The organism is Actinopolymorpha singaporensis, from assembly GCF_900104745.1.
GTDB classification, from domain to species: Bacteria; Actinomycetota; Actinomycetes; order Propionibacteriales; family Actinopolymorphaceae; genus Actinopolymorpha; species Actinopolymorpha singaporensis.
Map to the genome: position 1 here is coordinate 3,366,056 of NZ_LT629732.1, position 55,313 is coordinate 3,421,368.

Genomic DNA, 55,313 nt, shown 5'->3' on the forward strand with positions numbered 1-55,313 from the left:
CGTCGTACTCCTGACGCACCGAGGCGCCCCGCTCGACCAGCCGGGCGACCTCGGCGCGCCGGTCGGCGGAGACGACGTCGACGTGCAGGCGGTTCTTGCCCGCCTTGGGCTCTGGCACCTCGGTGAAGAAGAACGTCGGACCCGGGCCGTCCAGCGCGACGGAGGGGTCGGTCTCGGGTGTGAGCCCGAGACCGGCAAGGCGTTCGATCTCCTCCTCGTCGTACGCCCGGACGGCGTACCCGTCGAGCACCTGTGCCCAGAACCGCGCCTGCGAAGGTGCGTGCCGGCAGTCGACGACGATCTCGCGCAACCATGCCATGGACGGACAGCATGGCGGCGCGGACCGTCGATGGCCAGTCGTTTCACCGCCCGGCTCCGGAGCGTCGAGAGTCAGCGCTGCGTGGAAGTGGAAGTGGAAGTGGAAGCAGAAGTGGAGGTGTCGACCACCTTTGCGGCGGCGACCCCGTCCCGATAGATCATGACTGCGGCAGTGAGGCTGAGAGCGAGCAGGAAGAGCAGGACCAGCCCCCAGGGCGTGCCGCCCTGCCGACGACCGTAGATGCTCATGCGCTGATCATGGCAGCCAAACGCCTGCAGGCGTAGTGGATTCGGGCAATCGCGACTGTACGACCGGCCCTCCGGCGGTGCCGCCCGGGCTTCGTCCCGTCTCTCGTACCTGGTCGTCACCGGCTGTAGCCTGGCGGCCTCGCGTTCACCCCGCCGAGTCGTCACCCAGGTCGGGGCGAAAGGGAAATCATGGTTATCAGCGGAATCATCACCGCGATCATCGTGGGCGCCATCATCGGTGCACTGGGCCGGCTGGTAGTCCCGGGAAAACAGAAGATGGGCTGTCTACTCACGATTGCCATCGGAATTGTCGCGGCGCTGCTCGGCACGTGGGTCGCCGGCCTTTTGGGGGTTCGCTACACCTCGGGCATCGACTGGATCCAGCTTGCTTTCCAGGTGGGCTTCGCCGCCGTCGGCGTCGTGATCGTGGCCGGAGTGACCGACCGCCGTAGCTGAGCCCAGGGGCAGATCGGTCGCTCGGGCGTTGAGATAGCGCTGTTCCGGGATGCTCGTGGTCAGCCGGGCCGCGGTCGCGTATGCCGTCCGGGCCTCTTCGTACCGGCCCTCCAGCTCGAGCAGGTGGGCATGCACGGCGTGCAGGCGATGGTGGTGACGCAGGCGCCGATCGGCGAGCAACGGCTCGATCATCCGCAGGGCCGCGGCCGGACCGTCCACCTCCGCGACCGCTACCGCGTGGTTGAGCGTGACCACCGGTCCGGGAGTGAGGGAGTGCAGCATGCCGTACAGCGCCTCGATCTGCGGCCAGTCGGTCTCCGCGGCGGTACGTGCCTCGGCGTGCACGGCCGCGATCGCCGCCTGCAGCTGGTACGGCCCCACCGGCCCGGTCGGCAGTGTGGACTCGACCAGCCGGACCCCCTCGCCGATCAGCTCCTGATCCCACAGTGAGCGGTCCTGCTCGGCCAGCGGCACGAGGGAACCGTCCGGGCGCGTACGGGCGGTACGCCGGGCCTCGGTGAGCAGCATCAATGCCAGCAGCCCGCTCACCTCGCCGGCTCCGGGCAGATGGCCGTGCAGCCGGCGGGTCAGCCGGATCGCCTCCTCGGCGAGGGACGTGTCGGTCAGGCTGGGCCCGGTGGTGGCGGTGTGTCCCTCGGTGAAGATCAGGTACAGGACGTGGGCGACTGCGGCCACCCGTTCGGGTAGCTCCTCGGGTGCGGGGACGGTGAACCGCGCGCCAACCTGCCGGAGGCGGGCCTTCGCCCGGCTGATCCGCTGAGCCATGGTCGTCTCGGGGACCAGGAACGCACGGGCGATCTGCGCCGTGCCCAGCCCGCCCACGGCCCGTAACGTCAGCGCCACCTGGGAGGGCCGTGGCAGGGCGGGGTGGCAGCACAACAGCAGGAGTGACAGTGAGTCGTCCCGCTCGCTGACGGCCGGGGTGTCCGCGGCCGGGGCGACGAACGCCCCTGCCGGGGTGTGCCGGGCGACCAGGTCCTCCCGGTCGGCCCGGGCCTGGTCGGCGCGCCAGTGATCGATCAGCCTCCGGGAGGCCACCCTGATCAGCCAGCTCCGTGGGTTGTCCGGCATCCCGTCGGTCGGCCACTGCCGGGCAGCGGCGAGCAACGCCTCCTGCACCGCGTCCTCGGCGGTGTCGAAGTCGCCGTAGCGGCGTACGAGCGCGGCAAGGACGTGTGGCGCGCACTCACGCCACAAGTCCTCGAAACCGGTCGCGGTCACCGCTGCCTCGTCACGAAGTGGCGGTCACTCGTCCGGCGGTACGGGCGGAGGTCACTGGTCGTCGCCGCCGGACCACATCGCCGGGCGGAGCTCGACCACGCTGCCGGGCCCGGCGAACTGCGCGGCCAGCTCCTCCGCCCGCTGCCGGGACGCGCAGTCGATCAGGAAGAAGCCGGCCAGCTGTTCCTTGGTCTCCGCGTACGGGCCGTCGGTGGCCAGGTGCCCCTCCGGGGTCCACGTGTGCACGGTGGAGGACGCCGGGTCGGCCAGCGCCTCGCCCGTCACCAGCTCACCGGACGCCGAGATCTCTTCCAGCAGCGCATCGAACGCACGGTCGCCCTGCTCGTGCTGCTCCTCGGACAGCGCACGCCCCTCGGCGGTGTAGCGGGAGGTCGGGTGGCCCCACGGGTCGGGGTTGGAGTGGATCAGGATCACGTACTTCATGGAATTCCTCGTTTCGGGCTCTGCGCTGTCCTAGGGAGATTCTGCGGTGCGAGCGGGGGCGGTGGTGCCGCGACCCCGCCTGCGTGGGGGACGTCGGAGCCGCCGCCGCGTTCTCGACACCGCCGGCCACGTCATTCGCCCAGAAAAAAGGATCCAGCGCGGTGTCGATGCGGTGGCCGCGGCTCCGACGTCTCCGGTGGCACGGACGCAACGTCCGCCATCCCGTAGACAGGAGAAGACCGATGACCGCTCAACTGTCCGTCATGACCGCCGACACCCTGTTGCTTTCCCTGGCCGCGCAGCAGCGACGGATCGTGGGCATCCTCGACGGGCTGTCCGACGACGCCCTGCGCAGGCCGGTCCTGCCGTCGGGCTGGTCGTGCGTTGGCATGGTCTCGCACCTGACCGTCGGGACGCGGTTCTGGTTCGTCGAGGTGATGACCGGCGTACGCACCGGTCCGGCCGTCGAGGACGACTTCCACGTACCCGCGTCGGTTCCCGCGGCGAGCATCCTCGACACGTACCGACAGGAGGGCACGGAGGCCATTGCCGCGGTCCGCGAACTGCCGCTTGACTCACCGCCGGCGTGGTGGCCCGAGGGCATGTTCGGCGACTGGCGCATGGACAACTTCCTCGAGGTGCTGCAGCACGTTCTTGTCGAGACGGCCTGTCACGCCGGGCACCTGGACGCCGCGCGCGAGCTCATCGACGGTCGCACGTGGGACTGGGAGCACGGCCGCCTGGCCGATCCCCGCTGACTGTCAGGCACGTGCTTGCGCTCCACTTCCACGTACGGCTTGCCTGCCGTGCTGACGAAGGGGAGCGGGGGTGCAAGCCGGCCTTGCCGGTGGTGCATGCCAAGCATCGATTGACAGCTCTTGCCCGTCGTTGAACTGACTGACCGGACGACTGTTGGCGGAAGGTCGGAATCACGACTCGCGAACGGCTCACATACGCACGTTGCCGGCGTAGTACCACGCCGCGTAGAAGAGAAGGCCGACGAGAACGACGAGGAGGAGAACGCTCGCCCATGCCCGGGCGGTGGAGTGGTGATTCGTCATCCTCATGGCCGTGAGTATGACCTGTGTCACATGTCCGTGGGACGAAATCGGGGATCTCCGCGGCCGCGGTGAAGGCCGGATGCGGACTCGCCACGTCGCTGCAAGGAAGCTGACGAGGCGCACATCGTTCGTCCCTTCTTCGCCGCCTCGTCGTCGGCTTCGGTCCATTCACCGGCGGGGAGGCCGAGCCACTGGCGGAGGCCCTGGCCGTGGGCGGCGAGCATCCTGGCGTTGCAGCCGTCCGCGAGCCATCGCGTGGAGCATCAGGTCAACGGTGTCGTCGACACGGTCGGGTGGGACGGGTTCGAGGTAGCCGGCGCCGACGCCGGAGTACAGCCCTTCGGCGATGCGGTGCCGGGTGAGCATGCGGGCAGATGCGTAGTGGCGGGATCGGTACAGCCGGTCCTGAACGTCCTCCCGGGACTCGGCGGGGTGAGCGGCGAGGATGGCCGCCGCGCCGTCGACGCGTTCACCGCGGCGTACCCGGCCCGGCCCTTCGAGCATGGGCGCCAGCAGCTTGCCGTCGACGGGTGCGCCCCCTCGACCGCCTCCCTGCCGTATCTGCGCTGCCGTCCCACCCCACATTGTGGACCGAACACAGGTTCGAGGCGACCCTCCCCGACGACCAGAACACGAGAACACGACGAGAACACCAAGAGGAGAACGACGTGAGCACAGGCAAGCCGGTAGTGCACTTCGAGATCATCGGCTCCGCTCCCGCGACGCTGCGCAACTACTACGCCGAACTGTTCGACTGGGAGTTCAGCACGGGGGACGCGGCGACGGAGAAGGTCTCCCAGCCGGGCAACTACCACTTCGTGGACGGCGGTGGCACCGGCGACGGAAACGGCATCAACGGTGGCGTCGGCGGTGGCGAGGGCTTCGCACCCCGCGTGCTGTTCTACGTGGCCGTGCCGGACGTCGAGGAGGCGCTGCACAGGGCCGAGAGCCTGGGCGGCAAGCGACTGCTGGGTCCGGAGCCGAAGTCCGGAGAGTTCACCGTCGGACGCTTCAGCGACCCAGAAGGCAACGTCGTCGGCGTAGCAGGGCCGGCGGGCTGACGGATCAGGACTCCAGGTCCAGGTCGAGGGGCACCTCGTCGGGAGCGAAGTCCCGCACTCGCAGCATGCGCACGGCGTGGCGCCATCGCCGACCCCTGTCGGTCGCGGTGTCGGCGCGGATCTCCACCACGACCAGTGGGGCGACCTGCAGGTAGTCCGTCGGTGCGGACCTCCAGTTCACGGTGAGCCGCGCCGGCCAGGGGTGGCCGTCGGTCGGGGCGACCAGCAGGGGTGCGACCGCGGCGGCCCGTGCATCGGTCAGCCGGGTCGTCCTGCCCGCGTAGTGGAGCCTGCCCGTGTCGGAGCCGTACCGTCCCAGCAACAACGTCTCCGGGCGTCGCAGGCTGCCGGTCACCCCACCCACGATGGCGTCGGTGGTCTGCCGGGCCTTGTACTTGAGCCACTCCCGCGCGCCCGGCAGGTAGGGGCCATCCGCGGGTTTGATCACCAGTCCCTCGATTCCGGCGACGGCCATCGTGTCGTACCACTCCTGCGCGACCGAGTGGTCGGAGGTGTGCATCGCGAGCGAGAGCGGCGACCTGGCCGGCACCTGCCCGAACAGTCGTTCCAGCACCACCCGGCGTTCTTGTAGTGGGCGCCGGCGAAGGTCGCCGTCGCGGGCGGTTTCCAGTACGTCGAAAACCACCAGATGGCACGTCTGGACGGTGGCTAGCTCGGCGGCCTTGTGGCGTCCGGCGTAGCGGTGCTGAAGTGCCGCGAAGTCGAGCCGGCCTCCGCGCCAGCAGACGATCTCGCCGTCCATGACCGTTCCGGCGGGCAGGTGGGCGTACAACGCGCCGACGATCTCCGGGAACGCCGGGCCCAGGGGGGTGCCGCGGCGGGAATGGACCGACACGGACGAGTCGGTCCCGATTGTGGCCAGCGCACGGTACCCGTCGAACTTCGGTTCGTAACGCCATCCGCCTGGCCGTGGTGGAGGCAACCGCTCGATGCTCTTGGCGAGCATGGGCTCGATCGGCCCGGTGATACGCACGAAGGGGACCTCGGGTGACGCCTGTTTCCGATCCCACGCTACGAGGACAGTTGTCGATCAACGCTCCGGGTGGCCAGACGCCCGCCAGGGTTCCCGCGTGCGAATCCCCCACAAACAAGGGCATCGCCCGCACCTGCTCTGCCATGATCACCATGTGGAGAACCAGCCGGCGCACGTCCGGATCCCGCCCCACCTCGCAGCGGTGGTCGTCATCCTGGCGTACGCGCTGTTCGCCTGGCGCCCAGCGGACAATCCACCGCCACCGGATGCGCGCGAGACCGTGGCATCCACGCTCGCCAAGGGCTCCGGGATCGCGATGGTCCTGCCGGTGAGGCTGCCCGCTGGATACAACTTCGGCCGCGACTACCAGTACAGCCCGGCCGGACCCGACGACGACAGCTTCGACGGTGACCACGACTTCGGCAAGACGGTCGAAGTGGTCTCCCGTGACGTCACGTTCGTTCCAGCGAACGGTGTCCAGGAGCATGGCGGCCTTCCTGCGGTCGAGCTGTGCGTCGAGGACGCACATGCCAAGCAACCACAGTGCCCAGATCCGGGTACGACAGGCAGCATCCGATGTCGCCACGGACAAGCCCTGCTCACCTTCTACGTCGCGAGCCGTGGTCACCACGACCTCAGTGCGTGGAGGACCCTCGAACTCACCACCGACCTCGACAAGGTGACCTGGCTCCACTAGCCGCCGACCGAAGATCATCGAGGGGTCCCTCGACACGAGACGAGAAAAAGGGCGGTTGACCCGCATCTCTGCTGGTCAACCGCCCGCTGTGCGCCGCCAGGGACTCGAACCCCGAACCCGCTGATTTGATCAAGACGGCTGTCTCTGGTGTGTGTTATCTCGCGAACATGGCCGTGACCTGGGCCGCCGTCGTCCTGGTCATGATCATCTATTGCCGTCACTGGCGGGCTCGTTGCGTCCATAGGTGTGGGTTAGGTGTGGTGGCACAAGGGTCTCCCCACCCTCTCCTACGTCGAACAAGTGTGCGAGTCGAGGCGTATGCTGCTGCTCGGGCGGGAGGGCCGGCACCGACACTGGGCAGGGGATCGGCCGTTAGGCCCTCCTCGCCAGTCATGGGGTTATGGAATCGGCGCAGCTGGTCCGGGTTGCCGTTCGCGAGTGCGTGTGAGTGCTTCTACTGTCGATGGACCTGGCTCTCTGGTCGCAGCGCCGCTCTCCTTCGTGGGGACGGCCGGTGTTGCTACGTGTCCGCTCCGTTGTGGTCGGCGGCGCTGTCCCGGTCATCGGCGGCTTGGTCGCGTTCGTCGGCGGCCTGGTCGCGTCTGTCGGTCAGGCGTTCGCGGTCGTTCGCGAGCTGCTCACGTTCGTCGGCGTCGCGGTCGCGATCGTCGGCATCGGCTTCACGCTGGTCGGCGATCCGGTCGCGTTCGTCGGCGGCCTGGTCGCGTTCGTCGGCGTTGCAGTCGCGTTCGTCGGCGGCTCGTTCGCGCTCGATGGGGTCCAGGGATCCCAGTCCGACGAGCTGGCTGTGTGCCTGGGCGGCGAGATGACGAAACTGGGTCTTCAGAGCCCGGTCGACTTCGGCCCGGTCCCGGTCAGCGGCGGCGCGTTCGCGGAGAAAGCTGATGTTCCTCCCGCCGGCGCAGTTGCGGGCGGCCTGGAAGCGTTGCTCAGCTACGCGGGCACGCAGCTGCTCGGCGAGGGTACGTATTCCGGTGGCTCGATCGCGCAGGTCTTCCGCGATTTTCTGCGTTCGGTACATTTCGGGGGGCTTTGGCTCGACGGCCAGCATGTCCGCTGCTTGACGTCTCAGGTTAGGCGCCGTTCCTGTCGTGTGTCGAGGCGTCCGGTGTATGGATCGCGGGGACGCTTAGGTGGGCAAGGCGGCGGTGGTGACTCAGGACGTTTCATCGCGCTCGTCGGCGATGCGGTGGCGTTCGTCGGCGATTCGTTCGCGTTGGTCGGCGGCGCGCTCACGTTCCTCGTTCTCGCGGTCGCGGTCATCGGCGGCGTGGTCGCGTTCGTCGGCGAGTTGCTCGCGTCTGTCTGCGATGTGTTCGCGTCTGTCGGCGTCGTGGTCGCGCAGGTTGGCGACTCGTTCGCGTTCGTCGGCCAGCCGGTCTCGTTCGTCGGCGATTCGTTCGCGCTCGTCGGCGTCGCGGTCGCGCTGGTCGGCGAGCTGGTCACGTTCGTCAGCGGCGCGCATCCGTTCGGTCGCTTGGATGAATCGCAGTTCCTCGAGCCGACGACGAGCGTCGGATGCGACACCGCGAAAGTGTGCTCTCCGGCTCCGATCCTGAGCGGCGCGTCCGCGTTGGTCGGCGGCATGTGCTCGTTCTTCGGCTTCGCGCCGGCGCCGCGCGGTGTCTTCGCCCGCGTGTGCGGCGAGGAGCTTGCTTCTTTCCGATGCCCCTTTGCGCAGTCGAGCGGCGAGAGCGCGTCTCTCTTCGGCTCGCTGGCGGAAGACCAGAGCAATTCGCTGAGTTTGGGAGGTTTGGCCGGGTTCGTCGTGCCGACCGTCCTGTGCGGTAGGCATGTCTTCGAGCGTACGCGGCCCCAGCGAGCACAGCGTGTCAGCCACAGCCCGCCTCCCCACCTCGTCCTTCGTCGAACAAGTGTGCGAGTGGGCGCGTATGCTGCTGCTCGGGCGGGAGGGCCGGCACCGACACTGCGAGCTGGCAGCGGCCTTCACCGCCTGGCCGACGGAGCAGCCGGACTTCAGGGACCGTCTGGTCGGTTCGATGCAGCGGCAGGTGGCGGCGCTGCTCGATGTGAACGGCGAGGCGGGTGTGTCACCGCGCACGATCACCGAGATGCTCGGCCGGACCGACGACGGCAACGTACGCAACACGCTCAACCGGCTGCGGGAGCTCGGTGTCGTCGAACTCGTGCCGGGTTCGTCGTGGCCGCAGCTGTGGCGTCCCACGGCGCTCCACCGGAAAGGTCTGGACCAGGCCCCGTAAGTAGGAACGACCTTCTCGAACTCGCCAGGCCGCTAACGGTCGGGCCCGGTCGCCTCGTCAGGTTCGTCGCCGGCTTGGCGGTGGCCATCGGCTGGCCAGACGTGGGCGTCGCCGGCGTGGTCGTGGTGATCGTGGCGATCGGGCCCGTATCCCAGCTCCTCGAGATGGCGATCCGCCTGAGCGATGAGGCGCTGAGCTTGCGCCCTCACGGCCTGGTCGGCCTCGGACAGGCAGGTGTTCTCGGTGCGGGGTTCGCCGCGCCAGTCGTAGGCGGCATGGTCGTCTTGGGGCATCTTTTGGGGGGCTCTGTTTCGGTTTTCGCCGGTTCAGATGGACGAAAGATCAGTCTACGCCTACGGTTACGGCTGCCATTTGCTGCTGAAGAAGCTTTCTTTCTGTGCTGTGGCTATCTCTTGGTTCCTGTACCGTCCCCGGTGATCGCCCCGGTGGCTGCCGCTGGTGCTTCGGCCGCGGAGCGCGCACCCAATCCGGAGCCGGCGAAGGTGGCCGGGGCGATCCCCACGGCGGTGGATGCGGGTAGGGCCCTGAAGGTGCCGGTCGCGTGTCCGTCCGGATGCCCTTACGGTGGGCGGACCCGGCCCGCTCGCCCGCACAAACTGGCTTCCTGGACCCCGTGGTTGGTGCCCTCCTGTGGGCGAGCGGGCACGGGCCAGTCGCTTGGACTCGGCATCGGTGTGGCTGTGGTGATGGAGCTACAGGGATTCCCGGCATCCGCAGTCGCGTCCTGCATCGACCGGTGGCCAACTTGGCCATCAACGTCTCCAAGATCGTTACCGTGTGTCCGGTTAGACCGGTCTCCGCTAGCGTTCTGGCAGCCGGCCCGCTGGCTCACATTCCTGGTCTTCGGTATCCCCCGTTGCCGGTGCCCAGCGACTTCCTGTGTTCCAGCGGGTCGTGCTCACAGGCTCCCCAAGCGACTTTCAGAGCTGCCAAGAATTGGGCACCAAGATCGCCATTCGCGAGTCTGGTATGACCATCCCGGCTTACTCTTTGATCAGCCGACCCGCTGGTTCGTAGCCTCTTGCGCCGCCCCTCCCAGTCACCGGCGCTGGTCGCCCGGGTGGACCAGCGGGTCGTGCTTGCAGGCACCTCCGCGGACAGTCACCGTGCGCTCGAAAGGGTCGGCGGGTTTGGCCGGTGGCCTGGCTTGGTCCGGGAGAGCGGCGGCCCGTAGCCTTGCTCGGCGCGGTGGGCAGCTTGGCTGCCTGCCCTTGACCGCCCACCGGGGGCCGCCGCTCTTAGGGTCCCGGACCTAGCGAGGTGGCTAAAGCCTCCGGCCCGGCACCACCCAGGACGCAGTGTCTCCCGCGGAGCGGGAGTTGATGGGGGTCGCCAGTGTTCTGGCGGCCCTCTTGTCGCGCCCAGCCGCGCCGGCCGACCGGGCGCCGGAGGCGCAGAGGGAGGACCGGCGCCGTTCAGGCGGGCGCGCGGCGGCCTGTGGCCGCCCTTGAAGACGTAGGGAAAGTCCTCACATGGGCGGTTTACGTCGTTAGTCTGTACGGCAGCCGTGATCTTGGTCAACGGGACAGGTGGGTGGTTCAGGTGGAAGCGGTTCCTGTCGAGTTGCTTGACGAGCTCGATCTCGTGGCAGCTGCTCGCGCGGAGGCCCAGGCGACAAGGAACTTGCTCCCCCCTGAAGCGTGGCAGGAAGTCGTCGGTAACCACGCGCAAGATGTCGCCGATTGGGTCCGCACTCGCCTGAGGGCCGGCAGAGCGAACTCACCATCGGTCGTCGTGAGTGCGAGTAAGGGCTCCTGGGCTGTTAGGCCCGTACCGGTCCTAGGGATCGCAGAACGAGTGGCATACCGAGCACTGACCGACCACATCCTCAAGCGCACCGTGCCCCTTGACCGCTCACCGGAGTCGTACGCCAAGTTCCTAACGGGTCCTATTCAATATGGCCACGGAAACACGAAGGGACTTCGGCGACTGGGCGATTCACCAATAAGTCATATTCTGGGCGCCGACATTGCCGCGTTTTATCAATATGTGGACCATCAAGTGCTTCGACAAGAGCTGGCTTTGCAGACAGGAATGGTCGAAGAAACTGACTTCCTGATGTATCTGTTGGAGGAGGTACAGGGAGCCTCCTACGGAATTCCGCAACTCCTGGACTCCTCGGATTCTCTCTCCGAGGTATATGTCCGTATAGTCGAGCGGGATGTGGTAAGGAGGGGGCTAAAGGTTTGGAGATTTAATGACGACTTCCACATCGGTGTGGCGTCCTATGCCGAAAGTAGGGATGCGATCGACGTTCTCAGTGAAGCCGCGCGACGCGTCGGCCTGAATCTGAACGAGAGTAAGACCTACGTAAAGAAATTCTCCAGTTATGTCCTTGATCACCTCGGTGTCAGCGTTGATTCAGATACACCGGTTGGCTTGGAGGACGTCGAGGCGGCCTTGGCTGACGACTACAGCGCTGGTGATCCGCAAGCCGCTATCGAGTCGGCCGTCGAAACCATCAACAGCATTAGTACAGATAATAATGGCGACGGACGAATTAATCTCCACCACCTAGGTCGCGGCGAACTGCGTGAGCTGAAGCGGGCGTTGGGGGTTTTCACCCGAGAACGAGATGTACAAGCGCTTGACCTAGTGCCTACGTTGTACGTCTTTGTGCCACCGTTGACGCCCTTGATTTGCAACTATCTCGTCGCTGTGAACGACCAGGAGGGCGACCGTGTAGCTCAAATCTGGGATTCGCTCACCAGTGATGCTTTGTCAACGGTGGTTAGTGAGTGGCAGAGCGCATGGCTAGTCTATGTGTCACGCGTGTGTGGACTGCTCGCTCAACCGCAACGCGCAGACTGGGTGCGGAGACAGAAAATTCGCCAAAGTGGGGGACTGCTACACGCGGAAGCGTCACTTGCGTTGGCCACCATTGGTTCGGCTAGCTTCGACGAGCTTGATATGGCGTTGCGAATGCAGTCTGAAGCCTTTGCGCCTTGGTACGTGCTCGGAATCCGGGCACTGAATGAAGCGGCCCCAGTCGGCGCAGAAAGAGTTAATGCAGTCAAGGGATCCTCGCCGCTTTATCGGATCCTCTTGGAGGCCTAATTGAGCAGTCTCGCAAGTCCGCGCTTTGCCGTAACAGAGGCCGCCCTGCGACTCCTTCAAGGGACGATCACCGGTATGGGGTCCACGAGGAGTTTGCTGATCCGATCCCAGGACCGTACCACCCGTTTCGGCAGGATGGCCGGCACGCTCGACGCCAGCGTGATGAGGGACGAGGGAGTAGCACTGAGGCTCTTTGGTATTACCGAGGCTTTCCTCGACAGCCTTGCTTCGCAGGAGCTCGTAAAGTCAGTCGACATGTCGATCGCAATCATTCTTCGACTGGTCGAAGATTACGAAATTCACGCAACATCGAATTGGAGTGAACGGAATAAGGCATACAAGAAGTACTATTCGATAAACCTGGATAGATGCGCTCGGGCTACTGAACTTCGAGCGGCTCGAGAAGTTAGGAACTGCTTGGCCCACGGGCTTGGAGTTCTCACTGCTAGGCAGCGCACGATGTCGAGGCTGGCGCTTGACCTGTCCGTACTCGATATTAGTGTTAGCGATGGGCGAATGATCTTTGGACCCAAGACAGTCTCGAGTTTTCATTCGGCGTGCAAGGAATTCATCGTCGACGTCGACAGAAGAATGCCTATCTTGGCGGAGTGAGCTGTAGCGATTGTCGCAAAAGAGCCCAACCTGGTCATTGAGATGATCTAGGCTAACCGAAGGGCAAGCCGACTTGCGGGTCTAGCGCCGCCAGCACCGTAAGGGCGAGACGAAAGACACCTAATAGGTCCGAGGCGTTAATTAACAAAACCGGGGGAGAATCGTGGGCCTAGCGAAATTTGTACAGTGCGTGGCAGTAGCTACTGTTCGCCAGCAGCATATCGACGAGCGCTTGAGACTGATAGCGCACAATTGCTTCCTCTACGTGGTTAGCCGTAAGCCTAGGACTACTGTCGATGGCGTTAGTATCCGAAAAGGGCGGGTTCGTGGGCGCCTTCAGATGCATGGTAATAAAGCGATCGGCTTCGCGCTGAAGATTCCAGAGATATCGAGTGGGCACTACGCTTGGGAATCCCCGCAGCCGGACAATTGGGCGATCGTGGACTCGCAGACGAGAGATGTAGTAACAAAAGGCGACCCAAGTGTGTTAGCCGTGCACGCACTTGGCGAGAAACTTTCGCGTGTGACTGATCACGAAGTTCTCTACGTTGGAAGGGCTTGGGGTACGGAAGGGAGCCGGGATGTTTTTGATCGACTCAAGTCGCATAGTACGCTGCAGCGCATATATGCAGAACAGCTATCTAACAACTTCGACGTATTCCTAACGTTTCTTAGGATTGAGGCAGCCACCAGTATGGTGGTGTTCGGCGGTCCTGAAAGCTTTGCCGCTGTGGATCGAGCTACATTTCTGCGCGCCTACGATCGGACTCTCCGTCCGGCTGCAGTAAGGGTCGAAGAACAGGTGAAGCTCGCTGAAGTGATGTTGATCTCTCACTTCAAGCCTGCTTACAACGAGCATCACTTAAAAGACTTCAAGGATCAGAAGAATTCCGTTACGGAGGAGCTAAGAAAAAATGGATACACCAACGCGATATGCATCATGAATTCGCCTGCGGGGCTTAGGTTTAGCACAGGAGTGACCGATGTACGCAGGTGCCAGGTCTCCACGAGCGAGGTGCCATCAAGTGGATCAGTTCGCATGCTAGTTGGTGCGGCGGCAAAGAGTTTGATGGAAGCAGCTTCAAAGGAATTGGATTTAAGTGTGGATGCACTCGAGCGCGGTCCACGAGAAATCGTCCAGATATGGAACGCGGTCGTTCCGCCTCCGAGTGCCGCAATGTCGAGACTTCTAGAAGATAATGGCATCCAACGTGCAGTTATCCGTCCGCTCCTTAAGTGACTAATGCCTAGGCGCCTTGAGTTGGCGATCGGGTCTACTCGACGACAAGCGTGACAGGTTCGATGCGCGCCGGACGTTGGTAGAGGGCGCCGGAACCGCGGGGTGGTTTGACGACGGTGGCTACCCGAATGAAGCCCAGCCGCTCGTAGTAGCGCTGCAGCTCGTGATTGTCCCGGTGGACGTCGAGACGGAGCCATGGGCGGCCGGAGCGAGCTGCGCGGTCGCCGGCCCACGCCAGCATGCGTTCACCTAGTCCTTGACCGGCGGCGCGGCGCATGGTGGCCATCCGATAGACGTAGAGCGCGTTGTCGGGTCCGTCGGGCCAACCGCCGGCGAAGTCGGGGTCGGCGTGCGGGCTGATGGTGACGGTCGCGACGTAGCCGCGGTCGTCGGAGGCGATATAGACGTAGCCGTTAGCGACGTACTTCTCGATGCGCTGCGCTCGCCACTCGTTGTCTCGTTCGAACTTGGCCGGCCACTGGTCGATGCCGCGCGAGGCGAGCCATTCGGCGGCATCATTCAGGAGGGCGAAGACGACGGGGAGGTCTTCGGCGGAAGCTTGCCGTAGGAGAGGCAGCTGTTCAGACGTCGAGGTCATAGGTGATCACGAACCTGTCGGTAGGCAACACGTCGACCGTTGTGCGCAACGGGACGTCGGCTTCGTCGTAGCCGGTTCTGGTGTGTTCGAACACCGGCGCTCCGGCCGGTAGACGGAGGGTCTCGGCCTCCTCGGACGTGGGCATGCGGCCGGCGATCTTTCCGTGGACCCGGACCTGTCGACGCCCATGCTTGGTGAGCCAGGCGAGCGGTCCAGGCTGCATGTCGTGCGGCAGCTCGATCGGCGTGCCGGCTGCGATGGAGAGGGGCCAGTACGCCGAGGAGATGGAGTACGGCTGGTCGTCGACGAGCCGCACCCGGCGGCGGAGGACGACCACCTCGTTCTCGGCGAGCTCGAGACAGTCAACGACGTCGGCGGGTGGGACTACGCGCAAGACGTCGAGGCGCATCCCCGGCGTGCGGCCCTGAGCCTGAACATCGGTGATCCAGATGTCGTGAGTCGCGCTGCTGCGCCGGTCCGGGCTCTCAGAACCGGTCAGGTCGTAGATCAGCGCTTCCCGTTCACGCACGAGGTAGCCGCGACCCTGGATGACGCTGACCAGACCCTCACCGACGAGAGTCTGTAGGGCTTGACGCACCGTGCCGCGGGTGACGTCGTAATCGGATCTCAGGCTGGCTTCGGAAGGGAGCATGTCACCGGGCTGGTACTCGCCGGCGCCGATGCGTCGTCGCAGGTCATCGGTGATCCGGCGGTGAAGCGGCCGGGTATCCGTGCCTTGCACGCGGGCGCCCCTCTCTCCTGGTGGCATGCCGACACTCTCTCACATGACGGTACCTGTATGGACAAGTGTGGTGTATGGTCTCGTTCGTACCTGTCCGACCTGTCCATACAAGTGAGGTATGACGTGTCCGACATCTACCTGAAGCGGTGCCGCGAACTGGCCTCCATCCTTCGTGACCTCGGCGCTCTCGCCGGGCCCGTCGAGGTGGAGGCCACGCGTACAGACGTCCTATGTCTCGACGTGTTGCGAATGACCGAAGCCGCGCACGCTGTGGCCGCCGAGGTTCTCCGCGAATGCCAATACCCCTAGACGGACCAGCGCCGATGGCGCGCCGTCAGGTCGGCTGACCTGCCCGTTCGAGTCGGGCGCGTGTACGGAGCCACACCGGTTCGCGTGTGGTGAGGCATGGTGCCTCGTTTCCATCGATCCCAGTCAAGGGGAGTGCACTCATGAAGTTGATCGTCGACACCTCGGTTCACACGTTCACGGTGACGAAGGCGGCGGAGCCGAAGACTGATCAGGATGGTCGGCACAAGGCCGATCGGAGGACCGGTGAGTTGTTGTTCGTCGTGCAGGTGATGGCGCTCGAACCTGAGTCCGGGGCGGACATCATCACGATCACTGTGGCGGGTGCACCGCCGAAGGTGGCCGTGGGGCAGTCCGTTACCCCGGTCGAGCTGGAAGCCATCCCGTGGGCGACGGGCGGCCGGAACGGTGTCGCCTTCCGTGCGAAGGCGCTGGAGACCAAGCAGGCGGTCAAGGCGGCCTGAACCCCCAGTCACAGCTGTGAACGCCGAGACACCCTTCGAGTTCGAGTGCCCAACCGTTGAGCAGCCTGCCAATCGTGGGCAGGTGGCGCCGCTGAGCGGCGCGATCCACAACAAGTAGAAGAGCGGCCCCCGAAGGGGCCGCTCCCCACAGACGGCGGAGAGCCGGAACAAGGCCTGGAAACCTTCCGGCTCTCTGCCTTCCACACACCCTGATGAGGAGGGCTGTGGCATGTCTGATGCTACCTACAACCAGTCGCCTGAGGACCCGTACCGGGACCCGATGACCCCTCAGGACACTCCGGCTGACGCGCCCAATGGCGCTGATCACGAGTTCACAACCAACACCAACGGGCTCGCCGATGAGCCGGCCGAGGAGCCGGAGGCTGAGTCAGACGACGACATCGATGACCTCGATGACATCGCCGGTTTGAGCTGGGCGTTGCGGCAGATGCTGCTGCGTGGTTACCGGCTGATGGCGGTGTATGAGCACCTGCGCCAGGCGGTCGACTGGATGGCCGCGGAACTGAAGGTGCAGGAGCAGGTTCTCAACGATGCCCGCGAGTTCGATGCGGACATGGACTGCCGCCAGGGCGAGGCCGTCTTCAAAGATGCGACCGCGATGACGGCGACGATCGCCGGCGAGAGGGATCGTGCCGCCGAAGTGGTGTGCGCGATCTTCGGTCAGAACGCGTTCAAGACGGGCCAGGTCCACAAGACCTTCTACAAGGCCCAAGCCGCCCTCGACGACATCGCCAAAGCAACCGCCTCCGACATCCATGGAGGTGGCGACGATGCCGCGTAAGCGAGGTGGCCGCAGTAACCGGGCTCGTGCGGTGGAGAACGTCAAACCCCGCATCCACCAACGGTGGGGTGCGCAGCTGCTTCTCGCGTTTTGGCGGTGGCTGCCGGAACTGGCGCTGGCCGGCACTACGGCGACGGTGTTCGTGTATCTGGTCCGGATGAACCTGCCCGCCTGGGCAGCCGGGTCAGTGATCGTCGCACCCGTCGCCGTCGCCCTGGTGGTGCCGTACTCGGGCAGGATCCTCGTGGCGGTGTTCTGGGTCGACGTGACCCGGCACCGGCTGCGCACCTTCATGGCAGAGAACGGCCTACGAAACCGGTCCGGCAGGCTGCCGTGGCTGCTGTTCATCTACCCCACAAGGGTCGGTGAACGAGCCTGGATGGTCCTGGTCGGCGGGATCTGCGTGGAAGACGTCGAGGAACGCATCCGCTCCCTCGGCTCCACCTGCTACGCCCGCTCCGGCCAAGTCCAGGTCCACCGGCGATGGACGCACCTGATCCGCATCGACATCACCCGCCGGGACCCACTCGACTCCAAAACCCCTGTCGAGTCCGGCCTCATCCCCAAGGGCACCGAACAAGCCCTCATCCCCGCCAACATCCCCACCGCCGACCAGGCGGCTGGTGTGCGGGCTTCTGAGTGGGCCGTCGGCATCGGCCTACCCCTCGCCAACCACAACGACGGCGAGAACGACGACACGCAAGTGATCCAGAGCCGTATGGGCGCCCGAGGTGGCGCCGGCGGCAAGGCCAACGGCCAGGCGACCGACACCACCAGCAACGCTTCGGGGTTCGCCGCTGCGAAGGAGACCACCAGGAAACGAACCACGACCAGAAAGGAGACCCCGGCACCTGAACCGGCACGACCGGCTCCGGTGTTGTCGGCCTCCGGTGAGGACGTGTCCGATTATGTCTAGCCGCCATCTCGGCGGAACGGTTGTCCCCGGCCCACGGGCCGGGGGCAACCCCCCATCCGCCCACAACGAACCGACCCAGGTTCTCCCCACCTACCCACCGGCCGCCGAGCTCGCCCCGGCGCCTGCACTCCCGCGGCGGCTGCTTCGTCGTCGACGTGGCACCTCGGTGTCGGGGCTGTCGGCCTACGACAAGGTGCACTTCGGCATCGACGAGTACGGCCGGCCCCTCCGGGTCGAACTCGCCTCCCGCAGCCTCCTCGCGGGTGGGTTGTCGCGCTCCGGCAAGTCGGGGTTCATGTCCAACGGGGTCGGCCACATGTCCCAGTGCACCGACGCCCGCATCATCCTCATCGACGGCAAGATCGTCGAACTGATCCTGTGGAAGGAGATCGCCGACTTCTTCGTCGGCCCCGACGCCCACCTCGCCAACCACGTCCTCTCCGTCCTCCAGCAGGAGATGGACCGGCGGTATGAGTGGCTGACCGAACGGCGACGCAGGAAGGTCGTCAAAGGCGACGGCATGGACCTGATCACCGTCTGGATCGACGAACTGTCCGTCTTCACCTCCGTCTACGGCACCAAGGAATCCCAGGAACGGTTCCTGTCCCTGCTGATGGACCTCGTACAACGAGGCCCCGCGGCGGGGATCGTCGTCGTGGCGGCGACCCAGCGCCCGTCGGCGGACATCGTGCCCACAAGGGTGCGGGACGTGTTCTCCTACCGGGTCGCCTTCAGGTGCGCCACCGAAGCATCGTCCGACATCATCCTGGGAACCGACTGGGCCGCCCAGGGGTTCGACGCCTCCAAGATCCCACCCAACCGGCCCGGCGTCGGCTACTGCCTCGCCGAAGAAGGCCGACCCTTCCGGTTCCGCTCCGTCTACCTGACCGATGACGAGATCGACACCCTCGTCGCCCGCTCCCTGTCCATCCGCGGCGGCCAGTTCGGCGGTGCCGTATGACCACCTACAGCGGTCCCCGTAACGGCAGGCGCCGGGAGGCTCGTCGACGTCCTGGTGCTCGTCGACGTCGACGACTCGACACCTGCTTCTACGACCCGACCGGTGTCAACCACGGCGGCACACCCACCTACCCGTGGCAGATGGCACCCGAAGGGCTCGCCACCAGGCGGCAGCTGCTCGCCCTCGAGCTCCGCCCCGGCGGGCAACCCATCGCGGCACAGATCCGGTGGGTGCGGCGAGGCAAGCCGGCTGTCGCCTACCTCTACCGGATCGAGCAGGCGAAGCCGAAGCGGATCCCTTCACTGGCGCAGCTGCACGCAATCGAGAAAGCCCTCGCCGCACGACGGGTCTACCCAGACTGCGGACACGACGCCGGGTACACGATCCCGACGTCGTTGGGCTGCTGCGTCGACTGCCACCAGGCCCACGAGGCCACGACGGGCAGGAGGGCAGTGGCATGAGCACCGGCGACAACGGCGTCGGCCGGGAGCAGACGTACGCGCAAAGGTTCAAGGCCCGGCTGATCCAGCGGGGCTATGACCGCGACACCGACCAGGGCAACGCCTACACCCTCGGCGTCCTGCACTACATCCTCACCTCCGCCAAGGCCGCACCCACGGCCGAGCTGATGCGGGCCGAGGTCGACAAGGGCCTGGATGTGCTCGCCGCCCTGGACGAGCTCACCGACGACACAGACCCCACCACGAACACGACGAAGACGAAGAGAGGAGGTGGCCGGCCATGACCGTGCGCTCGTACCAGGTGTGGGGCGCTGCGTGTGACTCCTGCGACGCCGAGTTCGAAACCAGCCACAACGAACTGCCCTGCGACCGCGAAGACCTCGCCGACTTCGGCTGGGCCGTCGACGGGGACAACGCACTCTGCCCCGCCTGCGCGGCACGGGAGGGCACCCGACCCGAAGACCGCAAAATCACCCAGCTCGCCGACAGGCGCAACAACGCTGGACGGCGCGGGTGACCGACTCGACGACGACCACCACCCCTGACACCACCACGGTGCCGGGGGCGGTGGCCGCTGCCGAGAACACCGCCGAACGAGGTGTACCGCGGCTGGCCGACTACGACGAATGGCTCGCCGACCGGGCCGAGCTCGTCAACGGCCAGGACCGCTTCGCCACGCATTCGGCGATGCGCCGGGCCACCCGCGAGGACTACGGACGCTGGTTGTCCCACGTCCACTCCGCCGCCGGCTGCACCAACCCCGTCCGCCTGGCCGGGAAGTTCCGCACCGCCACCGTCAACACCACCACCGGCGAGGTCACCCGCGACGGCCCGGAACGGTCGACGGCCGACATGCCGGACGGGGTGATCTACAAAGCCTGCGGAAACCGGCGGGCATCGGTGTGCCCGTCGTGTTCGGAGATTTACCGGGCCGACGCCTACCAACTCGTCCTCGCCGGGATGCGCGGCGGCAAAGGCGTCCCCGAGACCGTGTCCGGGCATCCAGCGGTGTTCGCCACCGTCACCGCACCCGGCTTCGGCATCGTGCACACCACCCGCACCAACAACAAGGGCCAGCCCGCACCCTGCCGGGCCCGCAGAACCCCCGACATCTGCCCGCACGGGATCGACCTGCGTTGCATGAGCAGACATGGCGACGGTGACGAACGGCTCGGCCGGCCCCTGTGCGGCGACTGCTACGACTACGACCACCACGCCGTGTGGAACGGGCTGGTCGGCGAACTGTGGCGCCGCACCACCATGAAAGCCAACCGCGAACTCGGCAAGTGGGCCCGCCGCCACGGCTACGCCGAACAGGTGGTCAACCCGACCACCGGCAAGGTCACCTCGAAGGTGCCGGTGCGGATCTCGTTCGGGAAGGTCGCGGAGTTCCAGCGCCGCGGCCTGGTCCACTTCCACATCCTCGCCCGCTTCGACGGCATCCACCCCTTCGACCCTGACCAGGTGGTGGCGCCGCCGGCGTGGGCGACTGTGTTCCTCCTGAAGTGGATCCTCGAACATGCCGTCGCCGACACCGCCTGGCGAACTCCGCCCCTGGTCGTCCACGGCCGGCGCGGACGCCTTCTTGTCGACCGGCCCGAGGGGTGGCTGCTTGCGTGGGGTGAGCAGGTCGACGTCCGACCTGTCCGGCTGCGCGGGGAGGACCAGCTCAGCGGTGAACGGGTCGTCGACGAGCTCAACCAGGCCGACCAGACGGATAAGCATGGGCGCCGGCGGCTGCTGTCGGGCCCGGCCGTCGCCGGTTACCTGGCCAAGTACGCGACGAAGGCGACCGAGGCGACCGGGCACACCTCACGCAAGATCACCGAAGAGTCGATCGACTTCTACGCCAACGACACCCACCCCGGCCGGATCATCGAGGCCTGTTGGCGGCTCAGCCAGAAGGGCCGGCAGCCCGCGGACGAGTGGCGCGACAGCTGGTACTACGCGCTACGGCGGTGGGCTCACATGCTCGGCTACGGCGGGCACTTCTTCTCCAAGTCCCGCCGTTACTCCACCACCTTCAAACGACTCCGGCAGGCCCGCATCGACTACCGGCGCGCCCACCACGAGACGACCGAGCACCTCGAGGAGAACGAGGTCCTTGAGGTCATCGGCGAACTCGTCTACGCCGGCACCGGCTGGCACACCACCGGTGACGCCATGCTCGCCAACACCGCGGCCGCCATGGCCCGCGAACGCCGCCAGACCGGTCGGCTGGAATTAGCAACCCTTCGTTGACGTACGCCAAGAACCCAACAGGGAAAGGGAGTTCACTTATGAACGGTGTGAGGCCTGAGCGGCTGTGGTCGGTGCATGACGTGTCGGAGTTCCTCGGTATCCCGGTCGCGACGTTGTACCGGTGGCGCTGTAATGGCAGTGGTCCGAAGAGCGTCCGGATAGGCAAGCATCTGCGCTACGACCCAGCCGAGGTGTATGCGTGGGTCCGAGAACAGCAGGCGGCGTAGATGGCCAGGCCACCACTGCCGGTCGGTACCGCGGGCGAGACGAGGATCTACGCCACGTCCGCTGGGTTCCGCGCCATGTGCAAGGTCCGCGACTACGACGGCGTGGTGCGAATCGTTGAGCGCCGTGGGCGGTCGAAGGAGCAGGCGCGGAATCGGCTTCGTGAGGCGGTCCGGGATCGGGTGCGGGCGGATGCCGGCTCCGAGATCCGTCCGGACACACGGCTCAGTGACCTCGCGGAGCTGTGGTTCGCCGAGGTGTCCGACATGGACCGCTCGCCAACGACGCTGGAGCTGTACCGGCAGCAGTTGGACAAGCGGATCATCCCCGCGCTCGGAAATTTGCGGATCCGGGAGGCGACCGTCTCTCGGGTGGATCGGTTCGTGAAGTCGGTTCGGCTCAACCCAGGGCCGAGCACGGCGAAGACGGTTCGAACGATCCTCAGCGGCATGTTCGGGCTGGCCGCGCGGCACGAGGCACTGACACACAATCCGGCCCGCGACATCGCTCGCATCGAGACACGACCGAAGGCGAGCCGGGCGCTGACGTTGGCGGAGGCGCAGGATCTGCGTGCCAAGGTGGCCGCGAGTGCGCAGGCTCGCCGGTGGGATCTGGTCGACTTCATAGACATGATGCTGGCGACCGGTCTGCGGATCGGTGAGACGGCGGCCATCGTCTGGGATGCGGTCGACCTGGAGGTGGGCACGGTCGAGGTTCGGGGAACGGTGGTGAGGCTGAAGGGCCAGGGTGTGGTTATCAAGCCGAAGCCGAAGAGCCGCAACGGCTGGCGGACTCTGGTTCTTCCGTCGTGGGCCGTGGAGATGCTGCGCCGGCGACAGGACGGGGGAGTGGCGCCTGACGAGCCGGTCTTCCCCGCTCCGTTGGGCGGTGTTCGCGACCCGTCGAACACCCACGGTGATCTTCGCCGGACCTTCGACGAGGCCGGCTACATGTGGGTTACGTCACATGTCTTCCGTAAGACGGTCGCGACGTTGATGGATCACGCCGGACTGTCGGCGAGGGCCGCCGCGGACCAGCTGGGGCACGCCAAGGTGTCCATGACCCAGGACGTCTACATGGGCCGGAAGGTCGCGAGCACGGGGGCGGCTGCGGTGCTGGAACGCCTGGTCAACCCGGCCGAGGAGGCCAAAAGTGTGGGTTAAGTGTGGCGGTGATCTTGGCCGGCGGCACCTAAGTGCCGCCGACCTGTCGAGATGGTGCGCCGCCAGGGACTCGAACCCCGAACCCGCTGATTAAGAGTCAGCTGCTCTGCCAGTTGAGCTAGCGGCGCGTGGCATCGGAGATGTTAGCAGTGTGGGTTCGGGCGGGCGAATTGCGGGTTCGGTCCCGCCGCTGGAGGACTGCCTGCGCGGCGTTGTGGCCGCCGATCCCGCTGACCGCCCCGCCCCGCCGGGCACCGCTGCCGCAGATCATCAGGTTCGGCACGTCCGTCTCGACCCCCCACGTACCTTCCTCGTCGGCCGTCTCCGCCCACGGCCAGGCGAGGTCGCCGTGGAAGATGTGCCCGCCAGGCATACCCACCGAGGCCTCCACGTCGAGCGGCGTCTTCGCCTCCACGCACGGCTGCCCGTCCCGGTCCGTGGCCAGGCAGTCCTCGATCGGCTCGGCCAGGTGTGCGTTCAGGCCGGCCAGGTAGGCGGCCGCGGCGGTGTCCCGCAGTGCCGCGTGGTCCGCCTCGCTGCCTCCGAACAACCGGGCCGGGGCGTGCAGCCCGAACAACGTGAGCGTGTGCCAGCCCCGCTGGGCGAGGTCGGGCCCCAGGATCGTCGGGTCGGTGAGGGTGTGGCAGTAGATCTCGCCAGGTGGGCGGGTGGGCAGACGGCCGCCGGCAGCCTCGTCGTACGCCCGCTGCAGGTCGGCGTACCCCTCGTCGATGTGGAACGTGCCGGCGTACGCCTGCCGCGGGTCGGCGCCCGAGCGCAGCTTCGGCAACCGGGTGAGCAGCAGGTTGAGCTTGAGCTGGGCGCCCTCGGGTACCTCGGCGGGCGTACGCCCTCGCAGCCGGTCCAGGGTGGCGGGCGCGCATCCGGCCAGGACGTACGACGCGGCGACGGCGTGCTCGCCGTCCTCGTCGGTGAAGCTGACCCGCGCCGACGTGCCGTCCACCTCGACCGCGGTGACGTCCGCACCGGTACGCAGTACCGCACCCGCCTGCCGGGCCGCCGACGCGAGCGCGCCGGAGACCGCGCCCATCCCGCCGACCGGCACGCGCCACTCGCCGGTGCCGTTGCCGATCAGGTGGTAGAGGAAGCAGCGGTTCTGCCGAAGGGACGGGTCGTGTGCGTGGGTGAACGTCCCGATCACCCCGTCGGTGAGGACGACGCCCCGTACGAGGTCGTCGGCGAAGGTCTGCTCGACCACCTCGCCGAGCGGCCGGGCCACGAACCGGTCCCACGCCCGCCCGCCGAGCCGGTCATGGACCTGCGCTGCCGGGCGCAATGGCTCCAGCAGGGTGGGGGCGAGCGCGCCGGCCACCTGCTCCCACTCGCTGTAGAACTCTCGCCACGCCAGGTACTCCCTGTCCGACCCGGTGAGCGAACGGAACGACTCCTCGGTCGCCGGGCCCGGCTCGCGCTCGACCAGCAGGCCGGTGGGGGTGCCGTCGCGGACCACCGGGGTGTACGACGCGACCGGTCGCGAGCGCAGGTCCAGCCGCAGGTCCAGGTCGGCCACGATCCGGTCGGGGAGGAGGCTCACGAGGTAGGAGTACCGCGACAGCCGGGCGTCCTGGCCTGCGAACGGCCGCTCGCTCACCGCGGCACCGCCGAGGTGGTCCAGCCGCTCCAGGACGATCACCGACAGGCCGGCGCGGGCGAGGTAGGCGGCCGCGACCAGGGCGTTGTGGCCGCCTCCGACGACGGCGACGTCGTACGACTCCATGCCCTGACCCTAGGCGGTGTCAGGAAACGATCTTGATCGCGCTGCCGAACCCCGTGCCCATCGTGAACTGCAGGGTGATGTGCAGCAGGCCCATCCCCTCGAGTTGGCGGGCCCGGTGCAGGGGGCCGACGTCCAGCGGCCGCATGCCGCCCATCTCGACCAGCCGGGCGATCGTCCCCTTGGCGTCCGCGTCGTCCCCGGCGATCAGCACGTCCAGCGGCAGCCCGCCGGCCCGGCCCGTCAGGAGTGTCCCGGCGAAGGTGGTGTTGAACGCCTTGACCACCTTCGTGCCGTCCGGGGCGAGCTTCTCGATCTCCTCCGCTGCCGAGGTGTCCGGCGCCACGCTCAGCCCGTCGTAGGCGGCGTTCACCGGGTTGGTGACGTCGACGAGGATCCGCCCCGGCAACTGGTCGGCGTACGTCCGGACCATCCGGGCGGCCCCGACGTACGGGACGGCGAGGATCACCACGTCGCCCATCAGCTTGTCGCCGACGGCGCCCGCGGAGACCCGGCCGTCGCTCGCGCTGCGGAGTTCGTCGACCAGGGTGGCCGCGTGGCCGGCGTCCCGGTCCAGGATGTGCACCTCGTGGGCGCCCGCGAGGAGCCTGGTGGCGATCCCGCGGCTCATGTTGCCCGCACCGAGGATGGTGACCTGCACTGTGCGCCTCCCGTCCGGCAGAGGTGGCTGCGCCCCTGGCGTACGAGTACCCCGCCCGCAGTGCTCCAGAACGGCAGAACCCCACAACGCAATGCAAGCCCCGGGGGAGTGGCCTCCGCCAGCGCATGATCGTGCGCCTTCGGTTGCGGCTCGTGTAGAGCTACATTCGCGTTTCGGCAGCCACCGGTCTCTTCGACAAGTGGCCGGGGCGCGGCGTGAACGGGCCAGGGCGTTCACCTGGGACCGGCATCGTGAGAACCAGTTCACCGACTGCGGGCGAACGCCCGGATCAGGCGGCGACGCTGGTGGCGGCCCCACGCCTGCCGGATGCGACCGGGGACTCGGTGGTGGTGGTGGTGAAGCATGTGCGCCCCCTTCGTTCTGGGCCATTCGTAGCCGCCACCAGTCATAAGGGCGTGAAAGTCCAGGTCAGGCACCACGACCGCAGAAACGAGAGAGGGCCGCTGCCCGCACGAGGCGGGGCAGCGGCCCTACGGAGATGGGGTGAGTGACGGGACTTGAACCCGCGACACCTGGGATCACAACCCAGTGCTCTACCAGCTGAGCTACACCCACCACGCCACAGGGAGACTATCCGGGCGGAGTGGTCCCCCTACGAACGACAGCCGCGAATTCCTCCGCGGCGCCACGAGTATAGCCATCCGGTCGGCGGGCCTCACACCGAGATCAGGTCACCGCGTCGGTGGCCGGTCCGGACTGGGTCGGGTGGCCGAGAATCCCGTCCGCGATCGCCTTCGCGGTGGCGGTGTCCGGGCCCGGCTGCGGCACGAACACCGCTGCGCGGTAGTAGCGGAGTTCGTCGATCGACTCGCGGATGTCGGCGAGCGCCCGGTGGTTGCCGACCTTCCCGGGGCTGGCGAAGTAGGCCCGGGGATACCAGCGGCGGGCGAGTTCCTTGATCGAGGAGACGTCCACGATGCGGTAGTGCAGGTGCTGTTCGAGCGTGGGCATGTCGCGGGCCAGGAACGCCCGGTCGGTGGCCACGGTGTTGCCGGCCAGCGGGGCCTTGTTGGCCTCGGGGGCGTAGGTGCGGACGTACGACAGAACCCGCTCCTCGGCCTCGGCGAGGGACACCCCGCCGGCGAGCTCGTCCAGCAGCCCCGAGGACGTGTGCATGGTGCGCACGACGTCCCGCATCTGGTCCAGCGCGGGCTGGGGCGGTTTGATCACCAGGTCGACGCCGTCGCCCAGGACGTTGAGCTGCCCGTCGGTGACGAGCGCGGCCACCTCGATGAGTGCGTCGGCTCCGAGGTCGAGCCCTGTCATCTCACAGTCGATCCACACCAAGCGGTCGTACATGACTGTCAAGCCTAGGCGGTCCCGTCGCGGTCACGCCGACCGGCGGAAGCCTCGCCGGGCCCGGAGGTAGTCGGCCACCACGAAATCGCCCAACCTGTCCAGATCGGGCGTGAACACCCGGCCGCCGTTGCGCCGGGCCACCGCGTCCATGAACCGCGCGAGCCCCTCGTCCTCGCCGAGCATGAAGAGGTTGAGGGTCGCGCCGTACCTCGTCAGCGCGTCCACCTCGGTGATCGTCGCCCGCAGCGTCTCGTGGGTGGTCGGCCAGGAGAAGAACGGCTCACCGTCCGGCTCCAGGTGGGCGGTCGGCTCGCCGTCGGTGACCACCAGGATCACCGGCTCGGCGTCGGGGTGGCGGCGCACGTGCCGACCGGCCAGCATCAGCGCGTGCTGGAGGTTGGTGCCCTGGATCCAGTCCGGTTCGATCTCTGCGAGCTGGACGGGGGACAGCCGGCGGGCCACCCGGTCGAAGCCGATGATCTCCAGCGCGTCCTGCCGGAACCTGGTGGCGACCAGGTGCGACAGGGCGAGCGCGGTCTGTTTCATCGGGCCCCAGCGGCCCTCCTGGATCATGGAGTACGACAGGTCGACGCACAGTGCGACCGCCGCGGAGGACCGGCGTTCGGTCTCGGCGATCTCGAAGTCCTCCACCGACAGCGACAGCGGCGGACGGCGGCGTTCGGCGGCCGAGCGGAGCACGGCGTTGTGGACGGTACGGGTGGCGTCGATGGGGTGCTCGTCGCCGAACCTCCACTCCCGGCTGGCGCCGGTCGGCTCGTCCGCTGCGCCGGTGCGGTGGTCGTCGTGGTCGCCGCGCCCGCTGGTGGACAGCTCCTGGAAGACCCGCCGCAGCGCGGTCTCGCCCAGCCGGCGCAGCGCCTTCGGGGTGAGCCGCAGCCCGTCGGCGTCGCGGGAGACGTAGCCCTGGCGTTCGAGTTCGCGTTCCAGCTCGCGCAGCGCCCGGACGTCGACCGCGGCCTCCGGGCCGAGCTGGCGTTCCAGCGCCTCGACGTCCACGTCGTCGAGGGTGGCGCCGGGGTGCTCCTGGCCGAGCTGTTCGGTCAGGGCCTCCAGGTCGGCCAGGTCGGCCAGTGCCTCCACGGCCTCGCCGTAGCCGAGCGGCTGCTGCCCGCGCATCTGGGCGCGGGACTGCCAGTCCAGGCCGGGCCGCAGCGCGTGCAGGTTGTCGCGCAGCTGGCCGAGCTGGCTGGCGAGCTCCGGGTCTCCCAGGGCCTGGTTCATCAGCTGGGCCAGCTCGTCGCGTTGCTGCGGCGACAGTGACCGCATCAGGCGTTCGGCCGCGGCGGCGCGCCGGGCCAGCAGGTCGATCAGCTCGTCGGTGTCGGAAGGGTTCTCGGGGAAGAACTCCCCGTGCCGCTGCATGAACTCCGCGAACCGGTCGGTGGTGTCCTCGCCTCGCGAGTGCGCGGCCAGCAGCTGGTTGAGATCGGCGAGCATGTCGCGCACGGCCTGGCTGGCGGCCGGGTCCTGCCCGGACAGCGCCTGCTTCATCCCGGCGAACTGCGCGTCCAGGATGTCCCGGCGCAGCATCTGCTGGATCTGCTCGTACGTCTGCCGGCCTTCCTCTGACTGCCAGTCGTACGCCGAGAGGTCGCGGACGGCGCGAGCAACGTCGTCGGGGAGAGTGTCCAGCTCCATCTCCCGCATCCGCGCGTCGTCGCCGGGATCGCGCGCGAGGGTGTCCTTCTCCGCGGCCAGCGCCTGGTCGAGCATCTGGCGTACGCGGTCCAGCGTGCCCGCGAGGTTGCCGCGCCGGCGTGCCTCCTGCCGGCGGCGCCGGGCCGCGGCGTACAGGTCGTTCAGCCCGCGCCGGCCCTGCGGGCCCTGCCGCAGCAGGTCACGCAGCGCCTCCCGCAGACTGCCGCCGGCGAGGACGTCGCGACCGAGCTGGTCCAGTGCCTCGCGGACGTCGTACGGCGAGGCCAGCGGGTCCGGGCCGTTGTCCCAGGGGCCGTAGCGGAACTTCCGTGCGCTCACCGCGCCGTCCTCCTCGAGTGCCTGTGCCGAACGGAGTTGACCGGATGGAAGGGTTGGAACGACCGCCGAAGGAAGTGCCGGTCAGGCGCCGTAGTAGGTCACCCCGTCCACGGTCTCCTTCGCCAGCCGCCGCGTGAGGTGCAGGCCTTCCAGGACGAACTCCACCGCCGAGGCCACCTCGCCGGGGGACGGTGCGTCGCCGAGGTCGAGCCGTTCCAGGACCTTCGCCAGGCCGGGGATGGTGCCGAGCTGGTCGAGCAGTTCGTCACCGCGGGTGAGCTCACCGGTCTCCACGGTCGTGCCCTCGGCGAACCGGTTGCTGAAGCCGCCGAGGTCGAGCCCGCGCAGCCGGTCGCGGAACGTCTCCGCCACCGCCACCCGCAGCTGGTGACCGAAGATCTCCTGCTCGCGGCCCTCCTCGCCCATCTCGAACTCCACCTTGCCGTGCAGGGTGGGCAGGACGCCGGGGACGTCGCACACCCGGGCCACCGGGTCGGCCTCGCCGGTGAGGGCGGACCGGCGCAGCGCGGAGGCGCCGATCGTCTCCGCGGCGGTGATCGCGAACCGGGCGGACACCCCGGACCGCTGGTCGATCGAGGGCGACTCGCGCAGGCCGCGGGTCAGCCGGGCCACCACCTCCAGCAGGAAGTCCGGCACCGGTGCGGCCAGCGCCGCCTCCTGGCGGATCAGGACCAGCTCCTCGGCGACCTCCAGCGGATAGTGCGTGCGGATCTCGGCACCGAAACGGTCCTTCAGCGGGGTGATGATCCGGCCGCGGTTGGTGTAGTCCTCGGGGTTGGCGGAGGCGACCAGCAGCAGGTCCAGCGGCAGCCGCAGCAGGTAGCCGCGCACCTGGATGTCGCGTTCCTCCAGCACGTTGAACAACGCCACCTGGATGCGTTCGGCCAGGTCGGGCAGCTCGTTGAGGGCGAAGATGCCGCGGTTGGTGCGGGGGACCAGGCCGTAGTGGATGGTCTCGGGGTCACCGAGCGTGCGGCCCTCGGCGACCTTCACCGGGTCCACGTCGCCCACCAGGTCACCGACGCTGGTGTCGGGGGTGGCGAGCTTCTCGCCGTACCTCTCGTCGCGGTGCTTCCACGCCACCGGCAGCTCGTCGCCTAGCTCGTCGGCCAGCCGCCGGCACCGGGTGCAGGTCGGGGCGTACGGGTGGTCGTTGATCTCACAGCCCTCGACCACCGGTGTCCACTCGTCGAGCAGGCCGACGAGCGTGCGCATCAGGCGGGTCTTGCCCTGCCCGCGTTCACCGAGGAGTACGAGGTCGTGCCCGGCGAGCAGGGCGCGCTCGACCTGGGGGAGAACCGTGTCGTCGAAACCCACGATGCCGGGGAAAGCCGGAGCGCCCGAGCGGAGGGCGGCGACAAGATTGGTGCGGAGCTCTTCCTTGACACTGCGGTGCTGGTGCGGTGTGGCGCGCAGGGCGCCGAGTGTGGTGGGTCGGGTCACGCACTCGACCGTACGCCCGGGGCCCAACCTTCGCGCAAGCCCCGCCGCGGACCTACAGGTCGCCCGCGAGCGGACTCGCCCGGACCTCGACGCGGTTCTTGCCCTGCCGCTTGGCCCGCAGCAGCGCCTCGTCGGCGGCGGCCAGCAGCTGTGTGCGGGTGGCGCCGTGCCACGACTGCGCGAGGCCCGCGGTGATCCGGATCCGGCGGTCGTGCGGCAGGCAGTTCCACACGCGTTCCTCGATCCGCCGTCGGAGCGCGTCCACCACGTCGAACGCCTGCTCGGCACCCCGGCTCGGCAGCACGATCACGAACTCCTCGCCGCCGAACCTGGCCACCGCGTCGTCAGGGGACAGCGCCGCCCGCATCTCCTGCGCGAGTTCGCGAAGCAGGTCGTCGCCCACCAGGTGTGACAACTCGTCGTTGACACTCTTGAAGTCGTCGACGTCGACGAACGCGACCGCCAGGGGGTGCCCCGTCGCGGCCGACTCCACCAGGAGCTCCGGCAGCCGGATCTCGATCAGCCGCCGGTTGCCGAGTCCGGTCAGCGGGTCGGTGAGGTACGCCGCGGCCCGGCGGCGCAGCTCGTCACGCAGCCGCTCGGCGGACAACCGCTCGTCGAAGGAGTGCACCCGGGCCCGGCGTTCGTTCCAGCGGTCGCGGACCAGCCGGGACGTCAGCCGGGCGTACGCCTGGCCGGTGGGTTCGGGCCCGTGCACGCGGCCCAGCAGTTCGGCGTACTCCCAGTAGGCGCGTACGGCGACCACGTTCAGCCGGGGCAGCTGGTCACCCACCGCGCAGGCCTGCGCGGCGGACTCCAGCGCCTGGTCGCTCTCGCCCTCGTTGGCGTGCGCGCGGGCCAGGCCGAGGTAGCCGACGATGGTGGCCTCCTGGCGTTCGGTCGCGGCGACGGCCTCCAGGTTGGCGCGCAGCTCCGGGACCACCTCGGCACCCGCGCCGAGCATCGCCCGCGCCGCGCCGGCCTGCACGACCACCTCGCGCGGCCAGTACGACCGGTCGATCGCGTCCACTCCCGACGGCGCCGCCTCGAACGCGGCCAGCGTTGCGCCGTAGTGCGCGCGGGCGGCTTCGGTCTCGCCGATGAGTTCCAGCTCGCAGGCCCAGTTGAGCTCCAGCCAGCCGCTGTTGTAGGCGTACAGGGTGGCGAGCATGGCGTCGGACAACGCGTTCGCCACCGCACGCAGCCGCTCCAGCCAGGTGACGGCCAGCTCGTACAGGTCCAGGCGAGCGAGGGCGAGCACGGCCGCGTTGATGGCGTGCCCGATCGCGTACCCGGGCTCGGCGATCTCCTCCAGCAGCACCACGGCGCGGGCGAGCTCGTCGTAGGCGGGCTCGAACCGGCTGCGCAGCAGCAGCGCCATCCCGCGCAGTGCGTGCCCGAACGCCTCCCAGGTCCGGTCGTCGAGTGGTTCGGCCAGCCGGATCATCTCCGTCGCCGCGGCGTCGGCACGGTCGAGCTCGCCGAGTTCGTGGTGGGCGGCGAAGCGCACGAACCGCAGCCACTGCGCCCGGTCGTTGGCGTGCCCGCGCCGGGCTTCGGCCAGCAGGCCGTCCACCTCGGCCACCACCTCGCGGGCGGAGCCGGACTGCGCGCGGATCAGCAGTCCCGTCACGTCGGCGAGTTCGGGCGGCCGGGCCCGCATGGGCCTGGCCTCCGAGTGGGCACTCATGTGGGCACCCGCCTCGGCACCTGGTCGCGCACCCGGTTGCGCACCCGGCTGTCCGCCGTCCCGCGCGGCGTGGCGGTGGTTCGAGTGGTTCATCTGCGCGTCCCCGTCCCGCAGCCGCTCCGGCCGGCCCGGAACGTCAACGACGAGACGGTCGGGATGGTCACGGTCCCTCCGCGGAGAATGTCCGGCACCGCTCCTGCGCGATGGCCGGTGGCGGCCAGTGAGGTCTGACGCACCGGCAGCGTAAGGCACGGGCCAGGTGGGTACGCCACGGGTCCACCTGGCCGGGGCGCATTCGTGCGGCTGTCCCGGGTATGCCCGGGCATCGCCGACCTGAGGAGCCAGTCGTACATGCGCAGCCAACGCGTACCCACCGCGACCGTACGGGCCGCACTTCTCGCCATGCTCGCGATGCTCGGCCTGGTGGCGGCAGGGTGCAGCGGGGACGGCTCGCCCGAAGCGGAGGACCACCCGACGCCGTCCGCCACGGCGTCCACCCGGGACCAGCCGGGTGGCCAGCCCGGTGGCCAGCCCGGTGGCCAGGCGGAGGGGCTGCAGCGCGAGTACGAGGCCGTCGTACGCCACACCCTGACCTCGGTCGTCCAGCTGACGGTGAGCGGCGGCCTCGGGTCCGGCGTCGTCTACGACAAGGCCGGACACATCGTCACCAACGCGCACGTCGTGGGGCAGTCGAAGTCGGTGCGGGTCCGGCCGGCGACGGGCGGAACGCCGCTCGCCGCCCACGTGGTCGCGACGTACCCGCCGGGCGACCTGGCCGTCGTCAAGCTCGACCGGCGCAGGACGCTGAACCCCGCCGAGTTCGCCGACTCCGGCAAGCTTCAGGTGGGCCAGATCGTGCTGGCGATGGGCAATCCGCTCGGGCTGTCCGGGAGCGTCACCAACGGCATCGTGTCCGCGGTCGGCCGCAGCATTCCCGAGCCCGCGCACGAGGGCCTGCCGGGTACGACGATCGGGAACATGATCCAGACGTCGGCGCCGATCAACCCGGGCAACAGCGGCGGCGCGCTCGTCGACCTGTCCGGGGCGGTGATCGGAATCCCCACCCTCGCCGCGACCGACCCGCAGGCGTCGAACAGCGCGGCTCCCGGCATCGGCTTCGCGATCCCGAGCAACACCGTCACCCGCATCGCCGACCAGATCATCGAACACGGCCGCGTCGTCGACTCCGGCCGGGCGGCCCTCGGGGTCACCGGGTCCACCGTGACCGACGCCGGGGGAACCCCTGAGGGTGTGGGCGTGGAGTCGGTGAAGGCCGGCAGTGCCGCGGCGCGGGCCGGCATCCGGCCGGGCGACGTCATCACCGCGGTGGGCGGCGCGAAGACGCCGACGAGCGCCGCGCTCGGTGAGGTGCTCGTGAAGCGCCGTCCCGGGCAGGTGGTCACGATGACGATCGTCCGGGACGGCAGCGCGCACCGGGTGGAGGTCAAGCTCGGCCAGGGCTGACAGCGGAGTAGTCGGGCGGCGCCCCGGGTACATCTCGTAGGACGCCCTGGGACGCGCGGCGCACGGGCGAGGGGGTGGCCCGCCCATGGGAACGACCCGACGGCTTCGGCTCACGGTGTCCGTGTTCGTCGTGGTCGCCGCGTTCGCCGGAGCCGCGGCCGGATGTACCGACAGCCCGCCCGGAAGCTCCCGGGGCGACCCCGGAGGGTCGAAGGCCGGAGCCACTGCGGCACCCGGTGGCGAGGCGCAGGCGCTCCAGCGTGACTACGAGGCCGTCGTACGGCACACCCTGATCTCCGTCGTACAGCTCAACGTCACCGGCGGCGGGCTCGGCTCCGGCATCATCTACGACAAGCAGGGCCACATCGTCACCAACGCGCACGTGCTGGGCCGGTCCACCTCGGTGCAGGTCCTGCTCGCCACCGGGGGAGCGCCGCTGACCGCGCACCTGGTCGCGGCCTACACACCGAGCGACCTCGCGGTGGTCAAGCTGGACCAGCCGCGGGCGCTGGCACCCGCGGCGTTCGCCGACTCCACCAAGCTGCGGGTGGGCCAGATCGTGCTGGCCATGGGAAACCCGCTCGGCCTGTCCGGCAGTGTGACCAGCGGCATCATCTCAGCGGTCGGGCGTACCGTCCCGGAGTCGTCGCGTGACGGCGTGCCGGGCACGACGATCACGAGCATGATCCAGACCTCCGCGCCGATCAACCCGGGCAACAGCGGCGGCGCCCTGGTCGACCTGACCGGGAAGGTGGTTGGCATCCCCACGCTGGCCGCCACCGACCCACAGGTCGAGGGCGGCGGCGTCGCGGCCGGCATCGGGTTCGCCATCCCGAGCAACACCGTGACCCGGATCGCCGGTCAGATCATCAGCCACGGGCGGGTGGTGAACTCCGGCAGGGCGGCGCTCGGCGTGACCGGCACGACGGTCACCGATCCCCAGGGCACGCCGATCGGCGTCGGCGTCGTGTCCGTGCGCACCGGCAGCGGCGCGGCGAACGCCGGCATCCTGCGCGGCGACGTCATCACCGCTGTCAACGGCGTGCGCACTCCGACGAGCGCGGCGCTCGGCGAGGTCGTCGCCCAGCACCGGCCCGGCCAGTTGGTCACCGTCTCGATTCGCCGCCAGGGCAAGGACGCGACGGTGAAGGTGAAGCTCGGTCAGCTCTGAGTTGTCGTCGACCCCGCCCGTGCGGTGAGGCCGCGCCGCTCCATCTCGAGGTACCGGCGGTTGAGGGACCTGGTGAACAACCTGACCAGCCGGGCGCCCGGCCCGGTGTGCGCGACGGCCAGGCGGACCTTCGCGGTCTCCTTACCGTCCGCCGACCGCACGGGGGTGACGGAGTGGCTGCCCGTCGTCAGAACCCCGGGGGAGCGGGTGACCCAGACGAACGACGAACCCTCGGCGAACTCGGTCACCTCCCAGGTCAGCTCCGGCAGCTTCGGCTGCTTGACCACGGCACGTTCGCCGACGGCGAGCGGACCGGTGCCGAGCCGGCGCACCGACGTCATCGACTCGCTCCACTCCGGCCAGCGCTCGACGTCGACCAGCACCTCCCAGACCTGCTCGGCAGGTGCGGCGACCTCGAACTCGACCTCGTCATGCATGACTTCCTCCAAGGGAGCCACGAGCCGCGGGCCGTCCAGGGTTGTCGTGGCCGCGGCACGGCGGGACTGCACACAGTCATATGTACCATCTGGTACATGCCGAAGGACAGTGGATCAGGCAACCGATCCGAGCGGCGGTCTTCCGCTCGGCCGGCCCGGGAGCGGTTGCTCGACGAGGTTGTCGCGCACTTCGCCCGGCACGGCGTCGGCGACTTCAGCCTGCGTGGCCTCGCCGCCGAACTCGGTACCAGTCACCGCATGCTCATCTACCACTTCGGCTCCAAGGACGGCCTGCTCGTGGAGGTGGTACGCCGGGTCGAGGCCGAGCAGCGCGCCGCGATGGCGCAGCTCAACCTGGACTCCGACCACAGCGCAGCACACCTGGCCCGGGAGTTCCACCGCCGCCTGTCCGCCGCCGACCACTGGCCCGCTCGGCTGTTCTTCGAGCTGACCGGGCAGGCACTGGTCGGCAATCCGCACGCCGTACCGCTGCTGGACGGCATCGTCGACGCGTGGCTGCCACCGCTCACCGAGCTGAGCCGTCGTACCGGCCGGTCGGAGGACGAGGCGCGGGCACACGCGCGGCTCGCGCTGGCCGTCGCCCGCGGGCTGCTGTTCGACCTGCTGGCCACCGGTGACCGGGACGCCGTGGACGAGGCAGCCGAGGCGTTCCTCAGGTCGTACGAGAGCGCCGGCCCTTCAGGCCCGTGAGACCGATGCCCCGCGGCCGCGCCGTCGCCGGTTCTCCCTGTCAACCTCACCTTGCCCTGGAAGCGAACCAGCAGCTTCCACCACGCATTGGCCCCTGCGTAAACCCCTTGCCGGTACGCCCTCAGCGGATTCGCTGACAGCGCACACCGGCGCACGGCGTCGGCCTTCTCGGTGACAGTGATGACAAGAGATGGCGAGGGATCACAAAGACGAGCCACCGACGAGGGCACCACGTCCAGGAGGTAATCGTGAATCCGTCCATGACCGACACGGCCCCCACCGGCAGCGGTTTCGACGACCAGCTGGCGGCCAGGCTGCTGCACCACCGCATCGTCCTGCTCGGCTCGGAGGTCGACGAGGTGAGCGCCAATCGGGTGTGCGCACAGTTGCTGCTGCTGTCCGCGCAGGACCCCCGTACCGACATCAGCCTCTACATTCACAGCCCCGGCGGCGGGGTGTACGCCGGGATGGCGATCTACGACACGATGCGGCTGATCCCGAACGACGTGTCGACACTCGCGATGGGCTTCGCCGCCAGCATGGGGCAGTTCCTGTTGTGCGGGGGCACGAAGGGCAAGCGGTTCGCCCTGCCACACGCCCGGATCATGATGCACCAGGGCTCGGCCGGCATCGGCGGAACGGCCGCGGACATCGCGATCCAGGCCGGCAATCTGGAGCACTCCAAGGCCCAGATGGAACGCCTGCTCGCTGCCAACACCGGTCAGCCGGTCGAACGGATCCGCGAGGACAGCGACCGCGACCGGTGGTTCTCGGCTGAGGAGGCACGCCAGTACGGCATGGTCGACGCGGTGGTGGACTCACTGGACCGCATCGGCCACGGCATCTCCCAGCGGGCGGGGGTCTGAGCCATGGGCCACTACACGATTCCCAACGTGATCGAGCGCACGCACACCGGCGAACGCGCCACCGACCTGTTCAGCCGGCTGCTGTCGGAGCGGATCATCTTCCTCGGCACCGAGATCGACGACGACGTGGCGAACGTCGTGATGGCGCAGCTGATCCACCTGGAGGCGGCCAGCCCCTCGCAGGACATCTCGTTGTACATCAACTCACCGGGCGGCTCGTTCAGTGCGCTGATGGGGATCTACGACACGATGCAGTTCGTCCTGCCCGACGTGTCGACGATGTGCCTGGGCCAGGCGAGTTCGGCGGCGACGGTGTTGCTGGCCGGAGGTGCGCCCGGCAAACGGCTCGCCCTGCGCCACTCCCGGATCGCCCTGGACCAGCCGGCGGCGAGAGCACAGGGTGCGCTGTCGGACCTGCAGGTACAGGCCACGGAAGTGGCCCGGATACGCACCCTCATGCTGGAGGTGCTCAACCGGCACACCGGCCGCAGCGTGGAGACCCTCCGCGCCGACACCGACCGCGAACGCGTCTTCGACGCCGAGGAGGCCAAGGCGTACGGACTGATCGACGAGATCCTCGTCTACCGCGGCGACGGCCCCGACTTCCAGTGAGCCGGGACCGTCCGCCACTGGTCTGTCGCCGGGTGGGGAACACTCACCCGGCGACGAAGACGCCCCAGGCGAGGTTGCCGGCCCGGCCACCGTCGACCCAGTGCCGCAGGCCGGTGCGCATCCGGTCGAGGTAGTCGGCGCTGACCCGACCGGCAAGGCTCGCGTCGCGGCGTTCGGTCTCGTCCAGGACCCGCTGGTAGTGGGTGGTGAGGTGCTCGGTCAGGTCGTCGAACTCCACCGTCAATCCGAGGTTGGCGAGAGTACGTCGGTAGAACTCCGGGGAGGCCATCGTGTCCAGGTGCAGGCGCCGGAGAATGGGCGCCAGCGCCTCACGTGGGCAGCCGTCGGCGGCCATCGGGTCGGTGAAGACGATTCTGCCGCCGGGCCGGAGAACCCGCACCGCCTCCTGCAGAACCTGCACTCGGTCACCGCTGTGCAACAGCGCGTCCTGGGACCAGACGACGTCGAACCTGTTGTCCTCGAACGGCAGGTCCTCGAAGGAGCCGTCGACTACCTCCACCAACTCCGACAGGCCGGCGGCGTCGGTGAGTACGCGGTTGCGGGCGTTCTCCACCTCGCTGAGGTTCAAGCACGTGGTCCGGCAGCCGGACGTGCCGGACAGGTGCCGCGCCGCGCCGCCGAAACCTGACCCGAGATCGAGGACCCGGGTGTCCGGTCCGAGGTCGAGCGCGCCGGCCATCCGGGTCACGGTGCGCCTGCTCGCGGTGGCGATGTCCTCGTCGGGTTCGGTGTAGATGCCGACGTGGATGTCCTCGCCACCCCACACCAGCGAGTAGAACGTGTCCGCGTCCTGGGAGTTGTAGTAGTCACGTGCGGTGTGCACGGTGGAGGAGTAACCGTCGACTGCCTGGTCCGGCGTACGATGCGCCTTCTCCGCGACGTGGATGAAGAAGTCCGGCTCGCCCTCGGGATGGGTGTCCTGGAAGTCGCTGTAGGTCTCCACGTGCGCGAAACCCACCTCCCGCATCAGCGTCCGCACGTAGTCGCGGCGCAGCGGGTACATGTTGAGGTGGTACCGACTCCTGTCGGGGAAGGTGTAGCAGAAGCGCGCCAGGCCCGCGTCGACGTACTCCGGCTCCGCGGTGACCGTGTCGCCGCAGTAGTAGTAGGTGTGCCGATTGCTGTAGGCGCCGTCGAGCAGCGCGTCGTAGTTGCGCTGGTCGAGGATGAGAACGCCGTCGTGCTTGAGCACCGCGTAGAACTCGGCCAGCGCTTTCCTGCGGTCTTTCTCGGAGAAGAGGTGGGTGAAGGAGTTGCCCAGGCAGATGATCGCGTCGTACTCGCCCTGGACGTCGCGGTTGAGCCATCGCCAGTCAGCGTGGATGACCCGTAGTACGTGACCGCCGCGGGCCCGGGCGTTCTCGAACGCCTTGGTCAGCATGTCGGCGCTACCGTCCGCGCTGACCGTCTCGAAGCCCTCCTCGAGCAGTCGTACCGAGTGGAAACCGGTGCCGGTGGCCACGTCCAGCACGGTCTTCGCGCCACGGGACTTGAGCTGGTCGACGAAGAACCGGCCCTCGCTCTCCGCGCGCTTGTCCCAGTCGATGAGCTCGTCCCACTTCTCGACGAAGCTGGTGACGTATTCCTGGGTGTAGTGGTCGGTGTCCCGGACCTCGGTAGGGCTGTCACCGAACTGTTGTTGGTCGTTCGTACCGTCGTCGGGCAGGTTCGTTCTGGAACTGTCCTGGGTACTCTTCACGACTTCTGGCACTCCCTGGGGTTTCTCGCGAACTCCTGCGAACCGGACGGGCGCGTCGAAGGCATGGCTTCGAGTGACGGGCGGCGCCGCTGCATCCACGGGCTGTGCGGACTGTGCGCGCTCCTCGCGCCGCACCCAAACTATGGGATGGACCACATGCGTTCAACAGTCGGTGCGCGACAGCGGCGATGCGGTCACGATCGGATCTCGTTCGGTCGCTGAGCCTCGGCGTGTCGGCCACGGTTGCCTACGATGCGCACTCGCCAGCGGCCGTGTGTCAAGCCCTCCTTGACGGGTCACGGCCGTACCGGCGGCTCGCCCGAGTCCGGAAACGGCGCGGTGCGCTCTTGTCCGGGGCGAAGTGCGGGAGGGAGCAGGTACGGCTACGGTCGGACTGGTGGACGCCCCGGCACTAGGCTCAGGGTTCCACGGGCAGACGCCGACAGCACGACCGCACGACCGCACGACAGGCAGACGCACCCAGGGAGGTCGCATCGTGAGCAGCCCGGACCTGCCGGACCGTACCCCGGCCGGCGACGAGATCCCGGACCCGGACGTCACCGGCGAGGACAACCTCGACCTGCCCGACTCCGAGATTCCGGACGCGGACGCCGACCTGGACCTTCCTGACTCCGGCGAGATCCCGCAGGATCCGACGGAGGGTGAGCCGGACGTCCTCCTCGAGCCCGACATCGAGAACGCCCGTGACATGGCCGGTGACGCGGGCTACGACCCGCTGGTCACCGACGAGCTGCGCCCGGAGACCGACGTCACCGAGTTCCAGCCACCGGACCGGCTCAGCCGCGAAACCCAGCGGCGCCCGACCGAAGACGACGAGCGCGGCGACACCCTCGACCAGCGGCTCGCGCAGGAGATTCCCGACCCGACGATGGAGATCGATGACGACGACCGGTGACCACCGGCGCGCCGGTCTCGCGGGCCCGCGCCGGCGGGCGGAGGGTGTGGGCCGATGACCACCGAGGTCGTCGACGCGGTCGTCATCGGTGCCGGGCCGAACGGCCTGGTCGCGGCCAACGTCCTCGCCGACGCCGGCTGGGACGTCCTGGTGCTGGAGGCGACGTCGGAACCCGGTGGGGCAGTCCGCACGGCCGAACTCGTCCGGCCGGGCTTCCGCAGTGACCTGTGCAGCGCGTTCTACCCGCTGGGTGCGGCGTCCCCGGTGCTCGCCGACCTCGACCTGGAGCTTCACGGCCTGCGGTGGCGGCACGCGCCCGCGGTGCTCGCGCACGTCCTGCCCGACGATCGTGCCGCGGTGCTGCACCGCGATCCGGAGGCGACGGCGGCCTCGCTCGCGGCGTTCGCGCCTGCCGACGGGAAGGCCTGGCTGACGGAGTTCGAGCGCTGGCGGCGGATCCGTACCGAGCTGTTGTCGGCGTTGCTGCGCCCGTTCCCGCCGGTGCGGGCCGGCACCCGCCTGCTGCGCAGGCTCGGCACCGCGGACGCGCTGCGGATGGCCCGGTTGCTCACGCTACCCGCTCGCACCCTCGGCGAGGAGTCGTTCCAGGGCGAGGGCGCGCGGGTGCTCCTCGCGGGCAACGCGCTGCACACCGACCTCGGCCCCGACCACGCCGGCAGCGGCGTCTTCGGCTGGTTGTTGTGCATGCTCGGACAGGACGTCGGGTTCCCGGTGCCCGAAGGCGGTGCCGGCATGCTGACGCTGGCGCTCGTCCGCCGGCTCACCTCGCTCGGCGGCCGCATCGTCTGCGACTCCCCGGTCAGCCAGGTGATCGTGGGTGGCGGGCGCGCCCTGGGCGTACGCACCGCCGACGGCGGGCTGGTCCGCGCACGTCGTGCAGTGCTCGCCGACGTACCCGCCCCGATCCTCTACCACCAACTCGTCGGGGCGGAGCATCTGCCGTCCCGGCTGCTCACGGATCTGGAGCGCTTCCACTGGGACCACGCGACCGTCAAGGTCGACTGGGCAGTTTCCGGCCCCGTTCCCTGGACCGCCACGGACGTACGCGGCGCGGGGACCGTGCACCTCGGCGGTGACATGGACGCGCTGGTGAAGTACGGCTCGGACCTGTCCCGTTCACGAGTACCGGACACGCCGTTCATGCTGCTCGGGCAGATGGGGGTGGCCGACTCCACGCGGTCACCGGCCGGTACCGAAACGGTGTGGGCCTACACCCACGTACCCCGCGGTGAGCGGTGGGACGCCGCGCGGCGCGAACGCTACGCCGACCGCGTCCAGGCCGTGATCGAGCGCCACGCGCCCGGCTTCGGCGATCTGGTGCTCGGCCGGCACGTGGCCGGCCCCCCCGACCTGGAGGCGCACAATCCGAGCCTGGTGGACGGGGCGATCAACGCCGGTACGGCGGCCATCCACCAGGAACTGATCTTCCGGCCGACGCCGGGACTCGCCCGGGCCGACACCCCGGTGGACCGGCTCTACCTGGCCGGCGCGTCCGCGCATCCAGGCGGCGCCGTGCATGGAGCCCCCGGAGCCAACGCCGCCCGGGCTGCGCTGGCCCGGGCGGGTCTGGCCGGTGGCGCGTACGCCGCGGCGATCAGGCTCGGCCACCGTGCGGTCTACGGCGCGGGCTGACGCTCCGTGCGGGTCCGGCCCTCGACGTAGGCGGCCAGCCGGGCCAGAGACTCCTTGTTGCGCGGGGTGAAGAGCAGGCTCTGCACGAGCATCGGAAGCTTCTGTGCGGGTCCGCGGTGGAAGTCCTCGATCATCCGGACCTCCGTACGCCCGGGGCCGAGCGGGGTGAGCTGGAAGCGGACATGCGCGGCGCCGGCCGGCCAGGCCCGGGCGTCGAGCTTGAGGAACTTTCCGGGCTCGGCCGCCATCACCTCGGTGTCGTCGTGGAGGACCAGCGGCCAGGGACCGATGCTGTGGTGGATCTTCGTCCCGGGTGCGGGCCAATCATGGTCGACGGCGCGGATGTGGGAGGCGCCCACCAGCCAGGCGGCGTACGTCCACCCGTCGGCAAGCACGTTCCACACCTGGTCGGTCGGTGCGGCGATCGACCGCGTGACCTCGCTGCTCATCAGGGCTCCTTCGGGCGAACTGTGCGCGGTTGTCGGATGTCGCTGCGGGTGGTCGACGTCGGTGCGTCCGGTACGCCGGACCTGTCCTCCCCCCGTCCTCGCCCCATCCTGCCCGCTCCGGGCGGTTGTGGCATTCCGGTGCGAGACGCCGCGCCGGCGGCGGGCCCTCCGGTCCGGCGGCCGCTCCGGTCCGCAGGCCGCGGGCCGGATCCGGTCAGGGAGACCGGTGTGGGCATCTTCCGGCTAGCCGGATTGTCTGGCTCCCACCCCGTTGGACATCCTGGCGACATGCGCTGCCTCCTCATCGACGACAGCCCGCGCTACCTGCGGGCCGCGCGTGCGCTCCTGGAACGCGAGGGCGTCGCCGTCGTCGGCATGGTCCAGACAGGGGAGGAGGCGCTCGCCCGTGTGGCCGATTTCCGCCCGGACGTGACGCTGGTCGACATCAACCTGCGCGGCGAGAGCGGCTTCGACCTGGCTCGCCGGCTCACCTCGGCCGAGCATTCCGGCGGTCGCTCCCAGGTGATCCTGCTCTCCAGCCACAGCGCCGACGACTTCGAGGACCTCATCGAGTCCAGTCCGGCCGCGGGTTTCCTGGACAAGTCGAACCTCAGTGCCGCGGCGATCGCATCGCTGGTCGGGGCGGTCGGCGACTGACGCCTGCGCCTGCAGCCGTCGACGTGGGCCGGCCGGTGTCAATCCCTGCTTGCGCCGTCCTACGAGCCGCCCTGGGAGCCCTCGAGAAACGTCAGCACGGCAAGTACCCGACGGTGGTCGTCACCGGTCTCCGGGAGCCGCAGCTTGGTCAGGATGTGCTGGACGTGCTTCTCCACGGTTCCCTCGGTGACCCACAGATGCCGGGCGATCCCGGCGTTCGACCGTCCTTCGGCCATCAGGGCGAGAACCTCGCGTTCGCGACTGCTGAGTACGTCCAGCGGATCGTTGCGGCGGCGGGCGGAGACGAGTTCGTGCACCAGCGTGGGGTCGACAACCGAGCCCCCCTTGATGATTCGCCGCAACGTCTCGGTGAACTCGCCGACGTCGGTGACCCGGGTCTTCAGCAGATAGCCGATGCTTTGCCCGGTGGCGAGCAGTTCCGTCGCGTGCTCCACCTCGACATATGCTGAGAGCACCAGGATCCCGATCTGCGGGAACTCCTCGCGGATCGTCCGGGCAGCCTCCAGCCCCTCGTTGGTGTGAGTGGGCGGCATCCGGATGTCGACCACCACCAGATCAGGAAGAGTTTCGCGAACCATCGTGAGCAGGTCAGCAGCGTCACCAGCCTGGCCGACGACCTCGAAGCCCTGGCGGCCCAGCAGGCTCGCCATTCCCTCACGCAGCAACAGGTCGTCGTCGGCGAGTGCGACCCGTCCCGCGACGGCGCCGCTGTCAACGGTCGCTTGCTCGGGGAGCTGTCGCGACCGGGTTTCCTGTGTCCCTTGCCGCTGTGGACGCCCGCTCGTGCCGGCGGAGTTCGTGGTGATGCCTCCGAAGATGTACGCAATCACTGGTTGCGTCCGGTCAACGGGGCCCGCGGCGGTGAGTCCGGGCGCCGGTGCGACGCACCTGTTCAGCCTACGTGCGACTGTGAGCACCTGACCCGATGGTGCGCCTGCGGCAGGGGCTGACCGGCCGGCTGGTGGCCGCGAGCTGTGTGCTCGCGGTGCTGCTCGGCTCGGTTTTCGCCGTACTGTTGCTCGCGGTCGCGGATCAGCGCGACGCCGCGGCGCTTTCCCGGCGGTCGGAGCAGATTCTGACCACCACCAGCCGAATGCACACACTGGTGCTGGACGTGGAGAACGGCCAACGCGGCTACCTCCTCACCGGCGACCGGCGGTTCCTGCAGCCGTGGAGCGCTGCCCAGGCACAGATCCCGCGGGTGGGCGCGCGGTTGACCGACCTCATCGTCAGCCCTGCCCGGGAGCGGATGGCACGCGAGATCCTCGACTCAGTGCACTCCTACGTGCGTGACTACTCGGTGCCCCTGGTCGCACTGGCGGGTCGCGACCCGAAGGCCGCCCGCAGCCTGTCGCTCACCCTGGAAGGCAAACGACGGGCCGACGAGATCCGCGCTCAGATCGACCGGTTGTCCGCGTCCGCCCGTGCGGCCGGCATCGCCCGTCAGGAGCAGGCCGCTGCGGCTGCTCACCGGGCGGAGGTCGCCGCGTTCGCCGGTATGGCCGGCTCGGCGCTGATGGTCGCCCTGCTCGCGTCGTATCTCGCCAGGTCGATAGCCCGGCCGGTACGGCGGGCCGCGATGATGGCGGGTGAGCTCGCCTCCGGCGACCTGGGCGCCCGGTTGCCCGAGACCGGGGTGGGAGAGATCCGCACCCTGGAACACTCGTTCAACACGATGGGGGAGTCGCTGGAGCGCAACCGGGACGAGCTGGCCAAGCTGGTCGACGAGCAGACGGCGTTGCGACGGCTGTCCACCCTCGTGGCCAGGTCCGTCCCGCCGGCCACGACGTTCGCGGCCGTGACCGAGGAGATCGGGGAGCTGTTCGAGGCGGACGGGACCGCGATGCTGCGGTACGAGTCCGACGGCACCGCGACCGCGGTCGCGCTGTGGGGGCAGACGGACGCCTCTGTGCCGGAGGTCGGTTCCCGGATGGACCTGGGGGAGCGGACCGTGCCGGCGCAGGTACGCCGTACCGGCCGACCTGCCCGGCGGGACAGCTACGCGGACTCGACGGACGGGGACCGCGGCCCGCGTGAGCTCGCCGTGCGTTCCGCGGTGGCCGCGCCGATCGAGGTGGAGGGTCGGCTGTGGGGAGCGCTGACCGCGTTCTCCACCAAGGATCGGCCGCTTCCCAGGGACGCCGATGCACGGTTCGCCGACTTCACCGAGGTCGTCGCGCTCGCGATCGCCAACGCACAGGCGCGTTCGGACCTCGCGGCGTCCAGGGCCCGGGTGGTCGCAGCCACGGACCGGGCGCGCAGGCGGATCGAGCGCGACCTGCACGACGGCGCCCAGCAGCGGCTGGTGTCACTGCTGCTGGACCTGCGCGGCATCGAGGCGGACATCCCCGAGAGCCGGGTGCGCGCGGAGGTGGCCGAGGTGGCCACCGGACTCACCGAGGCCGTCGAGGAACTCCGCGAGGTGGCGCGCGGCATCCACCCGGCGATCCTCTCCGAGGCGGGCCTGGCACCCGCGCTGAAGGCGCTGGCCAGACGCTCGGCCGTCCCGGTCGAACTCGGGCTCGGTGTCAAGACGAGGTTGCCGCAGCCGATCGAGGTCGCGGCGTACTACGTCGTCGCCGAGGCGCTGACGAACGCCGCGAAGCATGCGCAGGCCTCGCACGTGGAGGTCACCATGTTCGAACGCGAGGGCCGGGTGTGCGTCGACGTACGAGACGACGGGGTCGGCGGCGCGGGTTCCGGTGACGGTTCCGGACTGGTGGGTCTCGCGGACCGGGTCGAGGCGCTCGGCGGCGTGCTCAAGGTGACCAGTCCGGCGGGCAGGGGAACCCGGATCCACGCCGAACTCCCGGTGAGTGCCGGCCAGGCCATGTCCTGACCGCGTACCTGACCGGCGTCCCGTCCGTGTCCTGATCGTGGTCCGGCGAAGGGCCGGAAGTCCCGGGCCCGCCGTGGCGGTGCCGGCCATTCCACGCAATCGCGACGGGCGCTTCCTGCCCCATTCCGTGCGTACCGTCAGAACCCGTCTCGCGGCTACCAGCCAGCAGGTATGCCAACCTGCCAGAAGGCCCACCCGGCGGAATGGCGGTTCGCCGTGACGACGCGGGCCCCCTCCGCGGCCCATGCTTGCAAGTGACGGAGCTCAGCTTCCGACCAGGACGCGAAAGGTCGAGGACATGCGCACCTCACAGCGCACCAGCACCGCGGTCGCCGCGGCGGACACGACTCCCGCGACCTCCCCGACGCACAGGAACGTCACCCGGTCCACCCACCGGCGGTGCACGCTTCCGCCGACCCGGGAGTCGCTGGCACCGCTGCCGACCACCGTGCCCGCGCTGGAAACCTCGACTCTGCAGCCGACCGCCTCCCGGGCCGACCAGCACGCCACCGTCGACACCTCGGCTCCCGCCGGCACCACCTCGTTCGAATCCTCACGCGACTCCTCCACGCTCGACTCCCTGGTGTCGTCGTCGGTGGGTTCGCAGTGGTGGCGTCGTGCGGTTGTGTATCAGGTGTATGTGCGGAGTTTCTGTGATGCTGATGGTGATGGTGTGGGGGATCTGGCGGGTGTGGTGGAGAAGTTGCCGTATCTGGCGGGTTTGGGTGTGGACGGGTTGTGGCTGAACCCGTTCTACGCCTCGCCTGGGCATGATCATGGTTATGACGTGGCTGATCATTGCGCGGTGGACCCGGCGTACGGGTCGCTGGAGTGCTTCGATCATCTGGTCGAGGCCGCGCACGGGCACGGGATCCGGGTGATCTTGGATGTGGTGCCCAACCACGCCTCGATCGCTCACCCCTGGTTTGCTGACGCGCTGGCCGCGGGGCCGGGCAGCCCGCAGCGGGCCCGGTTCCACTTCGCCGACGGCCGGGGCCCGGGCGGGCAGTTGCCGCCGAACAACTGGCGGTCCATCTTCGGCGGGCCGGCCTGGACCCGCATCAGTGAGCCGGACGGGTCACCGGGGCAGTGGTACCTGCACACCTTCGCCGCCGAACAGCCGGACTGGAACTGGACCCACCCCGACGTGCCCGCCCATTTCGAGCAGGTGCTGTCGTTTTGGCTGGACCGCGGCGTGGACGGGTTCCGGATCGACGTCGCCCAGGGCCTGCACAAAAAGCCCGGCCTGCCCGACCACCCCGACGCCGCCGCGGACGAGGCGACCGGTGACCCGGTCAACCCCCACGCCTGGAACCAGCCGGCCGTGCACCAGGTGTGGCGGTCCTGGCGGGCACTGGTCGAGACCTACACCGCCGCCGACGGGCGGGACCGGCTGCTGATCGGCGAGGTCGGGCTGACCGACCCCGCCGCCGTGGCCGACTACACCCGCCCCGGCGAACTCCACCACACCTTCTGCTTCCCCTTCGCCCACGCCACCTTCGACGCCCAGGCCTACCGGCGCGTCATCGACACCGCCCTGGCCCACCACCCAGGCGGGGTGGCCTGGGTCGCCAACAACCACGACCTGCCCCGCGCCGTCACCCGCCACACCCCCACCACCACCAGCACCACCACCGAACAAGACGGCAGCAACGGCACCGGTGAGGAGGGGCTGCCGGCCGGTGCCGACCCCGCACAGATCGGGCTGGCCCGCGCCCGCGCGCAGGCGGCACTGATGCTCGCCCTGCCCGGCGCGGTCTACCTCTACCAAGGCGAAGAACTCGGCCTGCCCGACGTCCTCGACCTCCCCGAAACGGTCCTCAAGGACCCCATGTACCACCGCAGCAACGGCACCCGCCCCGGCCGCGACGGCTGCCGCGTCCCCCTGCCCTGGACCACCAACCCCGACCACCACCACGGCTTCTCCCCACCCGCCACCACCACCCCCGCCTGGCTACCCCAACCCCCCACCTGGGCCGACCTCGCCGCCGACACCCAACACCACACCACCACCTCCACCCTCAACCTCTACCGCCAAGCCCTCGCCCTACGCCGCACCATCCCCGACCTGACCACCCACACCCTCACCATCCACAACAACACCCCACCCGGACTCCTCGCCCTCACCCGCGGCACCCACCTCACCACCTACACCAACACCACCCACCACCCCATCCCCACACCACACCCCCACCCCGGCCAACCCATCCTCACCACCCACCCCACCCCCCACCCCCCAGACACCATCCCCCCCAACACCACCGTCTGGTACCACCACGACAACCCCACCGACGCCGTCTCCACCGACGCCGTCTCCACCGACGACGCGGTCACCGAGGCGATCTGAGGGAGCCCGCCATGACCCACGACCAGCAAGCGGTCGAACTCTCCCGGGCCGAGTGCCTGCACCTGCTGAACGAGACGTTCGTAGGGCGGGTCATCCACAGCCACAACGCGTTGCCGGAGGTGGAGCCGGTCGCGTACGTGATGGCGGGTACGTCCGCCGTGGTCCGGACGGCGCCGGGCTCCTCGCTGGCGAACACGCTCGACAAGTCGATCGTGGCGTTCGAGGTGGACAGCGTGAGCTCGAACCTGTGCGATGGCTGGTCGGTGACCGGGGTAGGTCCGGCCGACGTGGTGAGCGACCCGCAGCAGTACCTCACCGGCCGATCGCTGCCACCGGCATGGGCGTACGGCGACGAGACATCGGCGTACGTCCGGATCCGGCTGCAGCTGGTCCACGGCCGCCGCCTCACCACGCGGCCGGCGACCGTGCCGGCAGGCGCCGACGGCGTGGACCCCACCGCGGGCAACTGGCTGTGGACGGAGCAGCCGTAGCCGTCAGCGGTAGCGCGTCAGCCGCACCATCAGCAGGGACCGGTGGCGGGAAACCTGCCGTGACCACGTGACCGGCAGCGGTCGCGACCTGGCCGAGACATGACACAGCCCGGCGCGTCGAGCCCGTCGTACGTCGCAATCCCTTGCACAGCAGGCGAAACCGGACCAATAATCCGGGGCACCTGCGGCGAGGGAGACCACGATGCCCCACGACTTCGGTGGACCGGTCGGCAAACCCAACCGGCGTACGGTTCTGTACGCCTCGGCACTGACGGCGGTGACGGCGCTGACCGGCGCGTGCAGTTCGGGCACGAAGTCCGGTGAGGGAGGAAAGCCTCGCGCCGGGAGCACCGGCACCTCGACCAAGGGGTCCGAACGCAAGCCGGTTCCGGTGCCGCGCAAGCTGCGCGAGTCGCCGGCGCTTGCCGCCCAGGTGAAGAGTGGCGCGCTGCCACCGCTGAAGGAACGCGTACCTGAGAAGCCGTACGTCATACCGCACCGGTGGTGCAGCGAGGGCAAGTACGGCGGCACGATGTACGCACTCACCGACGCCTCCGACAGCGGAATCATCAACGAGCACATGTACGGCCGCTCGCCGCTGCGCTGGCTCAACGACGGCCTGGACATCGGGCCCGGACTGGTGGAGTCGTGGGAGTCCGACGACGACGCATCCACCTGGACCCTGCACCTGCGCAGGGGCCTGAAGTGGTCCGACGGGCAACCACTCACCGCGGGCGACGCGTTGTACTGGTGGGAAGACCTCGTCGTGAACGACGTGCACCCCGCGCTCCCGCCGGACTCGGGACGGTCGGGCTCGGGCACGGCGATGAAGCTCACCGCGCCGGACGACCTGACGCTCGTCCTCACCTTCGACAGCCCGACGCCGCTCACTCCCGCCCTGCTGGCCAATGGAGTCGACACCGGGGACTGGTTCCTGCCCAAGCACTACCTGAAGCAGTGGCATCCCCGCTACAACAAGTCGGTCACCGCGAAGAACTGGTTCGAGAAGCACGACCAGCACCTCAACTGGGTGCTGGACCCCAAGTGCCCGACCCTGACCGGGTGGCGGACCAAGACCTACTCCGAGGGTCGCCGGGTCGTGCTGGAACGCAATCCGTACTACTGGTGCGTGGACCGGTCCGGTGCGCAATTGCCGTACGTGGACGAGCTTGTGTTCAACGTCGTACAGGAACCAGAGGTGCGCAAGCTGCAGATCCAGGAGGGCAAAGTCGACTACGTGCACGGGGCGTTCGTGCCGATCGGGCTCGGCGACATCTCCGGTATGAAGCAGACGCAGAAGCGGCACAACATGAACGTCTACCTGTGGGACAGCGGTTCGGGCACCGGTTCGGTGTTCTTCTTCAACTACGACTATCCCGAGCCGAAGATGCGCGCCCTCATCCGCAACCCGAAGTTTCGCCAGGCGCTGTCGTTCGCCTTCGATCGTTCCGAGGCGCAGAAGGCGGTCTACTTCAACACGGGGGAGAAGACCACCGGCACCTACAGCCCCAAGGCCCAGGAGTACCAGGGCGCCCAGGGTGAGAAGGTCTACCACCAGTGGCGCGACGCCTACGTTCGGCACGATCCCGAGCGAGCGAAGCGGATGCTGGACGAACTCGGCGCCAAGCTGGGGCCGGACGGGAAGCGCAGGATGCCCGGCGGCGTCGACGACCTGGTGGTCCGCATCGACGTGCCCGCCGACGTCAGCGACGAGCACCGGAAGAAGAACGACCTCCTCAAGCGTGACTGGGAGGCGGTCGGCGTCACCGTGAAGATCAACCCGATGGCGCCGGAGGGTTTCGGTGACCAGTGGAACAACGGCCGGTTGATGTCACAGAGTTCGTGGGAGGTCGGCGACGGACCCGACCACATCACCGGTCCCTGGTGGTTCGTGCCGATCGAACCGGCCCGGTGGGCGCCGCTGCACGGTCAGATGTGGACGCTGCGGGGAACCGCGAAGGAGAAGCAGCAACTCGACGTCGACCCGTGGAAGCGGACGCCTCCTCGCGTCGACGCCGAACCCGGCAGCCCGATCGCCCGCCTGTGGGACGGCTACGCCAAGGCGAAAGGCGAGGTTGACGGCGTGGCGCGGACGAAGATCGTGTGGGACATGATCAAGATCCACATCCAGGACGGGCCGTTCTTCATGGGTACCGTCGCCAACTATCCGCAGGTGACGATGAGCAAGCGCGACCTGCACAACGTCCCGACCCGCGAACAGCTGGCACAGGGCGGAATGGTCAACACCTGGGCGCACCCCACTCCCGCGGTCTACGACCCGGAGGTCTACTACTGGGAAGACCCGGCCAAACACACCTGAGGGGCCACCCCCGAGGGGCACACGTGTCAGGTAACGCTTGACAGGCGTACGCGGATGCGGCTCAGGACTCGCGTACGACGTCGTCCGGCGCCTTGTCCGGCCGCAGCCCGCGCCAGGCAGGGTGCCGGAGCCGGCCGTCGCGGGTCCACTCCGCGAACCGGACCTCGCCCACGAGCTTCGGCGTGACCCAGTGCGCGTCCCGGCTGTCCTTCGCCGGCATCGTCCCGGCGAACGGCGACGTGCGGCGTGCGATTCGGCGGGTGCGGTCGGCGAGGTCGGCCAGCATCTCGTCGGTGAAGCCGGTGCCGACCTGGCCGACGTACTCCAGACCGTCCGGACCGGGAACTCCCAGGAGCAGCGATCCGATGGTGCCCTCCCGCCGGCCCTTTCCGGGTTGCCAGCCGCCGATCACGACCTCCTGCGTACGCGCGTGCTTCACCTTGATCCAGTCCCGCGACCGCCGGCCGGGTTCGTAGCGGGACGTCAACCGTTTGGCGAGCACGCCTTCCAGGGCCTGCTCCTTCGACGCCGCCATCAGCTCCTGTCCGCCGCCGCGGGTGTAGGGCGGGGTGTCCCAGTGCGGACCGCGCAGCTCCAGTGACTCCAGGAGTTCCCTGCGCTGCTCGTACGTCAGGTCGACCGTGCTGCGGCCGTCGAGGTGGAGCAGGTCGAAGATGAGGTACGTCACCGGCGACTGCTCACGCAACCGGCGCACCTGTGCTGCGTCGCGTACGTGCATCCGCTGTTGCAGGGCGGCGAAGGAGATCCGGCCCGTCTTCGCGTCGAACGCGACGATCTCCCCGTCGAGCACGGCCGGCAACGATCCCAGGGACTCCTGCAGGTCGGCGAGTTCGGGATAGGTGCCGGTGACGTCGAGGTCGTTGCGGGTCTTCAGGCGTACCTTCGTGCCGTCGGCGTAGGCGACCGCCCGGAGGCCGTCCCACTTCATCTCGTAGCCGAACTTCTCGTCGTCGCGGGCGGGGGGCAGCTCGCCCAGAGTCGCCAGCATCGGGCGGACGAGTTCGGGCAGCGGCTCCGACCCCGAGGTACTTGCCGACGACGGTCTCTTAGCGGAGGTCTTCTTCGCCGTGGTCTTCTTCCCCGTGGACTTCTCGGACGCCGCCTTCGTGGCACCGGCCTTCGTGGCACCGGGCTTCGTGGCACCGGCCTTGGTGGCGGATTCGCCGGAGCCGGCTTCGTCGGGTGAGTACTCCATCCGGTGGATGAGCCAGTTCTCGCCGGTCCTGATGAGCACGAAGCGGCCCTGGGAGCGGTCGCCGTTGGTGCCGTGGAGTACGACCTTCACCTCGCGGTCGGTCCACTTCTCACACTCGTACGTTCCCCGGTCCCAGATCTCGACCGTCCCTCCGCCGTACTCGCCCTTGGCGATCTCACCGGCGAAGTCGGCGTACTCCAGCGGGTGGTCCTCGGTGTGCACCGCGAGGTGGTTCTTCTTCGGGTCGTCGGGCAGCCCCTTGGGCAGCGCCCAGGAGACGAGCACGCCTTCGCGTTCGAGCCGAAAGTCCCAGTGCAGGCGGCGGGCGTGGTGCTCCTGGATCACGAAGGTGTCGTCGTTGCCTTGCGGCAGTGGGCCTCCGGCGGGCACCGGCTCGGCGGTGCGATCGGCGCTGCGCTTGCGGCGGTAGGCGTCCAACTTGTCGGGCACGTGTCCTGTTCTACCCCGGACCGCCGGGCGACGCGAACGGTCGGCGCCGCATCTCCTTCGCGGCCCGCACCTCCCGGCCGGCGTACATCAAAAGAAAATTTACACTGGTTGTAGTTTCAGCAGGACGGGTGTTTGCTGGAAGGGAGGAGAGCAGTACCGAACAACGACCGGAACGTAAGGAGCACGTGATGGCGAAGACGATGCCGACATCCGTGGCGCCCACGCCACCGGTGGACGGCCTCCCCGTCGAGCGATCCGACCCGTTCGACCCACCCGCGGTTCTGGCGGCGTTGCGCGAGGAACGTCCGATCAGCCGGTTGCGTTATCCCGACGGCTCGCTGGGCTGGCTGGTGACGAGCTATCCGCTCGCGCGGGCAGTCCTGGCCGACCGGAGGTTCAGCCGGCGGCGGGAGTTGCAGCGTCCTCCGCGCCGGATCGCGTTCGAGGAGGAACATCCAGGGCCGTCCGAGCCGGGCTTCTTCATCGGCATGGACCCGCCCGAGCACACCAGATACCGGCGCCAGCTGACGTCACACTTCACGGTGCGGCGGATGCGGGACCTGGAGGACAGGATCGCGCGGATCACCGCGGAGCACCTGGACGCGATGGAGCGCCGCGGCTCGCCGGCCGATCTGGTCGCGGAGTTCGCGCTGCCGATCCCGTCGCTGGTGATCTGCGAACTGCTCGGAGTTCCCTACACCGACCGGGAGAAGTTCCAGCACGACACCAGGGTCCTGCTCCACCTGGAGTCCAGCTTCGAGGAGGCGATGGGGGCGCTCGTCTCACTGCGGGAGTACCTCCACCGGTTGGTCGTACGCAAGCGGGCAGAACCCGCCGACGACCTGATCAGCACGCTGATCGCCGGCGGCGCCCTCGACGACGAGGAGATCGCGGGCATCGCGGTGCTGTTGCTGATCGCGGGGCACGAGACCACGGCCAACATGCTGGGTCTGGGTACGTTCGCGTTGCTGCGCCACTCCGACCAGCTCGCGGCGCTGCGCGCTGATCCCTCACTGGTGGAGAACGCCGTGGAGGAGCTGCTGCGTTACCTCACCATCGTGCACATCGGGCCCACACGTGCGGCGCTGGAAGACGTCGAACTGGACGGCGAACTGGTGCGGGCCGGCGAGGTCGTCAGCTTGTCACTGCCGGCCGCCAACCGTGACCCGGAACGCTTCGGCAACCCCGACGAGCTCGACCTCCGGCGTTCGGCGACCGGGCACCTTGCGTTCGGGCACGGCATCCACCAGTGCCTAGGTCAGCAACTGGCGCGGATCGAGATGCGGACCGGGTTCAACGCGCTGCTCTCGCGGTTCCCGGACCTCCGGCTGGCGGTGGAGCCGGAGGACGTGCAGCTGCGAACCGACATGGCCATCTACGGCGTGCACAGTCTGCCGGTGGCGTGGTAAGCGGTGGCGTGGCCGCGAAGTCGCGCGGCTCGGCGGTTACGTTGTGCGGCAAGGAGTCCCCGGGTACGGGAGGTGACGGGATGAGGATCAACGTTGACCGGGACATCTGCTGTGGTGCGGGGATGTGCGTGCTGACCGCGCCGGACATCTTCGACCAGAGCGAAGAGGACGGACTGGTGGTGCTGCTCCGCCAACCCGAGGCCGCCGAGGCCGACGCCGCACGGGAGGCGACGCAGTTGTGCCCGTCCGGCGCGATCAGTGTCGCCGACGAGGAGGACTGAGCGCCGGAACCAGGTGGCGAGGGCGGCGCATCGCCGCCCTCCTCCTCGCTCTCGGTCCGCAGGTGCACGTGGGCGCCACGACCTCGTTCGCTGCGTCGAAGATCACCCTTCGAACGCCCTGTTTTCGCCAGCCGACACTGGTGGCGCGCCAGGTTTTTGTCCACAGGCGTCGGATCGGCGTCGCATCGGGCTCTCCTTGTGGACAACGGTCTTGGTGTTATTTGCGGTCATTAGGCTTCGAACATGCGTTCGGCAGAGCAGGATCTTCCCGGCAGCGGTGGCAGCGGTGGTGGTGGTGCGGTCGCCCGGTTGAGGGCTGCGCTGGCGGCGATCCGTGCCGGGTTGGACGAGGCCCTGGCGACGCCGACCACGTTCGTGGAGGTGGGTGAGTTGGGGGAGCTGATCGGTGAGCTGGAGACCGAGAAGGCGCGGTCGGACGCGCTCACTCTGGGCTGGGTCCGCCAGGCCGAGGCGCGCGAGGTCGGGAAGGCGACCGGTGCGGCGACCACCGCTGTGTGGCTGCGGAACTCCTTGCGGATGGGCAGGAGGGACGCCTACGCGGCGGTGGCGCTGGCGCGGGACCTGGACCGTACGGTGACGCTTACGGCGCGGGCGTTGGCGCGGGGTGAGGTGTCGTTTCGGCATGCGCAGGTGATCGCCGCCGCGATCAAGGACCTGCCCCGATGGATCAGCCTGGAACAACGGGTGCAGGGTGAGGAGTACCTGATCGACGAATCCCGGCGGCGTAACCCTGACGATGTGCGGCTGCTGGGGCGGCACCTGCTGCTGGTGCTCGCCCCGGAGGAATGGGAACGGCGGCTCGGAGAGGAACTCGACGCCGCCGAACGCGCCGCCGAACGCAGACGCTCCCTGAAATACCTGCCGAACGGGATCCCCGGGTCCGAAACCATGATCGTCAAGCTGCCGGTGCTGGAGATGGAAGCTCTCCGCAAGATCATCGAAGGGCTGATCGCCGCAGATACCCGCGCCGAACCCGACGAACGCCCCCTGGACCAAAAGCGTGGGGACGCGTTCGCCGAACTCGTGGCGAGGATGGCTGAGTGGCAGGCGTCGCCGAACCGTGGCCGTGGACGCGACTGCGTGACCGTCACCATCGGACTCGACCAGCTCCTACAAGGCACCGGGTTCGGCGCCATCGACGACACCACCCCCGTCCGCCCCATGCCCTGCGGCTGCCAAACCCCCGACGCCACACGACAGGCCAAGCGAAAGAACCGGAAACAAAGCGACGGGAAGCAGAGCGACGGCGCGCAGAGCGACGGCGCGCAGACCAACGGCGCGCAGAGCGACGGCGGCACGGATACCGCTGGCACGACGGGCACCCCCAACTTCAAGCCCACCAAGAACAAGAACAAGTCCGGCGAAGACGTGACCGGCGAGCTCGGTCAGGCGGCATGGCCAGGCGACGCCGGTGCTGTCGGCGGGACCCCCGGGTCAGCCACTCCGGCCGCTCAGGAACGCGAACCAGGCAAGGAGAAGCCATCACCTGACACACCAGAACCGGCGGGGTTCGGAGATCGGAAACCCGGACCGCGAGAACCCCGGCAGGACCTACAACCGAACAACGCAGCCGGATGGGACCCGAGAGTCCTGGAAACAGGAACCGAACCGGAGTACTGGGAGACCGGGGCGGAACGCGACGCCGAGCCCGAATCACAGGAGGGTGCGGCGGAGTCGGAGGCTGTCATCGACCCTGACGACCACATCGACCCTGACAACCACCACGTCCCCCACGACGGCTGCACCAAGTGCGGCGGTGGCGGGTCGGCCCGGATCCTCGGCCTGCGCGGAGAACCTGTCTCCGTGGCGACGATCCGCCG

Annotated in this window: 56 protein-coding genes and 2 tRNA genes (2 of these 58 running past the window's edge); 33 read left to right on the top strand and 25 right to left on the bottom strand. The window is 68.6% G+C overall.

Features of this window, described 5'->3' with window-relative positions; genetic code table 11:
• The 4 genes from BLU27_RS15325 to BLU27_RS15340 form a co-directional block, all read right to left on the bottom strand.
• Nucleotides 1-319: the 5' portion of a VOC family protein gene (locus tag BLU27_RS15325; protein ID WP_092654383.1), read on the bottom strand. 71 nt of this gene lie to the left of the window's left edge; the window shows 319 of its 390 coding nt (coding positions 1-319); it begins with the start codon at nucleotides 317-319; its stop codon lies beyond the left edge, outside the window.
• Nucleotides 320-390: 71 nt separating this feature from the next.
• Nucleotides 391-567, bottom strand: a complete 177-nt coding sequence (locus BLU27_RS29075) for a hypothetical protein (RefSeq protein ID WP_157728550.1) — start codon at nucleotides 565-567, stop codon at nucleotides 391-393.
• 285 nt (nucleotides 568-852) lie between these two features.
• Nucleotides 853-2,265, bottom strand: coding sequence for an RNA polymerase sigma factor (locus BLU27_RS15335; RefSeq protein ID WP_172804960.1), 1,413 nt, complete (start codon nucleotides 2,263-2,265; stop codon nucleotides 853-855).
• Nucleotides 2,266-2,316: 51 nt separating this feature from the next.
• Complete coding sequence (locus tag BLU27_RS15340) at nucleotides 2,317-2,709, bottom strand: YciI family protein (RefSeq protein WP_092654385.1); 393 nt, start codon at nucleotides 2,707-2,709, stop codon at nucleotides 2,317-2,319.
• A 242-nt stretch (nucleotides 2,710-2,951) separates the two neighbouring features.
• Between BLU27_RS15340 and BLU27_RS15345 the strand changes: the two genes are divergently transcribed.
• The gene (locus tag BLU27_RS15345) at nucleotides 2,952-3,467 is read left to right on the top strand and encodes a mycothiol transferase (protein WP_197681437.1); all 516 of its coding nucleotides are present in this window, start codon (nucleotides 2,952-2,954) and stop codon (nucleotides 3,465-3,467) included.
• A 471-nt stretch (nucleotides 3,468-3,938) separates the two neighbouring features.
• Here BLU27_RS15345 and BLU27_RS15350 read toward each other — a convergent pair whose 3' ends face one another.
• Nucleotides 3,939-4,274 carry a hypothetical protein gene (locus BLU27_RS15350; RefSeq protein ID WP_092654386.1) on the bottom strand — a complete coding sequence of 112 codons (336 nt, stop codon included), beginning with the start codon at nucleotides 4,272-4,274 and terminating at the stop codon, nucleotides 3,939-3,941.
• A 164-nt stretch (nucleotides 4,275-4,438) separates the two neighbouring features.
• On the opposite strand from BLU27_RS15350, the gene BLU27_RS15355 reads away from it, so the two are divergent.
• Nucleotides 4,439-4,831: a VOC family protein gene (locus tag BLU27_RS15355; RefSeq protein ID WP_092654387.1), complete on the top strand. Its 393-nt coding sequence runs from the start codon at nucleotides 4,439-4,441 to the stop codon at nucleotides 4,829-4,831.
• A 4-nt stretch (nucleotides 4,832-4,835) separates the two neighbouring features.
• Here BLU27_RS15355 and BLU27_RS15360 read toward each other — a convergent pair whose 3' ends face one another.
• Entirely contained in the window at nucleotides 4,836-5,825 is a 990-nt protein-coding gene (locus BLU27_RS15360) for an ATP-dependent DNA ligase (RefSeq protein ID WP_092654388.1), read from the bottom strand.
• Between the two features lie 154 nt (nucleotides 5,826-5,979).
• Here BLU27_RS15360 and BLU27_RS15365 point away from each other — a divergent pair, with 154 nt between their 5' ends.
• A complete protein-coding gene (locus BLU27_RS15365; protein ID WP_092654389.1) occupies nucleotides 5,980-6,522 on the top strand; it encodes a hypothetical protein in 543 nt (180 codons plus the stop codon).
• A gap of 520 nt (nucleotides 6,523-7,042) precedes the next feature.
• Here the strand turns inward: BLU27_RS15365 and BLU27_RS29925 are convergent.
• Nucleotides 7,043-7,564, bottom strand: coding sequence for a hypothetical protein (locus BLU27_RS29925; RefSeq protein ID WP_206744615.1), 522 nt, complete (start codon nucleotides 7,562-7,564; stop codon nucleotides 7,043-7,045).
• A gap of 135 nt (nucleotides 7,565-7,699) precedes the next feature.
• Nucleotides 7,700-8,383 (bottom strand): hypothetical protein, encoded by a 684-nt coding sequence (locus tag BLU27_RS29080; RefSeq protein ID WP_157728552.1) that lies wholly within the window; start codon nucleotides 8,381-8,383, stop codon nucleotides 7,700-7,702.
• A gap of 160 nt (nucleotides 8,384-8,543) precedes the next feature.
• Here BLU27_RS29080 and BLU27_RS30100 point away from each other — a divergent pair, with 160 nt between their 5' ends.
• A complete protein-coding gene (locus tag BLU27_RS30100) occupies nucleotides 8,544-8,765 on the top strand; it encodes a helix-turn-helix domain-containing protein (protein ID WP_206744616.1) in 222 nt (73 codons plus the stop codon).
• A gap of 32 nt (nucleotides 8,766-8,797) precedes the next feature.
• Here the strand turns inward: BLU27_RS30100 and BLU27_RS15385 are convergent, their stop codons facing one another.
• Nucleotides 8,798-9,058 (bottom strand): hypothetical protein, encoded by a 261-nt coding sequence (locus BLU27_RS15385; protein WP_092654392.1) that lies wholly within the window; start codon nucleotides 9,056-9,058, stop codon nucleotides 8,798-8,800.
• Nucleotides 9,059-10,223: 1,165 nt separating this feature from the next.
• Here BLU27_RS15385 and BLU27_RS29085 point away from each other — a divergent pair.
• The 3 genes from BLU27_RS29085 to BLU27_RS29095 all read left to right on the top strand — a co-directional run bounded on the left by BLU27_RS29085 (nucleotide 10,224) and on the right by BLU27_RS29095 (nucleotide 13,695).
• Complete coding sequence (locus BLU27_RS29085) at nucleotides 10,224-11,843, top strand: RNA-directed DNA polymerase (RefSeq protein ID WP_157728554.1); 1,620 nt, start codon at nucleotides 10,224-10,226, stop codon at nucleotides 11,841-11,843.
• Between the two features lie 135 nt (nucleotides 11,844-11,978).
• Nucleotides 11,979-12,455: a hypothetical protein gene (locus BLU27_RS29090; protein ID WP_157728555.1), complete on the top strand. Its 477-nt coding sequence runs from the start codon at nucleotides 11,979-11,981 to the stop codon at nucleotides 12,453-12,455.
• Between the two features lie 340 nt (nucleotides 12,456-12,795).
• Nucleotides 12,796-13,695, top strand: a complete 900-nt coding sequence (locus tag BLU27_RS29095; protein WP_157728556.1) for a hypothetical protein — start codon at nucleotides 12,796-12,798, stop codon at nucleotides 13,693-13,695.
• A 34-nt stretch (nucleotides 13,696-13,729) separates the two neighbouring features.
• On the opposite strand, the gene BLU27_RS15390 is transcribed toward BLU27_RS29095, so the two are convergent.
• On the bottom strand, nucleotides 13,730-14,293 hold the full coding sequence (locus tag BLU27_RS15390; protein WP_092654393.1) for a GNAT family N-acetyltransferase: 564 nt from the start codon (nucleotides 14,291-14,293) through the stop codon (nucleotides 13,730-13,732).
• Complete coding sequence (locus BLU27_RS15395) at nucleotides 14,277-15,035, bottom strand: GntR family transcriptional regulator (protein ID WP_172804961.1); 759 nt, start codon at nucleotides 15,033-15,035, stop codon at nucleotides 14,277-14,279. Before BLU27_RS15395 ends, BLU27_RS15390 begins: the two co-directional genes overlap by 17 nt.
• A gap of 123 nt (nucleotides 15,036-15,158) precedes the next feature.
• On the opposite strand from BLU27_RS15395, the gene BLU27_RS15400 reads away from it, so the two are divergent.
• From BLU27_RS15400 to BLU27_RS15450, 11 genes are all read left to right on the top strand, one after another.
• Nucleotides 15,159-15,344: a hypothetical protein gene (locus BLU27_RS15400; RefSeq protein ID WP_092654395.1), complete on the top strand. Its 186-nt coding sequence runs from the start codon at nucleotides 15,159-15,161 to the stop codon at nucleotides 15,342-15,344.
• Nucleotides 15,345-15,484: 140 nt separating this feature from the next.
• Entirely contained in the window at nucleotides 15,485-15,805 is a 321-nt protein-coding gene (locus BLU27_RS15405) for a hypothetical protein (protein ID WP_092654396.1), read from the top strand.
• Nucleotides 15,806-16,034: 229 nt separating this feature from the next.
• The gene (locus BLU27_RS15410; protein ID WP_092650941.1) at nucleotides 16,035-16,607 is read left to right on the top strand and encodes a hypothetical protein; all 573 of its coding nucleotides are present in this window, start codon (nucleotides 16,035-16,037) and stop codon (nucleotides 16,605-16,607) included.
• Complete coding sequence (locus tag BLU27_RS15415; RefSeq protein ID WP_157728557.1) at nucleotides 16,597-17,523, top strand: hypothetical protein; 927 nt, start codon at nucleotides 16,597-16,599, stop codon at nucleotides 17,521-17,523. Before BLU27_RS15410 ends, BLU27_RS15415 begins: the two co-directional genes overlap by 11 nt.
• Nucleotides 17,524-17,689: 166 nt before the next feature.
• Nucleotides 17,690-18,484, top strand: coding sequence for an FtsK/SpoIIIE domain-containing protein (locus tag BLU27_RS15420; protein WP_197681439.1), 795 nt, complete (start codon nucleotides 17,690-17,692; stop codon nucleotides 18,482-18,484).
• On the top strand, nucleotides 18,481-18,945 hold the full coding sequence (locus BLU27_RS15425; protein WP_197681440.1) for an RRQRL motif-containing zinc-binding protein: 465 nt from the start codon (nucleotides 18,481-18,483) through the stop codon (nucleotides 18,943-18,945). Before BLU27_RS15420 ends, BLU27_RS15425 begins: the two co-directional genes overlap by 4 nt.
• Complete coding sequence (locus tag BLU27_RS15430; protein ID WP_092654400.1) at nucleotides 18,942-19,229, top strand: hypothetical protein; 288 nt, start codon at nucleotides 18,942-18,944, stop codon at nucleotides 19,227-19,229. Before BLU27_RS15425 ends, BLU27_RS15430 begins: the two co-directional genes overlap by 4 nt.
• Nucleotides 19,226-19,462, top strand: coding sequence for a hypothetical protein (locus BLU27_RS15435; protein ID WP_092654401.1), 237 nt, complete (start codon nucleotides 19,226-19,228; stop codon nucleotides 19,460-19,462). The genes BLU27_RS15430 and BLU27_RS15435 overlap by 4 nt, the downstream gene beginning before the upstream one ends.
• Nucleotides 19,459-21,186, top strand: coding sequence for a replication initiator (locus BLU27_RS15440; RefSeq protein WP_197681441.1), 1,728 nt, complete (start codon nucleotides 19,459-19,461; stop codon nucleotides 21,184-21,186). Before BLU27_RS15435 ends, BLU27_RS15440 begins: the two co-directional genes overlap by 4 nt.
• A 38-nt stretch (nucleotides 21,187-21,224) precedes the next feature.
• A complete protein-coding gene (locus BLU27_RS15445) occupies nucleotides 21,225-21,413 on the top strand; it encodes a helix-turn-helix transcriptional regulator (protein WP_092654402.1) in 189 nt (62 codons plus the stop codon).
• Nucleotides 21,414-22,574 (top strand): site-specific integrase, encoded by a 1,161-nt coding sequence (locus BLU27_RS15450; RefSeq protein WP_092654403.1) that lies wholly within the window; start codon nucleotides 21,414-21,416, stop codon nucleotides 22,572-22,574. It begins immediately after the preceding gene.
• A gap of 52 nt (nucleotides 22,575-22,626) precedes the next feature.
• On the opposite strand, the gene BLU27_RS15455 is transcribed toward BLU27_RS15450, so the two are convergent.
• The 8 genes from BLU27_RS15455 to BLU27_RS15490 form a co-directional block, all read right to left on the bottom strand.
• Nucleotides 22,627-22,702 (bottom strand) — tRNA-Lys (locus BLU27_RS15455).
• Nucleotides 22,693-24,312, bottom strand: coding sequence for a phytoene desaturase family protein (locus tag BLU27_RS15460; RefSeq protein ID WP_092654404.1), 1,620 nt, complete (start codon nucleotides 24,310-24,312; stop codon nucleotides 22,693-22,695). Before BLU27_RS15460 ends, BLU27_RS15455 begins: the two co-directional genes overlap by 10 nt.
• Before the next feature lie 19 nt (nucleotides 24,313-24,331).
• A complete protein-coding gene (locus BLU27_RS15465) occupies nucleotides 24,332-24,970 on the bottom strand; it encodes an NADPH-dependent F420 reductase (protein WP_092654405.1) in 639 nt (212 codons plus the stop codon).
• A gap of 500 nt (nucleotides 24,971-25,470) precedes the next feature.
• Nucleotides 25,471-25,546: transfer RNA gene (locus BLU27_RS15470), tRNA-His, on the bottom strand.
• Between the two features lie 111 nt (nucleotides 25,547-25,657).
• Nucleotides 25,658-26,290: an oligoribonuclease gene (gene orn / locus BLU27_RS15475; protein ID WP_092654406.1), complete on the bottom strand. Its 633-nt coding sequence runs from the start codon at nucleotides 26,288-26,290 to the stop codon at nucleotides 25,658-25,660.
• A 30-nt stretch (nucleotides 26,291-26,320) separates the two neighbouring features.
• A complete protein-coding gene (locus BLU27_RS15480) occupies nucleotides 26,321-28,288 on the bottom strand; it encodes a vWA domain-containing protein (RefSeq protein ID WP_092654407.1) in 1,968 nt (655 codons plus the stop codon).
• Between the two features lie 81 nt (nucleotides 28,289-28,369).
• On the bottom strand, nucleotides 28,370-29,752 hold the full coding sequence (locus BLU27_RS15485; RefSeq protein WP_172804962.1) for a P-loop NTPase family protein: 1,383 nt from the start codon (nucleotides 29,750-29,752) through the stop codon (nucleotides 28,370-28,372).
• 52 nt (nucleotides 29,753-29,804) lie between these two features.
• Nucleotides 29,805-31,442: a GGDEF domain-containing protein gene (locus tag BLU27_RS15490; RefSeq protein ID WP_092654409.1), complete on the bottom strand. Its 1,638-nt coding sequence runs from the start codon at nucleotides 31,440-31,442 to the stop codon at nucleotides 29,805-29,807.
• A gap of 351 nt (nucleotides 31,443-31,793) precedes the next feature.
• Here BLU27_RS15490 and BLU27_RS15500 point away from each other — a divergent pair, with 351 nt between their 5' ends.
• Together BLU27_RS15500 and BLU27_RS15505 are read left to right on the top strand one after the other, a co-directional pair.
• Entirely contained in the window at nucleotides 31,794-32,906 is a 1,113-nt protein-coding gene (locus BLU27_RS15500) for a S1C family serine protease (protein WP_092654411.1), read from the top strand.
• An 85-nt stretch (nucleotides 32,907-32,991) separates the two neighbouring features.
• Nucleotides 32,992-34,077 (top strand): S1C family serine protease, encoded by a 1,086-nt coding sequence (locus BLU27_RS15505; RefSeq protein ID WP_092654412.1) that lies wholly within the window; start codon nucleotides 32,992-32,994, stop codon nucleotides 34,075-34,077.
• Here BLU27_RS15505 and BLU27_RS15510 read toward each other — a convergent pair.
• The gene (locus tag BLU27_RS15510) at nucleotides 34,068-34,514 is read right to left on the bottom strand and encodes an SRPBCC family protein (RefSeq protein WP_092654413.1); all 447 of its coding nucleotides are present in this window, start codon (nucleotides 34,512-34,514) and stop codon (nucleotides 34,068-34,070) included. The two genes, BLU27_RS15505 and BLU27_RS15510, sit on opposite strands and share 10 nt — an antisense overlap.
• 96 nt (nucleotides 34,515-34,610) lie before the next feature.
• Between BLU27_RS15510 and BLU27_RS15515 the strand changes: the two genes are divergently transcribed.
• The 3 genes from BLU27_RS15515 to BLU27_RS15525 all read left to right on the top strand — a co-directional run bounded on the left by BLU27_RS15515 (nucleotide 34,611) and on the right by BLU27_RS15525 (nucleotide 36,703).
• On the top strand, nucleotides 34,611-35,225 hold the full coding sequence (locus BLU27_RS15515) for a TetR/AcrR family transcriptional regulator (RefSeq protein WP_092654414.1): 615 nt from the start codon (nucleotides 34,611-34,613) through the stop codon (nucleotides 35,223-35,225).
• A 260-nt stretch (nucleotides 35,226-35,485) separates the two neighbouring features.
• Nucleotides 35,486-36,091 carry a ClpP family protease gene (locus BLU27_RS15520; protein WP_092654415.1) on the top strand — a complete coding sequence of 202 codons (606 nt, stop codon included), beginning with the start codon at nucleotides 35,486-35,488 and terminating at the stop codon, nucleotides 36,089-36,091.
• A 3-nt stretch (nucleotides 36,092-36,094) separates the two neighbouring features.
• Nucleotides 36,095-36,703, top strand: coding sequence for a ClpP family protease (locus BLU27_RS15525; RefSeq protein WP_092654416.1), 609 nt, complete (start codon nucleotides 36,095-36,097; stop codon nucleotides 36,701-36,703).
• 43 nt (nucleotides 36,704-36,746) lie between these two features.
• On the opposite strand, the gene BLU27_RS15530 is transcribed toward BLU27_RS15525, so the two are convergent.
• Nucleotides 36,747-38,423: a glycine/sarcosine N-methyltransferase gene (locus tag BLU27_RS15530; protein ID WP_241827445.1), complete on the bottom strand. Its 1,677-nt coding sequence runs from the start codon at nucleotides 38,421-38,423 to the stop codon at nucleotides 36,747-36,749.
• 496 nt (nucleotides 38,424-38,919) lie between these two features.
• Here BLU27_RS15530 and BLU27_RS15535 point away from each other — a divergent pair, with 496 nt between their 5' ends.
• Together BLU27_RS15535 and BLU27_RS15540 are read left to right on the top strand one after the other, a co-directional pair.
• Complete coding sequence (locus tag BLU27_RS15535) at nucleotides 38,920-39,339, top strand: hypothetical protein (RefSeq protein WP_092654418.1); 420 nt, start codon at nucleotides 38,920-38,922, stop codon at nucleotides 39,337-39,339.
• Nucleotides 39,340-39,393: 54 nt separating this feature from the next.
• The gene (locus BLU27_RS15540; protein WP_092654419.1) at nucleotides 39,394-40,992 is read left to right on the top strand and encodes a phytoene desaturase family protein; all 1,599 of its coding nucleotides are present in this window, start codon (nucleotides 39,394-39,396) and stop codon (nucleotides 40,990-40,992) included.
• Here BLU27_RS15540 and BLU27_RS15545 read toward each other — a convergent pair.
• A complete protein-coding gene (locus BLU27_RS15545) occupies nucleotides 40,977-41,441 on the bottom strand; it encodes an SRPBCC family protein (RefSeq protein ID WP_092654420.1) in 465 nt (154 codons plus the stop codon). The genes BLU27_RS15540 and BLU27_RS15545 overlap by 16 nt on opposite strands.
• A gap of 288 nt (nucleotides 41,442-41,729) precedes the next feature.
• Between BLU27_RS15545 and BLU27_RS15550 the strand changes: the two genes are divergently transcribed.
• Nucleotides 41,730-42,098, top strand: coding sequence for a response regulator (locus BLU27_RS15550; protein WP_092654421.1), 369 nt, complete (start codon nucleotides 41,730-41,732; stop codon nucleotides 42,096-42,098).
• 59 nt (nucleotides 42,099-42,157) lie between these two features.
• On the opposite strand, the gene BLU27_RS15555 is transcribed toward BLU27_RS15550, so the two are convergent.
• Nucleotides 42,158-42,949 carry a response regulator transcription factor gene (locus BLU27_RS15555; protein WP_277869233.1) on the bottom strand — a complete coding sequence of 264 codons (792 nt, stop codon included), beginning with the start codon at nucleotides 42,947-42,949 and terminating at the stop codon, nucleotides 42,158-42,160.
• A 95-nt stretch (nucleotides 42,950-43,044) separates the two neighbouring features.
• Here BLU27_RS15555 and BLU27_RS15560 point away from each other — a divergent pair, with 95 nt between their 5' ends.
• Nucleotides 43,045-44,958, top strand: a complete 1,914-nt coding sequence (locus BLU27_RS15560; RefSeq protein WP_092654423.1) for a CHASE3 domain-containing protein — start codon at nucleotides 43,045-43,047, stop codon at nucleotides 44,956-44,958.
• 264 nt (nucleotides 44,959-45,222) lie between these two features.
• On the opposite strand, the gene BLU27_RS30460 is transcribed toward BLU27_RS15560, so the two are convergent.
• Nucleotides 45,223-45,528 (bottom strand): hypothetical protein, encoded by a 306-nt coding sequence (locus BLU27_RS30460; protein ID WP_241827446.1) that lies wholly within the window; start codon nucleotides 45,526-45,528, stop codon nucleotides 45,223-45,225.
• Between the two features lie 70 nt (nucleotides 45,529-45,598).
• On the opposite strand from BLU27_RS30460, the gene BLU27_RS15565 reads away from it, so the two are divergent.
• The 3 genes from BLU27_RS15565 to BLU27_RS15575 all read left to right on the top strand — a co-directional run bounded on the left by BLU27_RS15565 (nucleotide 45,599) and on the right by BLU27_RS15575 (nucleotide 50,116).
• Nucleotides 45,599-47,305, top strand: coding sequence for an alpha-amylase family glycosyl hydrolase (locus BLU27_RS15565; protein ID WP_479683697.1), 1,707 nt, complete (start codon nucleotides 45,599-45,601; stop codon nucleotides 47,303-47,305).
• Between the two features lie 11 nt (nucleotides 47,306-47,316).
• Entirely contained in the window at nucleotides 47,317-47,796 is a 480-nt protein-coding gene (locus BLU27_RS15570) for a pyridoxamine 5'-phosphate oxidase family protein (RefSeq protein WP_092654425.1), read from the top strand.
• A 202-nt stretch (nucleotides 47,797-47,998) separates the two neighbouring features.
• Nucleotides 47,999-50,116, top strand: a complete 2,118-nt coding sequence (locus BLU27_RS15575; protein ID WP_092654426.1) for an ABC transporter substrate-binding protein — start codon at nucleotides 47,999-48,001, stop codon at nucleotides 50,114-50,116.
• 61 nt (nucleotides 50,117-50,177) lie between these two features.
• Here BLU27_RS15575 and ligD read toward each other — a convergent pair whose 3' ends face one another.
• Nucleotides 50,178-51,782 carry a non-homologous end-joining DNA ligase gene (ligD, locus tag BLU27_RS30465; RefSeq protein WP_241827448.1) on the bottom strand — a complete coding sequence of 535 codons (1,605 nt, stop codon included), beginning with the start codon at nucleotides 51,780-51,782 and terminating at the stop codon, nucleotides 50,178-50,180.
• Nucleotides 51,783-51,982: 200 nt separating this feature from the next.
• Between ligD and BLU27_RS15585 the strand changes: the two genes are divergently transcribed.
• The 3 genes from BLU27_RS15585 to BLU27_RS15595 all read left to right on the top strand — a co-directional run.
• A complete protein-coding gene (locus BLU27_RS15585; RefSeq protein WP_092657759.1) occupies nucleotides 51,983-53,191 on the top strand; it encodes a cytochrome P450 in 1,209 nt (402 codons plus the stop codon).
• A gap of 80 nt (nucleotides 53,192-53,271) precedes the next feature.
• Nucleotides 53,272-53,472: a ferredoxin gene (locus BLU27_RS15590; protein ID WP_092654427.1), complete on the top strand. Its 201-nt coding sequence runs from the start codon at nucleotides 53,272-53,274 to the stop codon at nucleotides 53,470-53,472.
• A gap of 243 nt (nucleotides 53,473-53,715) precedes the next feature.
• Nucleotides 53,716-55,313, top strand: the 5' portion of a protein-coding gene (locus BLU27_RS15595) for an HNH endonuclease signature motif containing protein (RefSeq protein WP_092654428.1). Its footprint extends 358 nt past the window's final position; only the first 1,598 of its 1,956 coding nucleotides appear in the window; it begins with the start codon at nucleotides 53,716-53,718; its stop codon lies off the right edge, out of view.

Excerpts from the sequence above, each read along its gene's own strand:
- BLU27_RS29095 (WP_157728556.1), top strand. The coding sequence starts at position 12,796 with ATGCATGGTAATAAAGCGATCGGCTTCGCGCTGAAGATTCCAGAGATA.
- BLU27_RS15540 (WP_092654419.1), top strand. The coding sequence starts at position 39,394 with ATGACCACCGAGGTCGTCGACGCGGTCGTCATCGGTGCCGGGCCGAAC.
- BLU27_RS15390 (WP_092654393.1), bottom strand. The coding sequence starts at position 14,293 with ATGACCTCGACGTCTGAACAGCTGCCTCTCCTACGGCAAGCTTCCGCC.
- BLU27_RS15515 (WP_092654414.1), top strand. The coding sequence starts at position 34,611 with ATGCCGAAGGACAGTGGATCAGGCAACCGATCCGAGCGGCGGTCTTCC.
- orn (WP_092654406.1), bottom strand. The coding sequence starts at position 26,290 with ATGTACGACCGCTTGGTGTGGATCGACTGTGAGATGACAGGGCTCGAC.
- BLU27_RS15505 (WP_092654412.1), top strand. The coding sequence starts at position 32,992 with ATGGGAACGACCCGACGGCTTCGGCTCACGGTGTCCGTGTTCGTCGTG.
- BLU27_RS15585 (WP_092657759.1), top strand. The coding sequence starts at position 51,983 with ATGCCGACATCCGTGGCGCCCACGCCACCGGTGGACGGCCTCCCCGTC.
- BLU27_RS29075 (WP_157728550.1), bottom strand. The coding sequence starts at position 567 with ATGAGCATCTACGGTCGTCGGCAGGGCGGCACGCCCTGGGGGCTGGTC.
- BLU27_RS15350 (WP_092654386.1), bottom strand. The coding sequence starts at position 4,274 with ATGCTCGAAGGGCCGGGCCGGGTACGCCGCGGTGAACGCGTCGACGGC.
- BLU27_RS15550 (WP_092654421.1), top strand. The coding sequence starts at position 41,730 with ATGCGCTGCCTCCTCATCGACGACAGCCCGCGCTACCTGCGGGCCGCG.
- BLU27_RS15500 (WP_092654411.1), top strand. The coding sequence starts at position 31,794 with ATGCGCAGCCAACGCGTACCCACCGCGACCGTACGGGCCGCACTTCTC.
- BLU27_RS15510 (WP_092654413.1), bottom strand. The coding sequence starts at position 34,514 with ATGCATGACGAGGTCGAGTTCGAGGTCGCCGCACCTGCCGAGCAGGTC.
- BLU27_RS15405 (WP_092654396.1), top strand. The coding sequence starts at position 15,485 with ATGAAGTTGATCGTCGACACCTCGGTTCACACGTTCACGGTGACGAAG.
- BLU27_RS15425 (WP_197681440.1), top strand. The coding sequence starts at position 18,481 with ATGACCACCTACAGCGGTCCCCGTAACGGCAGGCGCCGGGAGGCTCGT.
- BLU27_RS15340 (WP_092654385.1), bottom strand. The coding sequence starts at position 2,709 with ATGAAGTACGTGATCCTGATCCACTCCAACCCCGACCCGTGGGGCCAC.
- BLU27_RS30100 (WP_206744616.1), top strand. The coding sequence starts at position 8,544 with ATGCAGCGGCAGGTGGCGGCGCTGCTCGATGTGAACGGCGAGGCGGGT.
- BLU27_RS15435 (WP_092654401.1), top strand. The coding sequence starts at position 19,226 with ATGACCGTGCGCTCGTACCAGGTGTGGGGCGCTGCGTGTGACTCCTGC.
- BLU27_RS29925 (WP_206744615.1), bottom strand. The coding sequence starts at position 7,564 with ATGTACCGAACGCAGAAAATCGCGGAAGACCTGCGCGATCGAGCCACC.
- BLU27_RS15560 (WP_092654423.1), top strand. The coding sequence starts at position 43,045 with ATGGTGCGCCTGCGGCAGGGGCTGACCGGCCGGCTGGTGGCCGCGAGC.
- BLU27_RS15545 (WP_092654420.1), bottom strand. The coding sequence starts at position 41,441 with ATGAGCAGCGAGGTCACGCGGTCGATCGCCGCACCGACCGACCAGGTG.
- BLU27_RS15445 (WP_092654402.1), top strand. The coding sequence starts at position 21,225 with ATGAACGGTGTGAGGCCTGAGCGGCTGTGGTCGGTGCATGACGTGTCG.
- BLU27_RS15430 (WP_092654400.1), top strand. The coding sequence starts at position 18,942 with ATGAGCACCGGCGACAACGGCGTCGGCCGGGAGCAGACGTACGCGCAA.
- BLU27_RS15490 (WP_092654409.1), bottom strand. The coding sequence starts at position 31,442 with ATGAGTGCCCACTCGGAGGCCAGGCCCATGCGGGCCCGGCCGCCCGAA.
- BLU27_RS15570 (WP_092654425.1), top strand. The coding sequence starts at position 47,317 with ATGACCCACGACCAGCAAGCGGTCGAACTCTCCCGGGCCGAGTGCCTG.
- BLU27_RS15525 (WP_092654416.1), top strand. The coding sequence starts at position 36,095 with ATGGGCCACTACACGATTCCCAACGTGATCGAGCGCACGCACACCGGC.
- BLU27_RS15415 (WP_157728557.1), top strand. The coding sequence starts at position 16,597 with ATGCCGCGTAAGCGAGGTGGCCGCAGTAACCGGGCTCGTGCGGTGGAG.
- BLU27_RS15575 (WP_092654426.1), top strand. The coding sequence starts at position 47,999 with ATGCCCCACGACTTCGGTGGACCGGTCGGCAAACCCAACCGGCGTACG.
- BLU27_RS15590 (WP_092654427.1), top strand. The coding sequence starts at position 53,272 with ATGAGGATCAACGTTGACCGGGACATCTGCTGTGGTGCGGGGATGTGC.
- BLU27_RS15345 (WP_197681437.1), top strand. The coding sequence starts at position 2,952 with ATGACCGCTCAACTGTCCGTCATGACCGCCGACACCCTGTTGCTTTCC.
- BLU27_RS29090 (WP_157728555.1), top strand. The coding sequence starts at position 11,979 with ATGGCCGGCACGCTCGACGCCAGCGTGATGAGGGACGAGGGAGTAGCA.
- BLU27_RS15460 (WP_092654404.1), bottom strand. The coding sequence starts at position 24,312 with ATGGAGTCGTACGACGTCGCCGTCGTCGGAGGCGGCCACAACGCCCTG.
- BLU27_RS15520 (WP_092654415.1), top strand. The coding sequence starts at position 35,486 with ATGACCGACACGGCCCCCACCGGCAGCGGTTTCGACGACCAGCTGGCG.
- BLU27_RS15385 (WP_092654392.1), bottom strand. The coding sequence starts at position 9,058 with ATGCCCCAAGACGACCATGCCGCCTACGACTGGCGCGGCGAACCCCGC.
- BLU27_RS15450 (WP_092654403.1), top strand. The coding sequence starts at position 21,414 with ATGGCCAGGCCACCACTGCCGGTCGGTACCGCGGGCGAGACGAGGATC.
- BLU27_RS15410 (WP_092650941.1), top strand. The coding sequence starts at position 16,035 with ATGTCTGATGCTACCTACAACCAGTCGCCTGAGGACCCGTACCGGGAC.